The organism is Stenotrophomonas sp. TWI1183, from assembly GCF_039673115.1.
GTDB lineage: Bacteria > Pseudomonadota > Gammaproteobacteria > Xanthomonadales > Xanthomonadaceae > Stenotrophomonas > Stenotrophomonas maltophilia_AA.
Window position 1 is genome coordinate 55958 of the sequence record NZ_JBDJKZ010000010.1, and the last position, 57671, is coordinate 113628.

The 57671-nt window shown below is 66.7% G+C and carries 37 protein-coding genes and 1 riboswitch (2 of these 38 running past the window's edge); of the genes, 18 read left to right on the forward strand and 19 right to left on the reverse strand.

The annotated features are described in order from the left end of the window. A protein-coding gene (locus ABE434_RS11190; RefSeq protein WP_176988251.1) for a porin crosses the window boundary here: on the reverse strand, nucleotides 1-1137 show its 5' portion. 30 nt of this gene lie to the left of the window's left edge; only the first 1137 of its 1167 coding nucleotides appear in the window; the start codon lies at nucleotides 1135-1137; its stop codon lies off the left edge, out of view. A gap of 263 nt (nucleotides 1138-1400) precedes the next feature. Here ABE434_RS11190 and ABE434_RS11195 point away from each other — a divergent pair, with 263 nt between their 5' ends. Further along, complete coding sequence (locus ABE434_RS11195) at nucleotides 1401-2750, forward strand: dicarboxylate/amino acid:cation symporter (RefSeq protein ID WP_346478885.1); 1350 nt, start codon at nucleotides 1401-1403, stop codon at nucleotides 2748-2750. 199 nt (nucleotides 2751-2949) lie between these two features. Beyond that, on the forward strand, nucleotides 2950-5241 hold the full coding sequence (locus ABE434_RS11200) for an NADP-dependent malic enzyme (protein ID WP_346478886.1): 2292 nt from the start codon (nucleotides 2950-2952) through the stop codon (nucleotides 5239-5241). A gap of 514 nt (nucleotides 5242-5755) precedes the next feature. Here the strand turns inward: ABE434_RS11200 and ABE434_RS11205 are convergent. After that, nucleotides 5756-6454, reverse strand: coding sequence for a basic secretory protein-like protein (locus ABE434_RS11205; RefSeq protein ID WP_346478887.1), 699 nt, complete (start codon nucleotides 6452-6454; stop codon nucleotides 5756-5758). Continuing rightward, nucleotides 6451-9801 carry a GH92 family glycosyl hydrolase gene (locus tag ABE434_RS11210; RefSeq protein WP_346478888.1) on the reverse strand — a complete coding sequence of 1117 codons (3351 nt, stop codon included), beginning with the start codon at nucleotides 9799-9801 and terminating at the stop codon, nucleotides 6451-6453. Before ABE434_RS11210 ends, ABE434_RS11205 begins: the two co-directional genes overlap by 4 nt. Before the next feature lie 388 nt (nucleotides 9802-10189). Here ABE434_RS11210 and ABE434_RS11215 point away from each other — a divergent pair, with 388 nt between their 5' ends. The 4 genes from ABE434_RS11215 to ABE434_RS11230 all read left to right on the forward strand — a co-directional run bounded on the left by ABE434_RS11215 (nucleotide 10190) and on the right by ABE434_RS11230 (nucleotide 13381). Next, nucleotides 10190-10387: a zinc-finger domain-containing protein gene (locus ABE434_RS11215; protein WP_019183790.1), complete on the forward strand. Its 198-nt coding sequence runs from the start codon at nucleotides 10190-10192 to the stop codon at nucleotides 10385-10387. Between the two features lie 15 nt (nucleotides 10388-10402). Further along, a complete protein-coding gene (locus ABE434_RS11220; protein WP_346478889.1) occupies nucleotides 10403-11515 on the forward strand; it encodes a glycosyltransferase in 1113 nt (370 codons plus the stop codon). Further along, nucleotides 11496-12818, forward strand: a complete 1323-nt coding sequence (locus ABE434_RS11225) for an O-antigen ligase family protein (protein ID WP_346478939.1) — start codon at nucleotides 11496-11498, stop codon at nucleotides 12816-12818. Before ABE434_RS11220 ends, ABE434_RS11225 begins: the two co-directional genes overlap by 20 nt. Before the next feature lie 107 nt (nucleotides 12819-12925). After that, nucleotides 12926-13381: a transposase gene (locus ABE434_RS11230; RefSeq protein WP_019183793.1), complete on the forward strand. Its 456-nt coding sequence runs from the start codon at nucleotides 12926-12928 to the stop codon at nucleotides 13379-13381. 96 nt (nucleotides 13382-13477) lie between these two features. Here the strand turns inward: ABE434_RS11230 and ABE434_RS11235 are convergent, their stop codons facing one another. Then, nucleotides 13478-14398 (reverse strand): LpxL/LpxP family Kdo(2)-lipid IV(A) lauroyl/palmitoleoyl acyltransferase, encoded by a 921-nt coding sequence (locus ABE434_RS11235; protein ID WP_346478890.1) that lies wholly within the window; start codon nucleotides 14396-14398, stop codon nucleotides 13478-13480. Nucleotides 14399-14493: 95 nt separating this feature from the next. Here ABE434_RS11235 and waaA point away from each other — a divergent pair, with 95 nt between their 5' ends. Beyond that, on the forward strand, nucleotides 14494-15792 hold the full coding sequence (waaA, locus tag ABE434_RS11240; RefSeq protein ID WP_346478891.1) for a lipid IV(A) 3-deoxy-D-manno-octulosonic acid transferase: 1299 nt from the start codon (nucleotides 14494-14496) through the stop codon (nucleotides 15790-15792). A 48-nt stretch (nucleotides 15793-15840) separates the two neighbouring features. Here the strand turns inward: waaA and mgtE are convergent, their stop codons facing one another. From mgtE to ABE434_RS11265, 5 genes are all read right to left on the reverse strand, one after another. After that, complete coding sequence (gene mgtE, locus ABE434_RS11245; protein ID WP_346478892.1) at nucleotides 15841-17223, reverse strand: magnesium transporter; 1383 nt, start codon at nucleotides 17221-17223, stop codon at nucleotides 15841-15843. Nucleotides 17224-17310: 87 nt separating this feature from the next. Next, nucleotides 17311-17979 (reverse strand): hypothetical protein, encoded by a 669-nt coding sequence (locus tag ABE434_RS11250; protein WP_346478893.1) that lies wholly within the window; start codon nucleotides 17977-17979, stop codon nucleotides 17311-17313. Between the two features lie 462 nt (nucleotides 17980-18441). After that, the gene (locus ABE434_RS11255; protein WP_176988260.1) at nucleotides 18442-19800 is read right to left on the reverse strand and encodes a TolC family outer membrane protein; all 1359 of its coding nucleotides are present in this window, start codon (nucleotides 19798-19800) and stop codon (nucleotides 18442-18444) included. A 16-nt stretch (nucleotides 19801-19816) separates the two neighbouring features. After that, nucleotides 19817-20464 (reverse strand): protein-L-isoaspartate O-methyltransferase, encoded by a 648-nt coding sequence (locus tag ABE434_RS11260; RefSeq protein ID WP_179460114.1) that lies wholly within the window; start codon nucleotides 20462-20464, stop codon nucleotides 19817-19819. 131 nt (nucleotides 20465-20595) lie between these two features. Beyond that, the gene (locus ABE434_RS11265) at nucleotides 20596-21261 is read right to left on the reverse strand and encodes a TetR/AcrR family transcriptional regulator (protein WP_319208370.1); all 666 of its coding nucleotides are present in this window, start codon (nucleotides 21259-21261) and stop codon (nucleotides 20596-20598) included. Between the two features lie 122 nt (nucleotides 21262-21383). Between ABE434_RS11265 and ABE434_RS11270 the strand changes: the two genes are divergently transcribed. The 3 genes from ABE434_RS11270 (at nucleotide 21384) to ABE434_RS11280 (ending at nucleotide 26844) form a co-directional block, all read left to right on the forward strand. Further along, the gene (locus tag ABE434_RS11270; protein ID WP_346478894.1) at nucleotides 21384-22520 is read left to right on the forward strand and encodes an efflux RND transporter periplasmic adaptor subunit; all 1137 of its coding nucleotides are present in this window, start codon (nucleotides 21384-21386) and stop codon (nucleotides 22518-22520) included. A gap of 4 nt (nucleotides 22521-22524) precedes the next feature. Next, nucleotides 22525-25695, forward strand: a complete 3171-nt coding sequence (locus tag ABE434_RS11275) for an efflux RND transporter permease subunit (RefSeq protein ID WP_346478895.1) — start codon at nucleotides 22525-22527, stop codon at nucleotides 25693-25695. A gap of 114 nt (nucleotides 25696-25809) precedes the next feature. Then, on the forward strand, nucleotides 25810-26844 hold the full coding sequence (locus tag ABE434_RS11280) for a hypothetical protein (protein ID WP_346478896.1): 1035 nt from the start codon (nucleotides 25810-25812) through the stop codon (nucleotides 26842-26844). A 27-nt stretch (nucleotides 26845-26871) separates the two neighbouring features. On the opposite strand, the gene gdhA is transcribed toward ABE434_RS11280, so the two are convergent. From gdhA to ilvC, 9 genes are all read right to left on the reverse strand, one after another. After that, nucleotides 26872-28215, reverse strand: coding sequence for an NADP-specific glutamate dehydrogenase (gene gdhA / locus ABE434_RS11285; RefSeq protein ID WP_346478897.1), 1344 nt, complete (start codon nucleotides 28213-28215; stop codon nucleotides 26872-26874). A 108-nt stretch (nucleotides 28216-28323) separates the two neighbouring features. Continuing rightward, nucleotides 28324-29385 carry a 3-isopropylmalate dehydrogenase gene (gene leuB, locus ABE434_RS11290; RefSeq protein ID WP_346478898.1) on the reverse strand — a complete coding sequence of 354 codons (1062 nt, stop codon included), beginning with the start codon at nucleotides 29383-29385 and terminating at the stop codon, nucleotides 28324-28326. Continuing rightward, a complete protein-coding gene (gene leuD / locus ABE434_RS11295) occupies nucleotides 29375-29953 on the reverse strand; it encodes a 3-isopropylmalate dehydratase small subunit (protein ID WP_346478899.1) in 579 nt (192 codons plus the stop codon). Before leuD ends, leuB begins: the two co-directional genes overlap by 11 nt. Further along, on the reverse strand, nucleotides 29953-31374 hold the full coding sequence (leuC, locus tag ABE434_RS11300) for a 3-isopropylmalate dehydratase large subunit (RefSeq protein WP_346478900.1): 1422 nt from the start codon (nucleotides 31372-31374) through the stop codon (nucleotides 29953-29955). The genes leuD and leuC overlap by 1 nt, the downstream gene beginning before the upstream one ends. Before the next feature lie 39 nt (nucleotides 31375-31413). Further along, nucleotides 31414-32961, reverse strand: coding sequence for a 2-isopropylmalate synthase (locus ABE434_RS11305; RefSeq protein WP_176988269.1), 1548 nt, complete (start codon nucleotides 32959-32961; stop codon nucleotides 31414-31416). A 2-nt stretch (nucleotides 32962-32963) separates the two neighbouring features. Further along, nucleotides 32964-34061 (reverse strand): threonine dehydratase, encoded by a 1098-nt coding sequence (locus ABE434_RS11310; protein WP_176988490.1) that lies wholly within the window; start codon nucleotides 34059-34061, stop codon nucleotides 32964-32966. Nucleotides 34062-34175: 114 nt separating this feature from the next. Beyond that, nucleotides 34176-34430 carry an ACT domain-containing protein gene (locus ABE434_RS11315; protein WP_019183810.1) on the reverse strand — a complete coding sequence of 85 codons (255 nt, stop codon included), beginning with the start codon at nucleotides 34428-34430 and terminating at the stop codon, nucleotides 34176-34178. Beyond that, nucleotides 34414-36147 (reverse strand): acetolactate synthase 2 catalytic subunit, encoded by a 1734-nt coding sequence (ilvG, locus tag ABE434_RS11320; protein WP_176988270.1) that lies wholly within the window; start codon nucleotides 36145-36147, stop codon nucleotides 34414-34416. Before ilvG ends, ABE434_RS11315 begins: the two co-directional genes overlap by 17 nt. Nucleotides 36148-36187: 40 nt before the next feature. Next, a complete protein-coding gene (gene ilvC / locus ABE434_RS11325) occupies nucleotides 36188-37162 on the reverse strand; it encodes a ketol-acid reductoisomerase (protein ID WP_070473592.1) in 975 nt (324 codons plus the stop codon). A 655-nt stretch (nucleotides 37163-37817) separates the two neighbouring features. Between ilvC and ggt the strand changes: the two genes are divergently transcribed. Further along, nucleotides 37818-39536: a gamma-glutamyltransferase gene (ggt, locus tag ABE434_RS11330; protein ID WP_346478901.1), complete on the forward strand. Its 1719-nt coding sequence runs from the start codon at nucleotides 37818-37820 to the stop codon at nucleotides 39534-39536. Between the two features lie 683 nt (nucleotides 39537-40219). Here ggt and ABE434_RS11335 read toward each other — a convergent pair. Continuing rightward, nucleotides 40220-41788 (reverse strand): BCCT family transporter, encoded by a 1569-nt coding sequence (locus ABE434_RS11335; RefSeq protein ID WP_346478902.1) that lies wholly within the window; start codon nucleotides 41786-41788, stop codon nucleotides 40220-40222. Nucleotides 41789-42080: 292 nt separating this feature from the next. Then, nucleotides 42081-42182: riboswitch (TPP riboswitch) on the forward strand. Between the two features lie 141 nt (nucleotides 42183-42323). Between ABE434_RS11335 and thiC the strand changes: the two genes are divergently transcribed. The 7 genes from thiC to ABE434_RS11370 all read left to right on the forward strand — a co-directional run. Then, on the forward strand, nucleotides 42324-44201 hold the full coding sequence (gene thiC, locus ABE434_RS11340; protein ID WP_346478903.1) for a phosphomethylpyrimidine synthase ThiC: 1878 nt from the start codon (nucleotides 42324-42326) through the stop codon (nucleotides 44199-44201). Between the two features lie 97 nt (nucleotides 44202-44298). Then, nucleotides 44299-44976, forward strand: a complete 678-nt coding sequence (locus tag ABE434_RS11345; protein WP_176988273.1) for an ion channel — start codon at nucleotides 44299-44301, stop codon at nucleotides 44974-44976. Between the two features lie 250 nt (nucleotides 44977-45226). Then, nucleotides 45227-47557: a winged helix-turn-helix domain-containing protein gene (locus tag ABE434_RS11350; protein WP_346478904.1), complete on the forward strand. Its 2331-nt coding sequence runs from the start codon at nucleotides 45227-45229 to the stop codon at nucleotides 47555-47557. 114 nt (nucleotides 47558-47671) lie between these two features. Beyond that, a complete protein-coding gene (locus ABE434_RS11355; RefSeq protein WP_176988275.1) occupies nucleotides 47672-48553 on the forward strand; it encodes a helix-turn-helix transcriptional regulator in 882 nt (293 codons plus the stop codon). Between the two features lie 68 nt (nucleotides 48554-48621). Further along, nucleotides 48622-51486 (forward strand): TonB-dependent receptor, encoded by a 2865-nt coding sequence (locus ABE434_RS11360; RefSeq protein WP_346478905.1) that lies wholly within the window; start codon nucleotides 48622-48624, stop codon nucleotides 51484-51486. Between the two features lie 179 nt (nucleotides 51487-51665). After that, complete coding sequence (locus ABE434_RS11365) at nucleotides 51666-51869, forward strand: hypothetical protein (protein WP_346478906.1); 204 nt, start codon at nucleotides 51666-51668, stop codon at nucleotides 51867-51869. A gap of 455 nt (nucleotides 51870-52324) precedes the next feature. After that, nucleotides 52325-57671, forward strand: partial view of a hypothetical protein gene (locus tag ABE434_RS11370; protein ID WP_346478907.1) — the 5' portion only. Its footprint extends 32 nt past the window's final position; only the first 5347 of its 5379 coding nucleotides appear in the window; it begins with the start codon at nucleotides 52325-52327; its stop codon lies beyond the right edge, outside the window.

Genomic DNA, 57671 nt, shown 5'->3' on the forward strand with positions numbered 1-57671 from the left:
GATTTCCGGCTGGCTGCGCACGCCACGACGGCTGGCATCGACCTTGACGTAGTTCGCCTGGAACTTGAAGTGCGAGGTCAGGTACCAGTTGGCGCCGAGGGTCCAGTCGTGCTGGCGACCGCCGAACACGTCGGCATCATCCAGATCGATGCGGCTGTAGCGGGTGACCAGCTCGACCGCACCGTAGTCGTGGGCCGGCTTGACGTTGGCCACGGCGCCGGCGTTGTACGGGCGCGATTCCCCGGTCAGGATCCAGCTGGCCATCGCGTACTGGCCGTTGCCGGTGTAGTCCGGCTTGCCGTCCCGGCTGACCGTGGTCTGCAGCGCTTCGCCCTGCAGCGAGAACGGTCCGCGGATCCAGATGCCTTCCAGGCCGGTGCGCACGATCTTGTCGGCGGTGGTCAGTGCGCCGGAGTCGACCAGGCGGATGTCAGTCAGGCCGGCTTCCGGGCGTGCGCGCAGGCGGGCGCTGGCCGGGTGCGAGACATCGCGGCCATCGCGGTACCCGCGCGGATTTTCCTGCGAATAGGCCAGGCCCAGGTGGATCACGTCGCCTGCGGCCTTGACCGGGGTCCACACGGCACGCACGGCCTGGGTGGTGCCGGGGTTGTCGCCCTGCAGGTCCTTGCCGCCATAGGCGCCGGCCTGCAGCAGGTACTGCGGGCGCTCCAGCACCCATTCGGCACCGGTGCGGCGGCCTTCGTAGAACGCCTGCACGGGCAGCGCGGTCTCCAGGAAGCTGCCGGCGCGCGAGGAGGTGCCCGCGTCCAGGCCGACCGGGGTCTTCATGTAGCCGAAGCGGAAGCGGCCGATGTCGCTGCCGAAGAAGGCCTTGCTTTCGAAGCGGACGAACACGTCCAGCCAGGTGTCGGCCTGGAAGTCGTAATAGACCATGGCGTCGTACACGCCCTTCTTCTTCAGGGTGGCGCCGAATTCCTTGCGGCGCACGGCGTCGGCGTCTTCAATGCCGCTGTTGCCGGAGAAGTCGTTGAGGTCGTAGGCGATGTTGGCAGTCGCTGCCAGCTCGGTACCGTCACTGAAGGTGGTCTTGGTCGGCCAGTTGTCCCAGTCGGCCGCGGTGGCGGCGAGCGGGGCGGTGGTCAGGGCCAGGGCGATGAACAGGGGCGTAGGGCGCATGGGCGGTAGCTGCTAGATAAGGGTGGGGCAGAACAACAACGGCCGCGGACGGCAAATCTGAGGGGCTGTCGCCCCCTGATCCGCGGCCGGGCCACCCGCCGCCGTGGGGGCGCGGTGCCGGGGCAGTGTAGGCAGTCCGGCCAGCTGAACCGGGGGGCTAGTACCAATAGGTTATCTGCGTTGGCGAGATGCGGGCGTAAAAAGGCCACGCCAGATGCCGCCCAGCGCGGCCGGCATCCATCGTGACACTGCCGGAGCTTCCCATGCACGTTCCCACCACCGCCCCGCTGGCGGCCAAGCCGCTGCCGTTCTACCGCCAACTGTATTTCCAGGTGGTGGTGGCGATCGTCCTCGGTGCGATCCTCGGCCATTACGAGCCGGCCTTCGCCGAATCGCTCAAGCCGCTCGGCGACGCCTTCATCAAGCTGGTGAAGATGATCATCGCCCCGGTGATCTTCCTGACCATCGTCACCGGCATCGCCGGCATGACCCACCTGCGCACCGTGGGCCGGGTGTTCGCCAAGTCGATGGCGTACTTCCTGTTCTTCTCCACGCTGGCCCTGGTGGTCGGCATGGTGGTGGCGCACGTGGTGCAGCCGGGCGCGGGCATGAACATCAACCCGGCCGACCTGGACCAGACCGCGGTCAACGGCTACGTGCAGAAATCGCATGAGCTGACCCTGGTCGGCTTCGCGATGGACATCATCCCGGCCACCCTGGTCAGTGCCTTCGTCGAGGGCAACATCCTGCAGGTGCTGTTCGTGGCGGTGCTGTTCGGCATCTCGCTGGCCCTGACCGGCGAGAAGGGCCGCCCGGTGCTGACCTTCCTCGAGGCGCTGACCGCGCCGGTGTTCCGCCTGGTCCATCTCCTGATGAAGGCGGCCCCGATCGGTGCGTTCGGCGCGATCGCCTTCACCATCGGCAAGTACGGGGTCGGCTCGCTGGTCAACCTGGCCTGGCTGGTCGGCTCGTTCTACCTGACCGCCTTCCTGTTCGTGGCGGTGATCCTGGGCGTGGTCTGCCGCCTGTGCGGGTTCTCGGTGTTCAAGCTGGCCCGCTACCTCAAGGCCGAGCTGCTGCTGGTGCTGGGCACCTCGTCCTCCGAATCGGCGCTGCCCTCGCTGATGGAGAAGATGGAAAAGGCCGGCTGCAGCAAGTCCGTAGTGGGCCTGGTGGTCCCGACCGGCTACTCGTTCAACCTGGACGGCACCAACATCTACATGACCCTGGCGGCGCTGTTCATCGCCCAGGCGACCAATACCGAGCTGACCCTGGGCCACCAGATCGCCCTGCTGCTGGTGGCGATGCTCAGCTCCAAGGGCGCGGCCGGCGTCACCGGGGCCGGCTTCATCACCCTGGCCGCCACCCTGGCCGTGGTGCCGGAAGTGCCGGTGGCCGGCATGGCACTGATCCTGGGCGTGGACCGTTTCATGAGCGAATGCCGCTCGCTGACCAACTTCATCGGCAATGCCGTGGCCACCGTGGTGGTCTCGCGCTGGGAAAACGCGCTGGATCGCGACCGCCTGGCGATGGTGCTCGACGGCCGCGAAGCCGAGCTGCCGCCGCTGGTCGTCGACGACCTGCCGTCGAGCCTGCCGGCCCCGGCGCACTGAGCCCGATGGCCTGATTGTGTGGTGCATGGTCGTGCCGTTCCTGCCGGGGCGGGACGGCCATGTTTTGTTTTGAAGGCCCGGTACGCGGTGCTGGATTATGTGCGGTTGCAGCATGACCGCGACAGCGTAGCGACAGGTCCGTCCACGCCAACGGGGGTATGATCCCCTGTTCCTCTCGCCCATTCATCTGCAGAAAGCGATGTCCAACGAAGATTTCAAACAGGCAGCCCTCGACTATCACCGGCTCTCGCCGCCCGGCAAGATCAAGGTCACCGCGACCAAGCCGATGTTGACCCAGCGCGATCTGTCGTTGGCGTACTCCCCGGGCGTGGCACACGCCTGCGAGGCGATCATGGCCGACCCGCAGCAGGCCAGTGAACTGACCGCCCGCGGCAACCTGGTCGCCGTGATCTCCAACGGCACCGCCGTGCTGGGCCTGGGCAACATCGGCCCGCTGGCCGGCAAGCCGGTGATGGAAGGCAAGGGCGTGCTGTTCCAGAAGTTCGCCGGCATCGATGTGTTCGACATCGAGATCGATGAGAACGACCCGGACAAGCTGGTCGACATCATCGCCTCGCTGGAACCGACGTTCGGTGGCATCAACCTGGAAGACATCAAGGCACCGGAGTGCTTCATCGTGGAGCGCAAGCTGCGCGAGCGGATGAACATCCCGGTGTTCCATGACGACCAGCACGGCACCGCGATCATCGTCGGCGCGGCCGTGCTCAACGCCATGCTGGTCACCGGCAAGAAGATCGAAGACGTGAAGCTGGCCACCACCGGCATGGGCGCCGCGGGTATTTCCTGCGTCAACATGCTGGTCTCGCTGGGCCTGAAGAAAGAGAACATCCTCGCCTTCGACCGCGATGGTGTGATCCACACCGGCCGCACGGACCTGGACCCGGAGAAGGCGCGTTACGCGCGTGATACCGACAAGCGCACGCTGGCCGAGATCGTCGACGGCGCGGACATCTTCCTGGGCCTCTCGGCACCGGGCATCCTGACCGCGGACATGGTCAAGACCATGGCCAAGGATCCGGTGATCTTCGCGCTGGCCAACCCGACCCCAGAAATCATGCCGGAAGTGGCCCGTTCGGTCCGCCCGGATGCGCTGATCGGTACCGGTCGTTCGGACTACCCGAACCAGATCAACAACGTGCTGTGCTTCCCGTACCTGTTCCGTGGTGCGCTGGACGTCGGTGCGACCGCGATCAACGAAGAAATGAAGATCGCCTGCGTGCACGCGATCGCCGCGATGGCGCGCCGCGAAGCCAGCGACCTGGGCTCGGCCTATGGCGATGAGACGCCGAGCTTCGGCCGCGACTACCTGATTCCGCGTCCGTTCGACCGCCGCCTGCTGGTGGAGCTGTCGGCCGCCGTGGCGCAGGCCGCGATGGATTCCGGCGTGGCCACCCGTCCGGTCGCCGACATGGGCGCGTACCGCGAGAAGCTGGCCCAGTTCGTCTACCGCACCAGCCTGATGATGAAGCCGGTCTACGACCGTGCGCGTTCGGACAAGCAGCGCGTGGTGTACGCCGAAGGCGAGGAAGAAGTGGTGCTGCGCGCGGTGCAGAACGTGGTCGACGAGGGCCTGGCGCAGCCGATCCTGATCGGCCGCCCGGACGTGATCGAATCGCGTATCGAGCGCCTGGGCCTGCGCATGAAGGCCGGTGTCGACTTCGACATCACCAACATCAACGACGACCCGCGCTTCAACGAGTACTGGCAGTACTACCACAACCTCACCGGCCGTCGCGGCGTGACCGTGGCCGCCGCCAAGAACCTGATGCGCTCGCGCCCGACGCTGATCGCGGCGGTGATGGTGGCGCGCGGCGAAGCCGACGCCATGCTGACCGGCGTGGTCGGCCGCTTCCACAAGAAGCTCGGCTACGTGCGCAGCGTGCTGCCGCTGGAAGCGAAGGTGACCTCCACCTCGGCGATGACCGGCGTGATCAACCAGCAGGGCGTGTTCTTCTTCGTGGATACCCACGTGCAGGAAGATCCGACCGCCGAGCAGATCACCGAAGCCACGCTGCAGGCGGCGTACCGCATGAAGCTGTTCGGCATCGAGCCGAAGGTGGCCCTGCTGTCGCACTCCAACTTCGGCAGCCACGACTCCAGGGACGCGCTGAAGATGCGTGCGGTCCGCGAGATGCTGCTCAAGCGCAACCCGCGCTTGAACGTGGATGGCGAGATGCAGGGTGATACCGCATGGGATGAAGCCCTGCGCCAGAAGCTGCTGCCCAACAGCACGCTGAAGGGCCGCGCCAACCTGTTCGTGCTGCCCAACCTGGAAGCGGCCAACATCGCCTACAACCTGGTGCGCGTGTTCACCGACGGCGTGGCGATCGGTCCGATCCTGATGGGCGTGGCCAAGCCGGTGCACATCCTGACCACCAGCGCGACCTCGCGCCGCGTGCTCAACATGACCGCCATCGCGGCCGTGGATGCGCAGATCCGCAAGCAACTGGAGGCGGAAAAGAACGCGTAAGGCGTTCTTTCCCCCTCTCAGTTGCCAGAACGCGCCCTTCGGGGCGCGTTCTCGTTTCGCGCAGCGAAACGGGTAGCTGCCGACCGTTGGTCGGCAGGCATCAGTGAAAGGGACCGGCGCGACGCGACGGTCCCTTTTTGCCTTTGGCCTGCGGCCGTTGTTGCACCTGCATCTGCCACACGCGCGCCGCGCAGCCGTCACCACCCTGCAACCTCCCAAGCGCCCAATACCCCCACGCGGCCCGGCCGTGGCGACGCTCCGGTGGGGACGTCGCCACCCTGGGCCCGACCATATCCTCCACGGTCAGCCACGGGAACGGTGTCATGCGCGATCCACGCACGAAGCGGTACTTCCAGCAGTTGTTCGCGTTGTACGCCGGCTTGGTCGGCGCGCGCTGACCCACGAAAGCGTACCGACCCACGATCGGTACCTGCCATCGCCCCGTGGGCACCGATGGCACCGGTAGTGCCGGCCGCTGGCCGGCTCCTCCCGGATGCCGGACCACCACTTGCAATCAGCGTGCCCGCACGTACTGTTCCCACAACGCCGGCAACGCCACGCCGCTGAGTGTTTCCCACAGCGCCGGCGTATAGCGCCCCTCGCGCAGCGCGCCATCAAGCGCCTTCACCAGCCCGGGATGCTGCGCCTCGCTCCAGGCCAGGAACGCACCGGTCACCCGATAGCCGGTATCGAAGTTCTGGTCCGGCTTGACCTGCGTCGGCAGCGCCCAGCCCGCCCCGGCGTTGTCCTTGCCGTAGCGGTCGCGGGCGTAATCGGCGATGCCTTCGACCAGCCAACCCGGCACGCGCGCGTTGGCGTATTCCGGGTAGCCCTGCACGATGTGCATCGCCTCGTGGGTGACCAGATCGATGTCGCCCGGGTGCGTGTGCAACCAGGCCGGGTTGATCGTGATCGTCGCCGCCTGCGCCTTCTCACCGACAAAAGCGATGCCGTCGTACGCCGGATCGATGACGATGCCGACCTGCGTCGGCGCGGCCGGATGGAAGTCGGCACGTTCGCGCAGATACGCGCCGAAGAAGGTCTCGATGATTCGCTCCCGCACCGGCGCAGCCAGCGCATCGCTGGCGTCGCGGTAGTGCAGGGTCACGCCGTCGCGGGTCTGCGTGGTCTCGAATGCCTGCGCATCGGCGACCCCGGCGGTGACGAGCAGGGCGGCCAGCAGGCCACGGGTGATCGGCAGGGCGGTCCTCATCGTGCCGTCGCCGGCGCGAGCAGCTCGACTTCCGCCAGTTGCAGGCGCCCCGGTGCACCGATGCGCAGCCGGTACTCGGCGTAGCGTCCCGGCTGGGCGATGCGGAACGGGCGGGTCTGCATCGCCCACGCGAATGCCTCGCCGCGGCGCTGGTCGACCTGCACCCAGCGGCCACCGGCGGTGCGCGCCTCCAGGGTCCATTCACCGCCACGGATGGGGCCATTGCCGCTGGTCAGCGTGTACATCGACGGCGTGCCGGCGGCGACGTTGCTGAAGGTGATCGTGCTCGAGCCGCCCAACGGCAGTGCCGTGGCCGCATCGTCATCGATCAGTGCCTCCGCCGCGCGACCATCGCCGAGCTGGGCGGTGGCCCCGCTGCCCAGCAGATCATGCAGCAGGGCCGGCTGCTGGCCGCGCGCGGTGAGCGAGCGCGGCGCATCGTCGGGACCGGTGCCCCAACGCGAGGGTTCCGGGCCCATGACGAAGTCCAGCGTGGCGCCCTTGGCGAGCAGGTCGTGCGGCAGCCATGTCCTGGTCCACGGTTTACCGTTGACCTTCAGCGACTGCACGTAGATGTTGCGGTCCGAGTTCTCCGGTGCGTTCACGGTCAACACCGCGCCGCCCTGCAGCTCGACGCGGGCGTGGCGGAACAGCGGCGAACCGATCACGTACTCCGGCGCGCCCATGCGCAGCGGGTAGATACCCAGCGAGGCGAACAGATACCACGCCGAAGTCTCGCCGTTGTCCTCATCGCCCGGGTAGCCCTGGCCGATCTCGCTGCCCAGGTACAGGCGCGACAGGATCTCGCGCACATGCTGCTGGGTCTTCCACGGCTGCCCGGCATACAGGTACATCCACGGGATGTGGTGCGCCGGCTGGTTGCTGTGTGCGTACATGCCCATGCGCACATCGCGCGCTTCGGTCATTTCATGGATGGTGCCGCCGTAGGAGCCGGAGAACGCAGCGTCTGCGGTTTCCGGCGTGGCGAAGAACGTGTCCAGCTTGGCCGCCAGCTGATCGCGGCCGCCGTACAGCGCCGCCAGGCCTTCGCCGTCGTGCGCGGCGGTGAAGGCAAACGTCCAGCCGTTGGATTCGGTGTAGTCATGGCCCCACACGCGCGGGTCGTAGTCCTTGGCCGCCAGCCGCCAGCTGCCATCCGGCTTGCGGCCCTGGAAGAACCCGGCGGCGGGGTCGAACAGCGTGGCGTAGGTGCCGGCGCGGTGACGGAAATAATCCGCCTCGGTCGCATAGCGCTCGCGCGCGGCCGGCGTATCGGCCTGTTTGGCCAGCGCCTCGGCCATGTTGGCCACGCCGAAATCGTTAAGCGCACCTTCCATTGTCCACGACATGCCTTCATGCACATCGGCGGTGGCGTAGCCGCGGAACGTGGAGCGGTCCATGCCCTTGCGCCCGACATGGCGATCGGGCGGGACCACGGTCGCGTTCTTCAGTGCGGCCGCATAGGCCTCCTGCGCGTCGAAGCCGCCGATGCCTTTCAACCACGCATCGGCGAAGGCCACGTCCGAACTGGTGCCCACCATCAGGTCGGCATAGCCGGGCGAGGACCAGCGGGCAACCCAGCCGCCGGCGCGGTACTGCTCCAGGAAGCCCTGCACCAGTGCGCCGGCATCGTCCTTGGTGAACAGTGCGTAGGCCGGCCAGGTGGTGCGGAAGGTATCCCAGAAGCCGTTGTTGACGTAGACCTTGCCATCGCGCACCGGCGCGAAGCTGCGCGTGGCGCTGCCGTCGGTGTTTTCATCCGAGGCACTGGCCTGGCTGGCGTACCGCCAGTCCGGCGCCGCCGCGGTGCCGGCGTTCTCGTGCCCGGAGTTCGGGTAGAGGTAGAGGCGGTACAGGTTGGAGTACAGGGTGGTTTTCTGGTCGTCGGTGGCATCGCCCACGTCGAAGCGGGCCAGGCGCTGGTCCCAGGCATCCTGCGCGCGCGCCGCCACGCGATCCACATCGTCGGTGGCGGCCAGTTCCAGCGCGAGGTTGTGGCGGGCCTGCTCGACCGAGATCAGCGAGGTGGCGATGCGCATCGCGACGCGGCGGTCGGTGCCGGCGTCGAACTTGATGTAGCCGGTCGGGCGGCCGGTCTTCACCGTCCCGCTGCTGCGCCACGGGCGGTCGAAGCTGGCCACCACGTACATGCGGGTGGCGCCGGTGGACAGGCCGCTGCGCGTGTCGGTGTAGCCGGAGAGCGTCTGCGTCGCCGCATCGAGGGTCAGCCCGCCGCGCGCGTCGACGTTGTCGAACAGCAGGTTGGCATCACCGCCTTCGGGGAACGCGAAGCGGAAGATCGCGGCGTGGTCGGTCGGTGCGATCGCGGCGGCGATGCCGTTGTCGAAGCGCACGTCATAGCGGTACGGGCGGGCCTGCTCGTTGTCGCGGGAAAACGTGAGGGCGCGTTTGCTGCGGTCGGCCTCGGGCACGCCCCGGCTCGCCGACGGCATCACCTGGAAGGTCTGGCGGTCGCCCATCCACGGGCTGGGCTGGTGGCTGAGCGCCAGCGCCTGCAGGCGGGGGCGGTTGGCGGCATCGTTCTGTTCGTTCCAGCGGTACAGCCAGGTCAGCGAGCCGGCATCGGTCACCGGCGTCCAGAAATTGAAGCCGTGCGGCACGGCCGTGGCCGGGAAATTGTTGCCGCGCGAAAAGGTACCGTTGGCCTGCGTGCCGCGGGTGGTCAGCACCCAGTCCGAGGGCCGCTGTGGCGTGCTGCGCGGCTGCGCTTCCAGGCGGACATCGTCGATCCAGCCGGCCACCGGTGCGCCGTCGGCGCTGGCGACCTCCAGCTCCAGCGCGACCACGCGGCGACCGCGCAGGGCCGGGACATCGCCCAGACGGACGGCTTTGCGTGCCCATTGCTGCGGGTACAGCGTCTTCGAGTCGCCCTGTGCCCGCGCACCCAGCGCAACGCCGTGGTGATCGCGCGCGGCACTGGCCGAGACGCGGGTGCCGTCATCGAGCACCAGGTCGAGCGAGACGTAGGTGGAGGCCACGGTGTCCTTGCCGACGATCTCGGGCAGCACCAGCCAGGAGAGGGTGGTATCGGCATCGATGGTCAGGTCGGTCTGGAACAGTGCGCGCCGCGCCGCGCCCCCGGCACTGGCGTAGTGCAGCGCGTGCAGCCCGCTGTAGCCGACGCCGGGCTTGGCGGCGTAGGGGGAGGTGGGGCCATTGCCGATCCGCACCTGCAGCGCGCCGTCGCTGGCGGCCGGCGCCGGTTGGCCCGGCTCGAAGGAGGTCTGCAGGCCCTGCGCGGCGGCCGGCAGGGCGATCGATGCGCAGGCCAGCGCCAGGGCGAGGGGAAGGGCGCGGCGGGCGGGGCGCAGGTCGGACAGGGTCATGCAAGGGTCTCCCGGGAAGGGCAGGCGGCAGGCAGGACCCGCATCGATGGCCACGGCGGACGGCGTCGCCCCAGCCATCGGCAGACGGCAGGAAAGAGGCGATGCATGTCCGGTGGGGGTCGGGCAGGCGATCGGGTCGATGATCGGTACCCGACTGATCCTGCATCACGACAACTGGCCCTGACAAGTGCAATTAGTTCGATCTAAATTCGGCAAATTCGTTTCATATCGAATTGTTGACAACGGATTTGGATCGATTTAAAAACAGCAGTGGTCCGTGTTGGCACTGCGTCCGGTCCCGCACCGGGGCATGCCGGGCACTGCGGCCCTCCCCGGCCGCCAGATGCTAGAATCGGCGGTCTCGCAACCCCCTTTGTGTGTCCACGCCATGAGCCATACCGCCACCGCGCCCGCCAATGCCGAGAAGCGTTACACCGTGCACCGCAGCGACCTGCCGCTGAGCTGCCCGACGCCGGAAATGGCGCTGTGGAACTCGCACCCGCGCGTGTACCTGCCGATCGAAGACGAGCCCAACTGCGAGGCCGCGTGCCCGTACTGCGGCGCCGTGTTCGTGCTCGCCGACTGATCTGCGGACCACACTGTGCGCCGACTGACCGTGGTGCAGCTGCTGCCGGCGCTGCACTCCGGCGGGGTCGAACGCTCCACCCTTGAGATCGCCTCCGCCCTGGTTGCCGCCGGCCACCGGGCCATTGTCGTGTCCGCCGGTGGGCGCCTGGTCGAGCCCCTGCTCGCCAGTGGCGCCGAACACCTGACCCTGGACATCGGCCGCAAATCGCCGCTGACGCTGCGTCACGTGCTGACCCTGCGCAACCTGTTCAACGAGGTGGGCGCGGACATCGTGCATGCGCGCTCGCGGCTGCCGGCCTGGCTGGGGCTGTATGCCGTGCGCAACCTGCCGGCCGCCACCCGCCCGCACTGGGTCACCACCGTGCACGGGCTCAACTCGCCCGGCCGCTACAGCGCGGTGATGACCAGCGGCGAGCGTGTCATCTGCGTGTCCAACAGCGTGCGTGAGTTCGTGCAGACGCATTACCCCGGCGTTCCGGCCGAGCGCCTGCAGGTGATACCGCGCGGTGTCGATGTCGCGCAGTTCCCGCGCGTGGGCCGCCAGGATCGGCGTGCGCGGCTGGCCGTGGCCGAGCAGCACCCCGCACTGGCCGGCGACGCGCCGTTGCTGTTGTTGCCTGGCCGTGGCACCCGCCTGAAAGGGCATCGCCACGCGCTGACGCTGCTCGCCGGGCTGCACGCTGCCGGTGTGCCGGCCAGGCTGTGGATGCCGGGCACGCGTGAGCCGGGCCGCGAATCCTATGTGGCCGAGCTGGAAGCGCAGGCGCGCAGCCTCGGCGTGTTCGATGCGGTGCTGATGACCGCGCCGACCTCGCGCATCGCGCAGGCCTATGCGGCCAGCGATCTGGTGCTGCAGCTCTCGGACAAGGCCGAAGCCTTTGGCCGCACCGTGGTCGAAGCACTGTCGGTGGGCCGCCCCGTGCTGGGCTGGAACCATGGCGGCGTCGGCGAGTTGTTGACTCAGCTGCAACCCTCCGGCGCGGTACCCTTGGGCGACGCCGATGCACTGCTGGTGCGCGCGCAGCAGTTGCTGCTGCAGCCGCCCTCACTGCCGACGCGGATCCCGTTTACCTTGCAGGCAATGCAGCGTGACACGCTCCAGCTCTATACCTCCCTCATCGGCTGAGCCCACCCTCGCACCGGGTTCGCCGGGCTCCCGCGCAGGCCGGTGGGCCCCGTGGTGGGTGATTGCGTTTGTCGCGTTGTGGCCGCTGCCCGGCATCGCCGAGGGCGTCCTCGTGCTTGGCGCGCTGTACGCGGCGGTACGCATGGTGCAGCTGCGCCTGCAGGGTAAACAGCGTCTGCTCAGCAGCCCCGCGTGGGCCCTGACCAGCATCCTGTTCCTGGGCTACTGGCTGCCGCAGGCATTTTCCACCTTCGATGCGATCGATCCCGGCACCGCATGGCGCAAAGCCGCCGCCGGCCTGCGCTATCTGCCCTTCATGTGGCTGGTCGCGATTGCCGTGGCGACGCCACAGCGACGTGCGCTGACCCTCGGTGGCCTGGCGCTGATCACCGGGCTGTGGACAGTGGATGCACTGGCCCAGGCAATCGTCGGCACCAGCCCCTTGTTCTGGTCGATGGACCAGCTCAAGTGGGCGTTCAGCGGGCACGGCCTGTGCGCGCCCGAAGAGATGGCCTTGGTCGATCGCCTCAGCGGCGTCCTCGGCCCGTGCAATCTCAAGTTCGGCCAGGTTCTGGCCAGTCTGTCGCCGTTCCTGCTGTTCGCCGCCTCACGTCGTGCCGGCATCCTCGGCTGGTCGCTGGTGGCGGCCGCGGTCGGTGTGGTGCTGGTATTGGCCGGCTCACGCGCGGCGTGGCTGACCTATGCGCTGGTGCTGGTGTTCTCCGGTTGGCGCCTGATCGGCGTGCGCGGGCTGTTGGCCTGCATCGCCGTCGGTGCGGTGGCGGCGGTCGTGCTGACCGTGAGCGTGCCGCAGGTCGGGGACCGCGTGGCGCGTACTGCCATGGCCTGGGAAGGCGAGAGTGATGGCGTCAACCAGGCGCTGTCCGGGCGCGCGCAGATCTGGTCGGCGGCCACCTGCATGATCGAAGCGCACCCGATCAACGGTGTCGGCGCGCGTGGGTTCCGCGATGCCTACCCGGGCTGCAACCCGGACCCGGCCGCGCAGGAAGTCTGGGGCGCGGGGCCGGCATTGCATGCGCACCAGATCCTGCTCGAGATCCTCTCCGAAACCGGGATCCTCGGCCTGTTGCTGTGGTTGGCGGCCGTGGCCCAGGCCTGGCGTGCGTGGCGCTTCGCACCGCCCGAGGCCCGCGAACGTGCGCGCCCGGCGATGCTGGCGCTGGCGGTGACGGTATTCCCGCTCAACACCCATCTGGCGTTCTACTCCACCTTCTGGGGCGGCCTCACGCTGCTGCTGGCCGCGCTGTATGCGGGCAGTCTGTTGGCACGCGACGACGGGTAGAGCCACGCCATGCGTGGCTGCTTGTGGCCCGGGTATGGGGACATACCGACGCACATGCGCGCCATCCACCGATGGGCTCCGCGCCCCGGTCAACGCACTCTCGTGCGATGGCCAGCCAACGCCTCCAACGCGGCCGATACTCGCATCCAGGGTATTGCTACGCGCTCACCACCACCACGCACGACAGGCGCAAGTGGTTCGAGGATCCCCTCAATGCAGAGGTAATCATCGACACGCTGCGCTACATGGATCGTTGCGGGGTCAGTTGCACGTTGGCTTGGGTGGTAATGCCGGACCACGTGCATTGGTTGATCCAACTGCGGCAAGACACCTTGGCTCGTTGCATGCTGCTGTTCAAATCACGCAGCAGCCGATTGTTGAATGAGCGTCTGCAGCGAAAGGGGAAGCTCTGGCAGCACGGGTACTTCGACCACGCCGTGAGAAATGAGGCATCCTTGCGCCGGCAGGCGCTGTACATCCTCGCCAACCCGATACGTGCGGGATTGGCCAGTGCGTTGGGGGAGTACCCGCACGCCTGGTCACGGTGGCCCATGGAAGCGTAGAGCCACCCCATGGGGGGCTGTTCGCGGTCTGGCACCCTGCAGCCACCCATGGGGTGGCTCTACCGAGGGGGGCGTGCAGCCACCCATGGAGTAGCTTTACCGGTAGTAATCGCTCCGCCCACCGGGCTGGCGCTTGAACCGTCGGTGGATCCACAGGTACTGGTCCGGCGCCTCGCGCACCATCGCTTCGATGGCCTGGTTGACGCGCGCGGTATCGGCCTCGACATCCTCGCTGGGGAAATTCTCCAGCGGTGCGCCGATCTTCAGGAAATACTTCCCGCCCTCGCGACGGTGGAAATACGGGATCACCGCACAGCCGGTCATCCGGGCCAGCTGGTGCGTGGCCGTGATGGTCGAAGCGGTGTGGCCGAAGAACGGCACGAACACGGTGTCCTTGCCGCGCATGTCCTGGTCCGGCGCATACCAGAGGAAGCCGCCCTTCTTGAGGTGCCGCACCGTCGCGCGGATGTCCTCGTTGGCGTACATCGCCTTGGCGTAGCGCAGGCGGCCGAACTTCACCGCCCACTCGTACACCGGGTTGCGGTGCTTGCGGTACATGCCGGACAGCTCGACGTGGTCGCACAGCAGGCGGCCACACATCTCCAGCGTCATGAAGTGGCCGGACACCAGCAGGACGCCGCGGCCCTCGGCCTGCATGCGGTGCAGGTGCTCCAGCCCTTCGATCTGCACCTGCGGGCGGATGCTGTCGATGCTGCCCCACCAGGCCCGCGCGAACTCGAAGATGCCCACGCCCAGGGCGTCGAAGGAGTCCCGCAGCAGGCGCTGGCGCCAGGCGTCGTCCTTCTCCGGGAAGCACAGCTTCAGGTTGACCTCGGCGGCGCGCCGGCGGCTGCTGGCCAGCCGGTAGGCGACCGTGCCGACACCCCGGCCGAGCGCGCGCTGCAGCATCCACGGCAGGCGGGCGATCGCGAAGGCGAACAGCATGAAGGCGAAGGTCGGCCAGTGGCGCGGGTTGCGCAGGGACGGCCGGGTGGCGGTGGAAGCATTATCGGACATGCCTCGATTCTAATGGATGCGCCCGGATGCGTCCCGGCGGGGCCCTCACGGCGGCGCGGCGTGTCTTCCCCGCGCCGCTCCCGTATCCTTTGCGCATGCGTAAAAGCCCTGTCGAATGGATCCTGCGCGGCCTGTACTCGGCCGTGCTGTACCTGCTGTTGCCGATCACCGTGTACCACCTGGTCTGGCGGGGCTTCCGGGTGCGCGAGTACTTCCAGCGCTGGGATGAGCGCTATGCCTCCTATCCGCACTCCAGCGGCCAGCCGCGGGTATGGCTGCACGCGGTCTCGGTGGGCGAGGTGAACGCCGCCGCGCCGCTGGTGAACGCCCTGCGCACGCTGCGTCCGGACATCCGCTGGGTGATCACCACCATCACCCCGACCGGCTCCGAGCGCGTCCGCGCGCTGTGGGGCGATGCGGTCGACCACGTGTATCTGCCTTACGACGTGCCGGGCAGCGTCGGTCGTTTCCTGGGCCACTTCAAGCCCAGCCTGGCCCTGATCCTGGAAACCGAACTGTGGCCGAACCTGCTGTTCGGCTGCCGCGACCGCCGGATTCCGGTCTACATCCTCAACGCCCGGCTGTCGGCGCGTTCGCTGCGCGGCTATCGCCTGCTGCGGCCGTTGATCGGTCGCGCGCTGCGCACCGTGACCTGCGTGGCCGCGCAGTCGGCCGACGATGCCGATCGCTTCATCCAGCTCGGCGCCCGTCCGGATCAGGTGCAGCCGCTGGGCAATCTGAAATTCGATATCGCCACGCCGAACGTGCAGGAGTTCATCGCGCGCTTCCACGACCTGGTCCCCGCCGAGCGCCCGGTCTGGATTGCCGCCAGCACGCACGAGGGCGAGGAGCAGGCCACCATCGATCTGCATCGCCGCCTGCGCGAAACGGTGCCGGGGCTGCTGCTGTTGTGGGCGCCACGGCATCCCGAGCGCTTCCCGCGGGTGGAAGCGCTGGCCCGCGAGCAGGGCTGGAAGGTCGCCACACGCCGCCAGCAGCAGTGGCCGCAGGCCGATACCGATGTATTCGTGATCGATACGCTCGGTGAGCTGATGTCGTTCTATGGCTGCGCACAGGTGGCCTTCGTCGGTGGCAGCCTGCAGGCCATCGGCGGGCACAACCTGCTGGAACCGGCGGCGATGGGCACCGCTGCGGTCACCGGGCCGCACCTGCACAACTTCGCCGAGATTTCCCGGCGCATGCGCGAAGCAGGGGCCGTGGTGATCGCGGAGGATGCCAACGGTGTCGGCGACGCGTTGCTGACCCTGCTGCGCGATCCCCAGGCGCGCGAAGACATGGCCCGCGCCGGCTGTGCCCTGGTAAGCAACGGCCGCGGCGCGTTGAAGCGCACCGTGGCCCTGATCGCGCCGCAGCTGCCGCCGCCGGTGGCCTGACCGGCGCAGGCCTGATCGCCCTGCCGGGCGACCCCACCTGACCACGCCTCAGCCCGCCGCGACCAGCAGGTCGCCCAGGAAGGCGTACGCAAAGCCGAAGTAGATGAACACCCCGATCAGATCCATGACCGAGGTGATCATCGGTGCCGACAGCGTGGCCGGGTCCGCGCCGATGCGGCGTGCGGCGAACGGCAGCAGCGCGCCGATGAGGCCGCCCAGCGCGGTGCACACCAGCATGCTCGAGCCCACCACCAGCAGAACGTCCATGCCCACGCCTTTGCTGAAGTACGCCAGGATCGCTTCGAGCAGGGCGATGGTGATGCCCAGCGTCGCGGCCACCGGCAGTTCGCGCTTGATGACGAAGCCCACGTCGCGCCAGCGCAGTTTCAGCTCGCCCAGCGCCATGCTGCGAATCACCAGCGTCGCCGACTGGCTGCCGGTGTTGCCGCCCATGTCCACGATCGGGGCGATGAAGGCGGCGAGCACGATCACCTGCGACAGCAGTTCCTCCTGCGCGGCGACAAAGGTGCTGGTGACGATGCCGAAGCAGGTCAGGATCGCCAGCCAGAACACACGCACGCGGAACATCTGCTTCAGCGGCGTACTGCGCACATCCAGATCATTGCCATGCGCACTCACCGTGCCGCCGAAGCGGGCCAGCTGCGAAGCATCCTGTTCCTTCTCGATGTCCATCGCATCGTCGACGGTGACGATGCCGATCATGCGATCGCCGCCGTTGGTCACCGGCAGGGCCAACAGATCGTAGCGGCGGATCAGCTCGGCGGCCTGCAGCCGTGGCCAGTGCGCCTGCGCGGACACCGGCTGCTTCTGCATGATCGAGGCGACCGTACTGTTCTCGTTGGCCAGTACCAGGTCGCGCAGCGCCACGGTACCACGCAGGCGCAGCGTGCGGTCGAGCACGAACAGGGTGTTCACCGTTTCGCTGTGCAGCGCGGTGGCGCGGATATGCGTGAGAGCCTGCGCCACGGTCATTTCCGGAGATACCCAGACATAGTCGGAGGTGGTCGCCGAGCCGACCGTGCCTTCGGGATAGGACGCCATCTTGAGGATGTCATCGCGTTCCGCCTTGGTCAGCGCGGGCAGCAGTTTCTGCTTGGCGTCATCCCCCAGCCGGTTGAACAGATCGGCGCGATCATCCGATGGCATGTGCTCGAACAACTGCACCACCGCCTCGCGCGTCATCGCGGCCAGCAGCTGATCCTGGCGGATCTCGGCGAAGTGCGCGAACAGCTCGGCGCGCGGCTGCGGGTCGAGCAGCATCAGCAATGGCAGTGTCTTCTCCACGCTCAGTGCATCGAATGCATCGACCAGATCGGAGGGGTGCGTGGTCGCGGCGATGCTGACGAAGCCAGCCGCGTCGAGGGAGAGCGAGAGGGTGCGGATCGAGAACAGGAGGTCTTCGCGGTTCATGGTGATGCTCCAACAGGCGGCGCAGTGCCGTAGCGATGCGCGGTAAACACGGATGCGGTTGTGTCAGTCGATGAGCTCAGCCGGCAGTCACGGCGCAGCGGCGAGAGTGATGCCGAGCGTGATCCAGTGGCCGTCGCGCTGGTGATGGACGCGTCCAGCGAGCAGGTCCACGCTGGCACCCCGCCAGAGCGCGTGGCGCACGCCGAACTGACTGCTGCGCTGGCGCGTGGCATCGCGCGCGGTTTCAGCCAGCAGCGACCACTGCGGGGCGGTGTTGATTTCCACGCCGATGCCCTCGGTGCGACCGCGTGCCGCGGCCATGCGCGCCCAGCCCAGGTTGACGTGCAGCAGGGTGCGGTCGTTGGCCCCGAGTGCGATGGTCAGCGGCGCATTGATGCCCCAGTCGTCGCCACGCAGGCGGTGCCAGTCGCTGCCGACACCGGCACTGAGCGCCATGCCCCAGCGGCGCTGGTCGATGTCGCGCAGGACGCGCTTGGCACCCAGCGCCCATTGCGTGTCGGAAGCAGCGCGTTGATGGCTGACACCGAGCGACCACTCGGTATCGCCGACGGTGCAGGCCGGTACGGCGGTCCACTCGGCCCCGGCATGGGTATGACGGCCCCAGCTTTCCAGCTGGCAGCGACCGGCATCGGTGATGGAGGCGTCGTCCACCATCAGGCTGGCGGCGGCGCGGGTGTCGAACGGAAGCATCGCCACGGCCACGAGCGGCAGGGCGAACAGACGGGAAGCGTGCATGGGCAATCTCCAGGCAATCGGAAACGCCAGCGGCACCCCTCTCTTGGGGTCGGATGGAACTGCGGTGCGGATGATGCGAGGCGGGCGAGCGTGTCAGCTGCGCCGGAAGGCCCCGTCCTGTGCGGACGGAACCGACCTTGGGGTCAGTGGGTCCGTCGGCTCAGGAGCAGCAACGAGATCGACTATGACTGTCCAAGGAGGGCGCCTCTGGAGGGAAAGGGAAGGTGGTGCGGGGCGGACCATAGTCGTCCCCCGCCAAAGGGTCAAGCCATTTTCCACGACAGGTGCCGGATGGTGGACCGGTTCACCGTGGAGAGTGTGCACGGGCAGGCATTGCACGCGGCATCCTGCGTGGCGTTGACCGCGTGTGCGCCGCGTGCAGTGTGTCGCGATCGGCATATTGCACGCAAAAAAAAACCACCCGCAAGCGGGTGGTTTTTCTGTCTCGCCGTGCGCCGTCGATCAGTTGACGGTGGTGCTCGGCGTGGCCGCCTTCTGCGTCAGCAGGCGGTTGATGTCCTGCAGTTCGGCGATGTCCAGCGTGCCGACGGCCTGGCCCAGCTGCAGGCGGTTCTGCAGGAAGGTGTAGCGGGCGTTGGCGTAGTCCAGCTGCGCGGAGAACAGGATGCGCTGGTTCTGGATCACGTCGAGCACGGTACGCGTACCGACTTCCAGGCCGACCTGCGAAGCGTCATAGGCGCTCTGCGCCGAGACCACCGCCAGGCGACGCGCTTCCACTTCGCTGATGCCCGCGACCAGGGTCTGGTAGGCATTGCGGGTGTTGCGGTCCAGGGCACGCTTCTGCTGCTCGTAACCGTCCTGGGCGATGTCGCGCTGGGCCAGGGCCTGGCGCACGCCGGACTGGGTGGCGCCACCGGAGAAGATCGGCACGTTCAAGGTCAGGCCGACGCTGTTGGTGCGACGGTCCGGGCTGAAGCTGTCAGCGCCGACCACATCACCCCAGCTGGCCGACTTGCCGGCGGTGGCACCGAGCGACAGGGTCGGGTAGTGCGCGCCGCGGGCGGCCGAGACGCCGGATTCGGCGGCGTTGACCTTCAGTTCCTGCGCCTTCAGCGCCGGGTTCTGCGCGACGGCTTCGGACACCAGCGTATCGATGGTGGCGTACTTGGCCGGCAGCTCCGGACGGAAATCGGCGGGCAGGGCGCGCAGGTCGGTGACCGGCTGGCCGGTCAGTTCGGTCAGCGCCTGATAGGCGTCGGCCAGCGTGTTCTGCGCGATGATCGTGTTGGCGCGTGCCTGGTCGTACTGGGCGCGGGCTTCGTGCACGTCGGTGATCGGGGCCAGGCCTACTTCCAGGCGCTTGTCGGCGAAGTCGAACTGCTTCTTCGCCGCCGCTTCGTTGGTCTGGGCGGCCGACAGCGATTCGATGCCCACCAGCACGTTGAAGTACGCCGCCGAGGTGCGCACGATCAGGTCGTCGTTGGCCGAATCCAGGGTGAAGTCGGCCGCCTGGCTCAGCTCGCGCTGCGAACGCAGGTTGGCGAACTGGGTGAAGTTGAAGACCGTCTGGCTGCCGTTGATCGTGTAGTTCCGGCTCTTGGTGGTGAACGAGCTGGAGGTCAGATCATGGTTCGGGTTGGTGCGGGTGCGGTTGAGCGAGGCCTCGCCGTTGAGCTGCGGCAGCAGGGCGGCACGCGCCTGCACGGCGCCTTCCTTGTCGTACAGGCGGGTCGACTCGGCAGCCGAGAGCTGCGGATCGCCATTGCGCGCCATTTCGTAGACCTGCAGCAGGTCGGCGGCAGAGGCGGTCATCGGCAGCAGGGCGGCGGCCAGCGCAAGGGCGAGGGATCGGCGGATCATTGCGGCTTCCTTGGACTCAGAGTTGGAACTGGGGTGCCGGGGCGGCACCGCGCAGGTAATCGATATCGGTTTCGAACAGCGATTCAGTGGTGCCGTCCGCCTTGACCAGCACCGCTTCCATGACCGGCGACAGGCCACGGATCACGAACAGTCGACCGCCGGGACGCAGCCACTGGGTGAAACGTGACGGGATGACATCCACCGCGCCGGTGACGCAGATCGCATCGAAGCGTCGCTCGGTGTCCCAGGTCAGGGCGTCGGCGGTTTCGATGCGGACGTTGTTGCCCAGGCCGGCCGCGTCCAGGCGCGCGCGCGCGGTCGTGGCCAGGTCGGCATCGATTTCCAGGCTCAGCACTTCGCGGGCCAGCTCGCCCATGCAGGCGCTCAGGTAGCCGCTGCCGGTGCCGATTTCCAGCACTTCATCACCCGGCTGCAGATCCAGCGCCTGCAGGGTGCGGCCTTCGATGACCGGCTTCATCATCTTCTGGCCGTTGCCCAGCGGCAGCTCGATATCGGCGTAGGCCAGGGCCCGGTGCGATTCAGCGACGAACGCCTCCCGCGGCAAGCGTGCCAGTACATCGAGCACGCGGATTTCCAGCACATCCCAGGGGCGGATCTGCTGTTCGACCATCAGTTCGCGGGCGTGGGAGTAATCGATCGTCATGAGGTTCTATATCCAGCGCAGTGGGCCGGCCATTTTACCGGTGCCGGGAGCCGGCGGCGCGCTGAGAGCATCGCTGCCGTCGCGCCGGGGTCGCAGTGCCGGAAGTCACCGCGACCTCCGGTCCATTCAGTTTAGTGCCGCCGGGCATACGCCCGCAGGAAAAAGTCGACGCTGGCGCTCACGTGGGCGTCGGCGTCGCACTCGGCCGGGGCCGGCCGCAACCCGCACATCATATGCGTATGCAGCTCGCCCTTGATCAAGGTCAGGAACTGGATCGCGGCGGTCGGGAAGTCGGTGATCTCCAGCTCGCCGCGGGCGGTACGGGCACGCAGGAAATCGGCCAGCGCATCGGTGGTCCGCTGCGGGCCGGCCAGCCAGAACATCTCGCGGATCCGGTCGTCGGTATCGGGCGACATCATCACCCGCTGCACGGCCACCGCCGCATCGGAGGTGATCAGGCCGAAAAAGGCGTGGCCGATGCCCATCAGCTGGTCGCGCAGCGGGCCTTCGATGTCGGTGACGAACAGCTCGTCAGGCAGCATCTCGGCGCACTTGGACTGCACAGCTTCGGTGAACAAGGTCTCTTTGTCGCCGAAATGGCTGTAAACGGTCAGTTTGGAGACGCCAGCCTGGGCCGCGATGCTGTCCATGCTCACGCCGTTGTAGCCTTGGTCGACGAACAGGGATTTCGCCGCCTCGAGGATGGCCGCACGCTTGCCCAGATCCTTCGGGCGCCCCGGTCCAGCGGCCTTGGCGGCCGGCTTGGAGGGCGATGTGGAGGAGGTCGGATCAGTCATCCAATCAATACTAGACCAATCGGTTCGATATTTATACTATACCGGCTGGTTCAATATTGAAGCGTTTGGAACAGAGCGTTTCCAGCCGCTTTTCCCGGGTTACTTTTCAGGTCCAGGACCTCATGAACAACATGCGATGGATGGGTGGTGGGTTGCTGGCGATCGCGCTGGCAGCATGTGGCAAGCAGGACGCCGAGCCGGTGGCGCCGATCCCGGTGCTGGTGGTCCACCCCGGGACCGTGGCCGGGCAGGAACTGGCCGCGTATCCCGGTGAGATCCGGGCCCGCCAGGAGAGCCCGCTGTCGTTCCGGGTCGGGGGCAACCTGATCAAGCGCCATGTCGATGCCGGCCAGCGCGTGCGCAAGGGGCAGCTGCTGGCCGAGCTGGATGCCGCCGACTACGCCTCCCAGGCCAGTGCCTCGCAGGCCCAGCTCGCTGCCGCCGAAGCCGATCTGATCCGCGCCCGCGATGATCAGAAGCGTTACGCGACACTTGCCGAGCAGCAGCTGGTCAGCCAGTCCGCGCTGGACAGCCAGACCGCCGCGTTCAAGGCCGCGCAGGGCCAGGCCAATGCCGCCCGCGCGAATCTGGCCGTGGCCCGCAACCAGGCCGAGTACGCGCAGCTGCGTGCGCCGGCCGACGGCGTGATCGCCAGCCGCCAGGCCGAAGCCGGGCAGGTGGTCAGCGCCGGGCAGACCGTGTTCACCCTGGCCGCTGATGGCGGCCGTGAAGTCGTGATCGCGCTGCCGGAAAGCACCATCCGCGATTACCAGGTCGGCCAGCCGGTGCAGGTGGAACTGTGGAACCGCCCGGGCCAGCTGCTGGCCGGCACGATCCGTGAGATCGCCCCGGCCGCCGATGCGCAGGCGCGGACCTACGCCACCCGCGTCAGCCTGGCGCCGGAAGCCTTGACCGAAGTAGAGCTGGGCCAGAGCGCACGCGTGTTCGCCGCGGCCGGCCGCCAGGGCACGCTGCAGCTGCCGCTGGCGGCGGTGCAGCGCGGCGCCGATGGACGCAGCAGCGTGTGGGTGGTCGATCCGGCCAAGCGCACCTTGAAAGCCACGCTGGTGACGGTCGGTGCGTACGCCGTGGAATCCGTTCCGGTGCTGAGCGGGGTGAACGCGAACGACTGGGTGGTGGCGGCCGGCGGCCATCTGCTGCGCGAGGGCCAGCCGGTGACGGCGGTGGACCGCCAGAACCGCCCGGTGCTGGCACCGGCGGCCAAGCCTGCCGCGCCTGCCACCGGCAAGGGGAACTGATCCCGTGCGCCGCTTCAATCTCTCCGAATGGGCGCTGGGCAACCGGCCACTGGTGCTGTTTGCGATGCTGGCCTTCGCGATCATCGGCGCGTGGTCGTACAAGCACCTGGGCCAGTCCGAGGATCCACCGTTCACCTTCAAAGTGATGGTGGTGCGCACGAATTGGCCCGGCGCGACCGCCGAACAGGTCTCACGCCAGGTCACCGAACCGATCGAGAAGGCACTGCTGAACACCGGGCAGTACGAGTTCATCCGCTCCTACTCGCGCCCGGGCGAATCGCAGGTGATCTTCGTGGCGCGCGACAGCCTGCGTTCCAAGGCGATTCCCGACCTGTGGTACCAGGTGCGCAAGCGCGTGGGCGACATCAAGCCGACCCTGCCGCGCGAAATCGTCGGACCGTTCTTCAACGACGAATTCGGCGACACCTTCGGCAACATCTACGCGTTGACCGGGCAGGGCTTCGACTACGCGGTGATGCGCGACTACGCCGATCGCATCCAGCTGGAACTGCAGCGCGTGCCGGATGTGGGCAAGATCGAACTGGAAGGCCTGCAGGACGAGAAGGTCTGGATCGAGCTGTCCAATACCAAGCTGGCCACCCTGGGCGTGTCGCTGCAGCAGGTGCAGCAGGCATTGGCCGACCAGAATGCCATTGCCGCCACCAGCTTCTTTGAAACGCCGACCGATCGTGTGCAGCTGCGCGTCACCGGCCAGTTCCAGAGCGTGGAGGAGATCCGCAGCTTCCCGATCCAGGCCGGCGACCGCACCGTGCACCTGGGCGACATCGCCGAGATCAAACGCGGTTTCGCCGATCCGGCGTCGCCGAAGATGCGCTTCATGGGTGAGGACGCGATCGGCATCGCCGTGGCGATGAAGGACGGCGGCGACATCCTCAAGCTGGGCAGTACCCTGGATGCCGAGTTCGAACGACTGCAGAAGACACTGCCGGCCGGCATGCAGCTGCGCAAGGTCTCCGACCAGCCGCATGCGGTGGAGGAGTCCGTCGGCGAGTTCGTGCAGGTGCTGACCGAAGCGGTGGTGATCGTGCTGCTGGTGAGCTTCTTCTCGCTTGGCCTGCGCACCGGCCTGGTGGTGGGCGTGACCATTCCGCTGGTGCTGGCGATGACGTTCTTCGTCATGCATTACTTCGGCATCGGCCTGCACAAGATTTCCCTCGGCGCGCTGGTGCTGGCGCTGGGCCTGCTGGTGGACGATGCGATCATCGCGGTGGAGATGATGGCCACCAAGATGGAGCAGGGCTACGACCGCCTGCGCGCGGCCAGCTTCGCGTGGGAATCGACCGCCTTCCCGATGCTGACCGGTACGCTGATCACCGCGGCCGGCTTCCTGCCGATCGCCACGGCCGCCTCGAGCACCGGCGAATACACCCGCTCGTTGTTCCAGGTGGTCACCATCGCGCTGGTGGTGTCGTGGATCGCCGCGGTGCTGTTCATCCCGTACCTGGGCGACAAGATGTTGCCGGACCTGTTCAATCCGCAGCCGCCGAAGCCGGACAGCCTGGCGGGGCGCTGGCATGCCCGTCGCCTGCGGTGGGCCGACCGCCATCCCGCGTTCGCGCGCTGGATCGCGCCGAAGGTCCATGCGCACGACCACGATCCGTACCAGCGTCCGTTCTACGTGCGCTTCCGCGGGTTCCTCGATGTGTGCCTCCGCCATCGCTGGTGGGTGATCGCTGCCACGGCCGCGCTGTTCGTGTTCTCGCTGCTGATCTTCCGCTTCGTGCCCCAGCAGTTCTTCCCGGATTCGACCCGCCCGGAACTGATGGTGGACATTGAACTGGCCGAGGGTGCCTCGTTGCAGGCGACCCAGGCGCAGGCGACCAAGCTGGAAAAGCTGCTCAAGGACCGCGCGGGCATCAGCAACTATGTGGCCTACGTCGGCACCGGCTCGCCGCGTTTCTACCTGCCGTTGGACCAGCAGCTGCCGGCCACCAACTTCTCGCAGTTCGTGGTGCTGACCGAGAATGCAACAGCACGTGAGGCGACCCGCGACTGGCTGCTCAAGGACGTGATTCCGCAGTTCCCGGACGTGCAGATGCGCGTGACCCGCCTGGAGAACGGCCCGCCGGTCGGCTACCCGGTGCAGATGCGCATCTCCGGCGAGCATATCGCGCAGGTGCAGGCCATTGCCCGGCAGGTGGAAGCCAAGGTGCGCGCAAACCCGCACGTGATGAACGTCAACCTGGACTGGAGCGAGCCGAGCAAAGTGGTACGGCTGGTGATCGACCAGGACCGTGCACGCGCACTGGGCGTGAGCAGCGCGCAGGTGAGCCAGCTGCTGGGCACCTCGTTGTCGGGCATGAGCGTGAGCACCTACCGGGAGGGCAACCGCCTGATCGAGATGCTGCTGCGTGGCCCGGACAACGAACGCGTGCGGCTGGACATGCTGGGCAGCCTGGCCATTCCGACCGCCAGCGGCACCTCGGTGACGCTGTCGCAGGTGGCGCGCCTGGAGTACGTGTTCGAGGACGGCATCATCTGGCACCGCAACCGCCTGCCGACGGTGACCGTGCGCGCCGACATTGCCGACGCGAAGCAGCCGCTGGACGTGGTGCAGCAGATCCTGCCGACACTGGAGGGCATCCGTGCCGAGCTGCCGTCCGGCTACCTGCTTGAAACCGGCGGCACGGTGGAGGATTCCACCCGTGGCCAGGATTCGATCAAGGCCGGCATGCCGCTGTTCCTGATCGTGGTGGCGACCTTGCTGATGCTGCAGCTGCGCAGCTTCTCGCGTGCGGCGATGGTGCTGGTCACCGCGCCGCTGGGCATCATCGGCGCGACCCTGTTCCTGCTGCTGTTCCGCGCGCCGTTCGGCTTCGTAGCGCTGCTGGGGACGATCGCGCTGGCCGGCATGATCATGCGCAACTCGGTGATCCTGATCGATCAGATCCAGCAGGACATCGATGCCGGGCATGACCGCTGGCACGCGATCATCGATGCCACCGTGCGCCGCTTCCGCCCGATCGTGCTGACCGCGCTGGCCGCGGTGCTGGCGATGATCCCGCTGTCGCGCAGTGCGTTCTACGGCTCGATGGCGATCTCGATCATGGGCGGCCTGATCGTCGGCACCGTGCTGACCCTGGTGTTCCTGCCGGCGCTGTATGCCGCGTGGTTCCGGGTGAGGCCGGACGAGGCGAAGACCAGCGAAGGCTGAGGGACGATGAAGCCGGCCGATGGCCGGCTTCATTCTTTCGGCGCGACGTGACTGCCTGCCGTCTTCGCGATAGTTGCAAGCGTAAAATGCACATCGGATTCTCTTCGGTCGCGCATGATGCTGCTACGTTTTTTCTCTCCGCTCGCTGCTGCCGCGGCCGTCGCCGTGTCGATGGCCGGTGCGCCGCCAGCGCAGGCGAACACCGCTGCCAGCTTCCAGCGCGATCTCGTCGCGCTCCTGGAATGCCGTGCCTCACCGGCGGCAATGCAGGCGGTGACGACGGCGCTGCGTGGCGCACGGTACGGCACGCCGCAGGAGCGTCCGGCCCATCTGCAGGGTTGGGGCTTCAGTGGTGACGGGGACGACACGACGACGTTCATCGACATGCCGGACGCGTTGACGGTGCACGGCATCACAACGCATCGCGTGGTGGCGGATGACACGGGCTTCTCGATTCCCGTCGATGCCGGCCAGCGTGCGCGCATCGTCAGCGGGAATGGGCTGCGGCTGCGGTCAAGCAGCCTGCGTGAGCCGTTCCAGGTCTGGTCGCCACCCGAGGCATCCGGCGATGCGTCATTGCCTGCCGCACTCGTGGTGCGCAGCGATGGAAAGGGCTATCGGGTGGGGTGTGACTATCCCGGTCCGATGCGCGAGGCGCGTGTCCCCCCCCGATTGCGCGAGACTGCCTCGGCCAGTGATGTTGGCGCCGCGCTCGAATGTCGGGCGGACGACGCTGCCATGCAGCGCATCGCGAACACGTGGGAGCGTGTTTCGGAACTGTCGCCGGTGGCTTGGCCGGACAATGTCAGCGCGGTGGCCGAGCGTGAGTACGGTGTCGGCGGACAGACGATGTCTCTCCTCGCCGTCACGCTGGACCACCCTGTGATGCTGCAGGGGCTGCCCGTGCAGTCGCTCGGCATCGCCCAAGGGGGTTATTTCGCGGACATGGGCGATGCGCCGCTGAAGGCGGTGCTCGGTGCCACTGGACTGGGCGCGGCGGATCGTCAGGCGGAAGGGTACTGGATGCGCGAAGGAACGCGGGAGGCATCCTCCGGATACACGCGCGTGCGGGCATTCAGCGTGATACCCACCGACAGCGGTGCCGTGCTGGCCGGCTGCATGACGAGCGAGGTCCGCTCGGCGGACTGATCGCTGCGCCCGTTCATCGGTCTGCCCTCAGTACACGCCCTGGGCCAGCATCGCATCGGCCACTTTGACGAAACCCGCGATGTTGGCGCCGTCCACATAGTTCACGCTGCCGTCGGCGCGCTTGCCGTGGCGCACGCAGTTGGCGTGGATGTCCTTCATGATCCCGTGCAGGCGCTCGTCGACATCGGCGTGATGCCAGGACAGGCGCTGCGCGTTCTGGCTCATTTCCAGCCCCGAGGTGGCCACGCCGCCGGCATTGCTGGCCTTGCCCGGTGCGTACAGGGTGCCGGACGCGAGGAAGACGTCCACCGCCTCCAGCGTGGAGGGCATGTTGGCGCCTTCGGCCACGCACCGCACACCGTTGTCGACCAGGGCGCGGGCATCATCTTCGTCCAGTTCATTCTGGGTGGCGCAGGGCAGGGCGATCTCGGCCGGGATGTGCCAGGGACGCTTGCCGTCCAGGTACTCGAAGCGTTTGTCGTCGGCCAGCTCGGCCAAGCAACCACGGCGCTCGTTGCGCAGTTCCACCACCTCCTGCAGCGCCGCGTCATCGAAGCCATCGCGGGCGTACAGCGTGCCGCCGGAATCGGAGAGCGTGAGCACTTTCGCGCCCAGCTCGATGGCCTTGATCGCGGCATGCTGGGCGACGTTGCCGGCGCCGGAAATCAGCACCTTCGCGCCATCGGTATCGCGACGGGCATGGTGCAGCATCTGCTCGACGAAGTAGACGGTGCCGAAGCCGGTCGCTTCCGGACGCATCAGGCTGCCACCGTAGGAGAGGCCCTTGCCGGTGAACACGCAGGAGGCATGGTTGGTGATCTTCTTCATCATGCCGGTCATGTAGCCGACCTCGCGCGCGCCGACGCCGATGTCGCCGGCCGGCACGTCGGTATCGGCACCGAGGTGGCGGTGCAGTTCCAGCATCAAGGCCTGGCAGAAGCGCATCACTTCGGTGTCGCTGCGGCCCTTGGGATTGAAGTCCGCGCCGCCCTTGCCACCGCCCATCGGCAGGGTCGTCAGCGCGTTCTTCAGGGTCTGCTCGAAGGCAAGGAACTTCAGGATCGATTGGTTGACCGACGGATGGAAGCGCATGCCGCCCTTGAACGGGCCGATCGCCGAACTGTGCTGCACGCGCCAGCCGCGATTCACATGGGTCCTGCCAGCGTCATCAGCCCAGGCCACGCGGAACTGGATCACCCGCTCCGGCTCCACCAGCCGCTCCAGCAGCCCTTGTTCGAAGTAGCGGGGATGACGCTCCAGGAACGGCCACAGGCTCTGGATCACTTCTTTCACGGCCTGCAGGAATTCCGGCTGATGCGGATCGCGCTGGGCCACGTGGTTGAGAAATTCGGCAGCGGAACGAGGGTTCAAAGGCTTTCCTTGTTGGGGGCCAGCCGCTGGCAGCGACGTGGCCGACGGGACAGGGAGGCCGTGCGGGATGTACAGACAGGAACGCGGCCCCAGGCCGCGTTCGTACGGTCACTGCAGCTTGGCAAGGACCGCGTCGGTGGCTGCGGCGGTACTCACCGCAAAACCCTTGGCGGCGAGATCGGCGGTGAATACGCCGTCATCCAGCACGGCATATACCGCTGCCTCGACCGTAGCAGCCTCTTCGTCCAGCCCCAGTGAATGGCGCAGCAGCATCGCCGCGCTGAAGATGGTGGCGTAGGGATTGGCGATGCCCTTGCCGGCGATGTCCGGCGCGGAGCCGTGGATAGGCTCGTAGATGCCGACCGCACCCGGTTCGCCCAGCGAGGCAGATGGCAGCAGGCCGAGCGAGCCGGCCAGCATCGAGGCTTCGTCGGTGAGGATGTCGCCGAACATGTTCTCGGTCACGATCACGTCGTACTCGCGCGGCTTGGCCAGCAGGTGCATGGCCATCGAATCGACCAGCTGGTGCTCCAGCGCGATCTCCGGGAACTCTTCGCGGCCGATCCGCGCGGCGACGTCGCGCCACAGGCGCGAGGTTTCCAGCACGTTGGCCTTGTCCACAGAGGTGAGCTTGCCGCGGCGGGTCTGTGCCAGCCGGAACGCGGTGCGCATGACGCGCTCGATTTCGCCCACGCTGTAGCTGCACAGGTCGCTGGCGGTATCGGCGGTGCGGGTCTTCTCACCGAAATAGATGCCGCCGGTCAGTTCGCGCACGACGACGAAGTCCACGCCTTCCAGCAGTTCGGCCTTGATCGGCGAGGCGCCGAGCGCGGCCGCGTGCGTGCGCACCGGGCGCAGGTTGGCGTACAGCCCCAGCGCCTTGCGGATCGCCAGCAGGCCTTGTTCCGGCCGCACCTTCGCATTGGGATCGGACCACTTCGGCCCGCCCACCGCACCGAGCAGGATGGCGTCTGCCTTGCGACACGCATCCAGCGTGGTGGCCGGCAGCGGTTCACCGTGGCGATCGATGGCGATGCCACCGATGTCGTGTTCCTGGAACCCGAAGGTGTGCCCGAAACGGGTGGCGACGGCCTCCAGCACCGCCACGGCGGCGGCGGCGACTTCCGGACCGATGCCGTCACCCGGCAATACGACAATCTCAGCGTGCATGTTCACTCTCGTAACGTTCAATGTCAGGGGTACGGCCCAACAGATACCCCAATTGGTCCACGCCTTCCAGCAGGCAGGTCTGCGAGAAGCCGTCCAGCGGGAAGGCATACACGCGTCCATCGGGCGTGCGCAGTTCGCGCGCGGCCACATCGATGGTCAGTGCGTCATCCGGGCGCTGCATCAGCGTCTGCACATCGGCTTCGTCCAGCACGATCGGCAGCAGGCCGTTCTTCAGCGAATTGCCGCGGAAGATGTCGGCGATCTCGCTGCTGACGATGGCGCGCAGGCCCAGGTCGGTCAGTGCCCACGGTGCATGCTCACGCGAGGAGCCGCAGCCGAAGTTGCGGCCGGCCAGCAGGATGCTGCGGCCGGCGTTGTGCGGCTGGTTGAAGGCGAACGCCGGGTTCGGCACGCCCTCGCTCTGCCAGCGCCAATCATTGAAGGCGTACTTGCCCAGGCCGACGCGCTCGGTGGTGGACAGAAAGCGCGCCGGAATGATCTGGTCGGTATCGATGTTGGTCTCGCGCAGCACCACGCTGGTCGAGGTCAGGGTACGGAAGCCGCTCATCAGGCCACCTCCAGCGTGGCATACAGTTCGCGTGGGTCGGCCACGCGGCCGTTCACCGCGGCCCAGGCGGCCGTCATCGGCGAGGCCAGCAGGGTGCGCGAGCCGGGCCCTTGGCGGCCTTCGAAATTGCGGTTGCTGGTGCTGACCGCCAGTTGCCCCGGCGCGACCAGATCGCCGTTCATGGCGATGCACATCGAGCAGCCCGGCTCGCGCCATTCGGCACCGGCCGCGCGCACGACCACATCGATGCCTTCGGCTTCGGCCTGGCGCTTGACGATTTCCGAGCCCGGCACCACCAGCATGCGTACGCTCGGGGCGACGCGGCGGCCCTGCAGCACCTGCGCCACTTCGCGCATGTCGCTCAGGCGGCCGTTGGTGCAGGAACCGACGAAGACCACATCCACCGGCGTGCCGGCCAGGGTCTGCCCGGCGTGGAAGTGCATGTAGTCCAGTCCCTTCTGCGCGGCAGCGTCGTTGGCCGCCGGAATCGGCTGGTCCACGGCGATGGCGGTGCCGGGGTGGGTGCCCCAGGTCAGGGTCGGGCGGATGTCGGCGGCATCGATGTGGACCTCCACGTCGAAGCGCGCACCGGCATCGCTGCGCAGCTGCGACCACGCGTTGACGGCGGCATCGAAGTCGGCGCCCTTGGGACCACGCGGGGTGGCGGCCACCCAGTCGAAGGTGATCTGGTCGGGGGCGACCATGCCGGCTCGCGCGCCAGCTTCGATGGACATGTTGCACAACGTCATGCGCTGCTCCATGTCCATCGCTTCGATCGCGCTGCCGCGGAACTCCAGCACATGACCGGTGCCACCGTTGACGCCGATCACGCCGATGATGTGCAGCACCACATCCTTGGCACCGACGCCCTGGGCCAGCACGCCATCGACCGTGATCGCCATGGTCCTGGCTTTGCGTTGCAGCAGGCACTGGGTGGCCAGCACATGGCCGACCTCGCTGGTGCCGATACCGAAGGCCAGCGCGCCGAACGCCCCATGCGTGGAGGTGTGGCTGTCGCCGCAGACGATGGTCATGCCCGGCTGGGTGAAGCCCTGCTCGGGGGCGATCACGTGCACGATGCCGCGGCTGGCCGACTGCAGGTCGAACAGTTCGATGCCATGTTCCGCGCAGTTGGCCGCCAGCATCGCCACCTGTGCTTCGGAGGCGGCGCTGGCGTAGGGCAGCTTGCCGTCGGCACCGGCCGGCAGGGTCGGGGTGGAGTGGTCCATCGTCGCCTTGGTCCGGTCCGGCCGGCGCGGGGAGAGGCCGCGCTCGCGCAGTTCGGTGAAGGCCTGCGGGGAGGTCACTTCATGGATCAGGTGCAGGTCGATGTACAGCACGGCGGGCGCGCTGTCGGTCTCGGGAACGACGACGTGGGCATCCCACAGTTTGTCGTACAGGGTGCGGGGAGCTGGGGTCATGGACTGGCCTTGCTGCGGTTCGGGGTGCTTCATGGGTGCTCAGGCCGCGGCGGTCGCCGCGGGCTGTTCGGTCGTCGCGTTGCGCTGGCGCAGCAGGCGGTTGGCCACTTCCAGCCACGCCAGCGCGGAGGCTTCGATGATGTCGCGGCTGGTGCCGGTGCCTTCGTACTCCACGCCCTCGTGGCGCACGCTCAGGTTGGCTTCGCCGCGCGCATCGGCGCCGATGCCCACACTGTGCACGTGGTAGCTGTCCAGCATCAACTGCACGCCGGTGGCGGCCGACAGTGCACCGAACAACGCATCGACCGGACCATCGCCCTGCGCCGTCTCGGCAACGCGGTTGCCCTCCGGGTCGGACAGCTCGACCAGCGCATTGGCGCGGCTGCCGACATCGCTGATCGTCATCGAGGCCAGGCGGTAGCCGTTCTGGGTGGCGCTGCCCTGCATCAGGGTCTGCAGGTCGGCATCGGTCACCACGCGCTGCTGCTCGCACAGCGCCTTGAACTGCTCGAAGACCAGCTTCAGTTCTTCCTCTTCCAGCCAGAAGCCCAGCGCACGCAGGCGCTGGTCGACCGCAGCGCGGCCACTGTGGCGGCCCAGCACCATCTGCGAGGACTCCCAGCCCACATCTTCCGGGCGCATGATTTCGTAGGTGCCACGGTGGCGCAGCATGCCGTGCTGGTGGATGCCCGACTCATGCGCGAAGGCGTTGGCGCCGACGATCGCCTTGTTGCGCTGGACCGGCATGCCGACCAGGCGCTGCAGCAGCTGCGAGGTGCCGACGATGCGCGGCGTATTGATCCGCGTGTCTTCTTCGTAGAAGGCGTTGCGTACCTTCAGCACCATGGCGATCTCTTCCAGCGAGCAGTTGCCGGCGCGTTCGCCGATGCCGTTGATGGTGCATTCGACCTGGCGCGCGCCGCCTTCGATGGCGGCCAGCGAGTTGGCCACGGCCAGGCCCAGATCGTTGTGGCAGTGCGCGCTGAAGATGATGCGGTCGCTGTCCGGCACGCCGGCGATCACGCGCTGGAACATCCCGCGGATCTCTTCCGGCGTGGTGAAGCCCACGGTGTCGGGCAGGTTGATGGTGGTCGCGCCGGCGGCCACGGCCACGCGGGCTACCTCGATCAGGAAGTCCTCCTCGGTGCGCGTGGCGTCTTCCGCGGAAAACTCGACGTCATCCACATAGCCACGGGCCAGGCTGACGTGCCTGTGCACCGATTCCAGCACCTGCTCGCGGCTCATGCGCAGCTTGTGCTCGCGATGCAGCGGGCTGGTCGACAGGAAGACATGCAGGCGCGCGTTCGCCGCGGCCTCCAGCGCCTTGGCCGAGGTTTCGATGTCGGCGGCCAGGCAGCGTGACAGCACGGCCAGGGTCGGGCGGCGCACTTCGCGGGCGATCATGGCCATTGCTTCGCGGTCGGACTGGGAGCTGGCCGGGAAGCCGGTTTCCATGACGTCCACGCCCAGTTCGTCCAGTGCGCGGGCCATCACCAGCTTCTGCTGCGGGCTCATGCTGCAGCCCGGCGATTGCTCGCCATCGCGCAGGGTGGTGTCGAAAATTCTAATGCGGGGGGAGTTGGGCATGGTCACCAGGAGGTCTCCTCGACAGCAATGTCGGATGGAATGGCAGAGGTAGGAATCGAAACGGATATCGGGGGTGTCGCGAGCACGGTTGGTAGGGGCGGGCGTGTTCGCTCGCTGGCGCGGCGGCGCGGTTTGCGCGGGGGACGGGGACGGATGTCGGCCAGCAGCTGGGCCAGTACCAGCGCATCGATGTTGCCGCCGGAGACCACGGCGCACTTGCGCTTGCCGGCGACACGGCGGCCGGCAGCCAGCGCCAGCGCACCAGCCCCTTCGGCGATCACGTGTTCTTCCAGCGCCAGCCGCACCAGGGTTTCGCGCAGCTCGGCTTCACGCACGATCACCACGTCGTCCAGCAGCGCGCTGCACAGCCGGCGGGTCAGGAAGCCGGGGATCTTTACCTTGACGCCGTCGGCCAGGGTGGCGACCGGGGCGATCTCGCGTACGTCGCCGCGCATGGCGCGGGCCATCGAATCGACGCCCTCGACCTGAGCACCGACGATGCGCACGCCCTGCGATTTCAGCGCCAGCGCCACGCCGGACGCCAATCCACCGCCGCCGATCGGCACGATCACCACGTCCGGTGCGTGCGGCGCCAGCTCGATGCCCAGGGTGCCCTGGCCGGCGATCACGTCGGGGTCGTCGAAGGCGGACAGGAAGCGGTAACCGTGCTGGTCGGCCAGCGCGCGGGCGAAGGCGTAGGCCTCGTCGTAGCTCTCCCCGTGCTGGCGGACAGTCGCGCCCCAATGCGCCACGCCGGCGATCTTGGTGGCCGGTGCGCCGTGCGGCATCACCGTGATCGCCGGAATGTTCAGGCGGTAGGCGGCCCAGGCCACGCCCTGGGCGTGGTTGCCGGCCGAGGCGCAGATGACCGGGCGGTCATCGCCGCGTTCACGGCCGGCCAGCAGGGCGTTCAGTGCGCCGCGTACCTTGTAGGAGCCGGTGCGCTGCAGGTTCTCCAGCTTCAGCCAGACGCCGAAGCGCTCGGCGTAATGCAGCGGCGTCGGCGGCAGGAAGCGGCGCAGCCGCGCCTGCGCGGCCAGCACATCGGCGACGCTTACGTCGCCTACATCCGGTTCCTGCGGGGTACGGCTAGCCGGCATCACGCACCCGGCCATGGTGATCGTCGCGGAGCGGCGCGCGCTGCCACGGCGCACGCTGCGACGCACGACCGAGAAGACACCTCCGTACCGGCACCGATGCAACGGTGCGGGCGTTCATGCGGATACTCCGGGTTCCAGCGCGCTGATGCGCACCGAGACACAGTCGTAGATCTTCTCGATCTGGCGGCGCAGCGTTTCCGGTGGACGGGTGCTGTCCACCACCAGCTGCAGGTGCCAGCGGCCGTCATCGGCGGCATTCGGCGCACCGGCGATCGCGCGCGGCGCGAAGCCGCGGCGTTCGGCCATGCCGATCACGCGCAGCAGCGCGCCTTCGGCGGGGGTCAGCACCAGGTCAAGCCGGTATTGCATTGGGGAACTCCTGGGACTGATGGGCGGGGTTGCTTTCCAGCATCGTGCTGTTGGCGTTGTTGGGCGGCACCAGCGGCCACACGTTGGCACGCGCATCGATGGCGACATGCAGCAGCGCCGGGCCGGGCTGGGCCAGCATCGCGGCCAGGCCACCTTCGACATCGTCACGCGCTTCGATGCGCGTGGCCGGAATGCCGAACACCTGGGCCAGCGCGGCGAAGTCCGGGTTGTCGGACAGATCGATCTCGCTGTACCGCTCGGCGAAGAACAGCTCCTGCCACTGGCGGACCATGCCCAGCGAGCTGTTGTCCAGCAGCACGATCTTCACCGGCAGGCGGCAGCGGGCGATGGTGACCAGCTCCTGCACGTTCATCATGAAACTACCGTCGCCGGAGACCAGCACCACGGTGCGGTCGGGGCAGGCGAACTGCGCGCCCATCGCCGCCGGCAGGCCGAAGCCCATGGTGCCCAGCGCGCCGCTGGTCAGGTGGTTGCGCGGGTGGTTGAAGCGGCAATGCTGGGCGACCCACATCTGATGCTGGCCGACATCGCAGGCGATGATGGCGTCGCTCGGCGCCAGCTCGCTCAGGCGCTTCAGCAGCGCCGGAGCGTAGATGTGCTTGCCCGGTGCGTCGTAGCGCGGGGCGAAGCGTTCACGATGGCCCTGGCAGCGCTGGCGCCACGCATCCTGCGCGGCCGGTACCGTGGCGGCCGCGGTCAGCGCACGCAATGCCGTGCCGACGTTGCCCGGCACCGCGATGTCGGCAGTACGCAGCTTGGAGATCTCGTACGCATCGGCATCGATATGCACGACGCGCGCAAACGGGGCGAACTCGTTCAACTTGCCGGTGGCGCGGTCATCGAACCGCGCGCCGACCACGACCAGCAGATCGCTTTCCTGCACGGCCATGTTGGCTGCGCGGGTGCCGTGCATGCCCAGCATGCCCAGGTAGTGCGGATGCTGCGGCGGCAGCGCGCCCAGCCCACGCAGGGTCAGCACGGTCGGAATACGGGTCGCCTCGACGAAGGCGCGGAAGTCCTCCACCGCATCGCCCAGCGCCACCCCACCACCGGCATAGATCACCGGCTTCTCTGCCTCGGCGATCGCGGCGATGGTCTGCGCGATGGCCTCGTCCTGCGGTGCCGGCGGTGCGACCACGGTGGAGGGCACGTGGTCGGGCAGATGCGACGCATCGGCCACCTGCACGTCCTTGGGCAGATCGATCAGCACCGGACCGGGACGGCCCTCGCGGGCGATACGGAACGCGTCGGCGACCACCTGCGGCAGGTCTTCGACGCGGCGCACCAGCCAGCTGTGCTTGACGATCGGCAGGGTCAGCCCGAACACGTCCAGTTCCTGGAACGCGTCGGTGCCCAGCAGCGGGGTGGCGACCTGGCCGGTGATGCAGACCATCGGCACCGAATCCAGCATCGCGTCGGCGATGCCGGTGACCAGGTTGGAGGCGCCCGGGCCGGAGGTGGCGACGCAGACGCCGACCCGGCCACTGGCGCGGGCGAAGCCGTTGGCGGCCAGGGCCGCGCCCTGCTCGTGGCGGACCAGGATGTGCTTCAGCCCGGAATCCACCAGGGCGTCATAGAACGGCATGATGGTGCCGCCCGGATAGCCGAACAGCGTATGCACGCCCTCGGCTTCCAGGGCCTGCGTCAACCAGCGTGCGCCGTTGCGGGGCGCGGTGCTGTGGGCGGAGGTATTCATGCGGTGACCTTTACGAAAGCGGGTGGGAGAGCCGCGCGTTTTACGCGGCTTGACTTTGCAACCAGACCATCTTGGCGCGCAGTTCCTTGCCTACCTTCTCGATCGGGTGCTCCAGGTCGGCCTGCTTGAATTTGTTGTAGTTCGGCAGGCCCGCTTCGTACTCGGCGACCCAGTTCTTGGTGAAGGTGCCGTTCTGGATATCGGTCAGCACGTCCTTCATGCGCGCCTTGGTGCCGGCGTCGATCACGCGCGGGCCGCTGACGTAGTCGCCGTACTGCGCGGTCTCGGAGATGAATTCCAGCATGCGGGTGATGCCGCCTTCGTAGAACAGGTCGACGATCAGCTTCAGTTCGTGCAGCACTTCGTAGTAAGCGATCTCCGGCTGGTAGCCGGCTTCGACCAGGGTTTCGAAACCGGCCTGCACCAGGGCCGAGGCACCGCCGCACAGTACGGCCTGTTCGCCGAACAGATCGGTTTCGGTCTCTTCCTTGAAGGTGGTCTGGATCAGGTTGGCGCGGGCGCCACCCAGGCCACCGGCGTAGGCCAGGGCGAACTCGGCGGCCTTGCCGCTCTTGTCCTGGTAGACCGCCCAGATGCACGGCACGCCGCGGCCGATCTCGTACTCGCGACGGACCAGCGCACCCGGGCCCTTCGGCGCGACCAGCACCACGTCCAGATCCTCGCGCGGTTTGATCATGTCGAAATGCACGTTCAGGCCATGCGCGAACAGCAGCACAGCGCCCTGTTTCATGTTCGGCGCGAGCACGTCTTCGTAGAGCTTCTTCTGCACCATGTCCGGGGTCAGCACGGCGACCAGGTCTGCGTCCTTGACCGCTTCGGCCGGGGCTTTGACGGTGAAGCCGTCGGCCTGGGCCTTGACCTCGGTCGGACCGCCCGGGCGCAGCCCGACGACGACATCGAAGCCGGATTCACGCAGATTCAGCGCGTGCGCGCGGCCTTGGCTGCCGTAGCCGACAACAGCGATCTTGATCTGGGGCAGGTCGTTGGTGCTCATGGGGGAGGTCCTTTGGAGGCAAGAAAAAAGAGGGCCGACGGTCAGCGACGCGTCGGCCCATCAGGGGAAGGGGGGGCGCCGGCCTGGCCGCGACCACACGCGAACGCACCCGCCGTGGGGGCGGTGGGCATCGGCTGGCTCGAGGTGGGCTGGCGGGTCATGGTGGAAGGCAACTCGGAGGGGAGGATGGAAATCGAAGGGTTCTGAAACGAAAAAACCCGCACCTGGTCGGGTGCGGGTTTTGATGGATACCTGGCAGTCTTGCTTACACGCCGGTCCGTCCCGCACCTGTTGGTTGGGTAATAAGTACGAGGACGAGAAGCGAATGGACGGAGGCCGCGCCGTGGTCGGCGTGCTCGGTGGATTCGCGGGTGGCTGTGCGCTGCAACATGAGATCGAGAAAACCACACGGGTTTTGGCGGTGTCAACCCTGGGAACGCAATTTCCATCAGTTTCGCCTGCATCCACCGCAAGGCCCCGTCCCGCAAGGATGGTTGCGGCTGAAAGCGTTCCGGTGAACCGGAATTCAGCATTTTGGCGCGCCGTACTGCGCGGATTCGAGGTCTGGTTTCCTCGGTACATGACCATGGTGGGATGTCATCCGGAGGCATCTGCCGCCACCATCGGGGGGCTACCACCCATCAGGAACCACCCCGTGTCCTCACGCCTTGCCCGCGGCCTGCTCGCCGCCGCCGTCCTGTGTACGCTGCCTGCCGCCGCGATCGCCGCCGACCGGATCACCGGCCACACCTTCGCCACCCGCTCGGAGGTAATTGCCCCGCACGCGATGGCCGCCACCTCCCAGCCCCTGGCCACCCAGATCGCGCTGGACGTGATGAAGTCCGGCGGCTCGGCGGTCGATGCCGCGATCGCCGCCAATGCCGCGCTCGGCTTGATGGAGCCGACCGGCAACGGCGTCGGCGGTGACCTGTTCGCGATCGTGTGGGACCCCAGGACGCAGAAGCTCTACGGTTACAACGGCTCGGGCCGCTCGCCGAAGTCGCTGACCCTGGCCGAGTTCCAGCGCCGCGGGCTCAAGGAGATCCCGGCCACGGGTCCGCTGCCGGTCTCGGTGCCCGGCGCGGTCGACGGCTGGTTCGCCCTGCACGAACGCTTCGGCCGCAAGCCGATGGCCGACAACCTCGCCCCGGCGATCCGCTACGCCCGCGAAGGCCATCCGGTCGCCGAGGTCATCGCCTACTACTGGGACCGCTCGGTCCCGCGGCTGTCCAGGTATCCCGGCTTCACCGAGCAGTTCACGATCGATGGCCATGCCCCGCGCAAGGGCGAGCTGTGGAAGAACCCGAACCTGGCGCATACCCTCGAGCAGATCGCCCAGGGCGGCCGCGACGCCTTCTACAAGGGTGACATCGCCCGCACCATCGGCACCTACTTCAAGGCCAACGGCGGTTACCTGAGCTACGACGACCTGGCCAGCCATCATGGCGAGTGGGTCGAGCCTGTGAGCAGCAATTACCGCGGCTACGATGTGTGGGAGCTGCCGCCGAACAGCCAGGGCATCGCCGCGCTGCAGATCCTCAACGTGCTGGAAGGCTACGACTTCTCGAAGATTCCCTTCGGTTCACCTGAACATGTGCATCTGTTCGTGGAGGCCAAGAAGCTGGCCTTCGCCGACCGTGCGCGCTTCTACACCGACCCGGCCTTCCATCCGGCGCCGGTCGATAGACTGATTTCCAAGGGTTACGCCGCCGAGCGCCGCAAACTGATTTCGATGGACAAGGCCCTGAGCGAAGTGCAGCCGGGCACGCCGAAGCAGCTGAAGGAGGGCGACACGATCTACCTGACGGTCGCCGATGCGGACGGCATGATGGTCTCGCTGATCCAGTCCAATTACCGCGGCATGGGCAGCGGCATGGCGCCGCCGGGCCTGGGCTTCATCCTGCAGGACCGTGGCGAGATGTTCGTGCTGCAGAAGGATCACCCGAATGGGTACGCTCCGGGCAAGCGGCCGTTCCAGACGATCATCCCGGGTTTCGTCACCAAGGATGGCAAGCCGTGGATGAGCTTCGGGGTGATGGGCGGTGCGATGCAGCCGCAGGGGCATGCGCAGATCGTGATGAACATGGTCGATTTCGGGATGAATCTGCAGGAAGCGGGGGATGCGCCGCGCATCCAGCACGAGGGGTCGACGGAGCCGACCGGGCAGGCGACGGCGATGAGCGACGGGGGCGAGGTGAATCTGGAAACCGGCTTCCCGTATGAGACGGTGCGCGCGCTGATGCGCAAGGGCCACCGGGTGGTGTTCGCGGATGGTCCGTACGGCGGGTATCAGGCGATCCTGCGTGATCCGGAGACCGGGGTGTACTACGGCGCTTCGGAGAGCCGCAAGGATGGGCAGGCGGCGGGGTACTGATTTCTTGTGCTCCGTAGAGCCGGCCGCTGGTCGGTCGGCAGAAGCGCAGGGCAGTGCGCAGGGCAGAAGCGCGGGGGCAGAAGCGTAGAGCAGGGCGCGTTCGGACTGCGGATAGTGGGCCGGCCTGGGTGGGTTTGCGGGACACGCCGTGAATCCATCCATGGAGGCTCATGTCGCCGCATCCATGCGGCTCATGGTCCCGCCAACCCACCCAGGCCGGCCCACCCACAATGGGTCGGTGCGCATGGCAAAAGCGCACACGGCCGAAGCGGTAGAGCCACGCCATGCGTGGCTGCTCTTCCCAGGCAATGATCCGACGTAGAGCCACGCCATGCGTGGCTGCTCTTCCCCGGACAAATGATCCGACGTAGAGCCACGCCATGCGTGGCTGCTCTTCCCGGGCAAATGATCCGACGTAGGGCCACGCCATGCGTGGCTGCATTGCCTCAACCAGGATCCAAGGCGTCAGATGCACGCTGCTGCGCCGAGCTTCGCCCGGCGGCTCTCCCCGACACCACCTTGAAACCGTGAGCGGGACGGGGCGGGTGGGTTGTCGGGACCATGAGCGCCATGGATGGCGCGACATGAGCCTCCAAGGACGGATTCACGGCGTGTCCCGCCAACCCACCCGTCCCGACCCGCCCACCGATAGCCCGGAAGGCGGGACGCTCTAGGCGTTCCGCTCAGGGCGCCCGAGCCGCCTCATCGCGCGTCTCTTCCTGCGCCGCGATCTCCCGCTCGATCCACTCGTCCATCAACCGCCGCGCACGCTGCGCACGGCGCCGCTGCAACGCATGCTCCATGTCCAGCACCCGGTACAACGACCACATCACCGCCAGCATCAACAACGCGAACGGCAACGCCGCGATCGTGATCATCCCCTGCAGCGCATTGAGTCCACCGGCCAACAACAGCACGCCCGCGATCAACGCAATCGCCACGCCCCACACCATCCGGCGCGCCAACGGCGGATCGCCGGCCTCCTCCGTCGACATCGTTGCCAGCACCAGCACCGCCGAATCGGCCGAGGTCACGAAGAAGATGATCAACAGCACCAGTGCGACAACCGACAACATCATGGGCATCGGCAGGCTGTCGAACATCGTGAACAACACCGTCTCATAGCCATTGCCCAGCGCCTGCGCCAGGTCCACGTGGCCGAAGATCTGCGACCACAGCGCCGTGCCGCCGAATACCGAGAACCACAGAAAGCCCAGCACGCTCGGTGCGATCACCACGCCCAGCACGAACTCGCGGATGCTGCGCCCTCGCGACACGCGCGCGATGAACGAGCCCACGAACGGCGCCCACGCGATCCACCAGGCCCAGTAGAAGATCGTCCAGTCCGCCACCCAGGTACTGCCCGAGAACGGTGACATCCGCAGGCTCATCGTCACCAGCGAATTGAGGTACGAACCGATCGTCGTGGTGAAGGTGTCGAAGATGAAGCCGGTCGGTCCCAGCACCAGGATCAGCGCCAGCAGCAATGCTGCCAGGCCGAGATTGAAGTTGGACAGCCACTTGATGCCGCGGTGGACACCGCTGGTGGTGGAGGCCATGTACAGCACGAACGCCACCGCGATGATGGTCAGCTGCACCGGCACCGAGGCCTGGATGCCGAATACGCGCTCGAGACCGGCGGCGATCTGGATCGTGCCGAAGCCCAGCGTCGTTGCCACACCGATCGCCGTGGCGACCACCGCGGCGACGTTGACGACCGTCCCCATCCAGCCACGGTGATGCGCGCCGATGATCGGCTGCAGCAGATCGCTGATCAGCCCGCGGCCATTGCGGTTGAACTGGAACCACGCCATCGCCAGGCCGATCAGGGCATAGATCGCCCACGGATGCAGGCCCCAATGGAAGAACGCATAGCGCATCGATGCGCGCGCCGCCTCCATGCTCTGCGGCGCCAACCCTTCCGGCGGTTTCACGAAGTGCGAGATCGGTTCGGCCGCGCCCCAGAACACCAGGCCGATGCCCATGCCCGCGGCGAACAGCATCGACATCCAGCTCGCATTGGAAAAGTCGGGCTCGGCATCTTCGCCGCCGATGCGCAGCGAACCGAAGCGGCCGAAGGCCAGGTACATCAGGAACGACAGGGTGATGAACACCACCAGCAGGTACAACCAGCCGGTGCTGCGGATGATGGTGGACAGGCCGCTCTGGACGACCTCGTTGAAGGGGCCCGGCGCGAGGCCGGCGATCAGCACCAGCAGTGCAACCAGTGCGATGGAAATGCGGAACACCATGAAGGCGTGTCTCCGATCAGTAGGGGCGAGCCGAGGCTTGCAATCTCCAGCGGCACAGCGGCAACGACTGGGGCGGATCAAGCCGGTCGAGGCCGGTCAGTACGGACGTCAATGGCGTCGAGCAGTGCGTGGTGCGCGCACGATCCGGGGTTTTCACCCCGGTATCGCACCGCATACCGCGCCGCAGCATGGTAGTGCATCGGGTGTCGGCGCTTTGTTCACATCCACCCCGCACTCACCGGCGCGCGCTTTCGCCGGTGTGCCCCGCGCGCTTGCCTTTGTGGTCTAATTCGCCCCGAAGCGGGGGTACCGCGGCCCAGTGGCCAAGGTTGAGACAGTCCCTTCGAACCTGATCCGGTTGATACCGGCGTAGGGAAGCTTCGCATCTGCAGATGCATTGCGCCGTAGGGCCGCCGCGCCCGGAGACCGCCCGCAATCCGTCCGTCGAGCGCCGCCGTTTCGTCCCTCCCATGCGAATCCCTCGCATAGAACCGCACAGTCCCTGTGCGGGGATTGAACCTAGGACGATGCCTCGATGAACGCACAGCTCTCCGCCCTGCAGCAACAGGCCCAGCAACTTTCCGAATCGGTCACCCGGCCGATTCCCGGCTCGCACAAGATCCACGTGCAGGGCTCGCGCAGCGATCTGCAGGTGCCGATGCGCGAGATCACGCTGACCCGCACGCCCACCTTGTTCGGTGGCGAAGAGAATGCGCCGGTCACCGTCTACGACACCTCCGGCCCGTATACCGATCCGGCGGTTGCCATCGACCTTTCGGCCGGTCTGCCCGCACTGCGCGCCGCCTGGGTGGCCGAGCGTGGCGATACCGAAGTGCTGGAGGGTCTGAGCTCGGCGTTCGGCCGCTCGCGCGAAACCGATGCCCGGCTCGATGCGGTGCGGTTCCCGTCGCGCCTGCAACCGCGACGCGCGTTGGCCGGCGCCAACGTCACCCAGATGCACTACGCACGCCGCGGCATCATCACGCCGGAGATGGAGTTCGTGGCGATCCGCGAGAACCAGCGCCTGGAGGCGATCCGCGATGCCGCGCTGCTGAAGCAGCACCCCGGCGAGTCCTTCGGCGCCTCGATCCCGAGGATCATCACGCCCGAATTCGTCCGTGACGAGATCGCCCGCGGCCGCGCGGTGCTGCCCAACAACATCAACCACCCGGAAAGCGAGCCGATGATCATCGGCCGCAACTTCCTGACCAAGATCAACGCCAACATCGGCAACAGCGCGGTGTCCTCCGGCATCGCCGAGGAAGTGGAGAAGCTGGTCTGGGCGATCCGCTGGGGCGGCGACACCGTGATGGACCTGTCCACCGGCAAGCACATCCATGAAACGCGCGAATGGATCCTGCGCAACTCGCCGGTGGCGATCGGTACCGTGCCGATCTACCAGGCTCTGGAGAAGGTCGATGGCCGCGCCGAAGAACTGAACTGGGCGATCTTCCGCGACACCCTGATCGAGCAGGCCGAGCAGGGCGTGGATTACTTCACCATCCACGCCGGCGTGCTGCTGCGTTATGTGCCGCTGACCGCCAAGCGCGTGACCGGCATCGTCTCGCGCGGTGGCTCGATCATGGCCAAGTGGTGCCTGGCACACCACAAGGAGAACTTCCTCTATACGCACTTCGAGGACATCTGCGAGATCATGAAGGCCTACGACGTGACCTTCTCGCTGGGCGACGGCCTGCGCCCGGGCTGCATCGCCGATGCCAACGATGCCGCGCAGTTCGGCGAACTGGAAACCCTGGGCGAGCTGACCAGGATCGCGTGGAAACATGACGTGCAGACCATGATCGAGGGGCCCGGCCACGTGCCGATGCAGCTGATCAAGGAGAACATGGACAAACAGCTGCGCGAGTGCGGTGAAGCGCCGTTCTACACCCTCGGCCCGCTGACCACGGATATCGCGCCGGGCTACGACCACATCACCAGCGCGATCGGCGCGGCGATGATCGGCTGGTACGGCACCGCCATGCTCTGCTACGTGACGCCGAAGGAACACCTCGGCCTGCCCAACCGCCAGGACGTGCGCGACGGCATCATGGCCTACCGCATTGCCGCGCACGCCTCGGATCTGGCCAAGGGCCATCCCGGCGCGCAGGTGCGCGACAACGCATTGAGCAAGGCGCGTTTCGAGTTCCGCTGGGAGGACCAGTTCCACCTTGGGCTGGATCCGGAGAAGGCCAAGGAATTCCACGACGAGACGCTGCCCAAGGATGCGCACAAGCTCGCCCATTTCTGCTCGATGTGCGGCCCGCACTTCTGCTCGATGAAGATCACCCAGGACGTGCGCGACTATGCGGCGGGGCAGGGGTTGGATACGCACCAGGCGCTGGAAGCCGGCATGGCGGAGAAGTCCGCCCAGTTCCGCGATCTGGGCGCCGAGGTGTATCGCCAGGAGTGAGGCGGCGGCCGGGGCGGTGCGCGCCGCCCCGGCCATCATCCAGTGCCCCCGCGATTCCGGCTAAGCTCGGCGCGACCAGGCAGGGGTGGGGACAACGATGGCGATAGCACGCAGCACCAAATGGTTGGCGATCGCGCGCCGGCATCCCTCGGCGTGGCTGCTGGCGGTGCAGCTGCTGGGCGTGCTGCTGTACCCGGCGATGGACGAGGCCGGCGCAAGCCGCGCGCTGTTCGGTGCGTTCGGGATCGCGGTGCTCGGCCTGGCCCTGTGGGTGGTACGCCGCAGCCCGTTGGGAATGTGGGTGGCGCTGGTGCTGGCGATCCCCTCGGTGGTGTTCTCGATCTCGGGCGCGCTGTTGGGACGCCCGGCGCTGGTCACTACCGCCCAGCTGCTCGAATGCCTGCTGTACTTCTATACCGCCGGCAGCCTGATCGCCTACATGCTGCAGGACCACAAGGTTACCCGTGACGAGCTGTTCGCCGCAGGGGCTACCTTCACGCTGCTGGCCTGGGCATTCGCCTTTGCTTTCGCGGTCTGCCAGCAGTGGTACCCGGGCAGCTTCGTGGCCACCAGCGAGAGCGAACTGCGCACCTGGATGGAGTTGCTTTATCTGAGCTTCAGCTTGCTGTCCGGCGTCGGACTGAGCGACGTGGTGCCGATTCACGCGCAGGCACGGGCGCTGGTGATGCTGGAACAGTTCGCGGGCGTGATGTATGTAGCGCTGGTGGTTTCGCGCCTGGTCGGACTCACGATGATCCGCCGCATACAAAGCTGAATCGCGCATAAAAAATTCGCGCCCGAAGGCGCGAATGCTGAATCAATTTATGTGGATTCGTCGGCGAGAGAGAGCCTGGTGTTGGCCACACGCACAGGTGCGGTTAACCCACATAGGCTAGTATTCGCGCGCTTCAGTGTTTTTGCGCTTTGCGCTGATGCCTTGTGCGGAATCTGGCGGTTCGTTCGGTCGTTGTCGATTGTGATGAATGCTGCGTTCCCGTAGTCCTGCATTCACTCGTGTCACCGGAATGATCATCAACGACAGTGAGCGAACGTCAGCCGATGTAGTCCGAATCGGCGATTGCACCGTCATTCTTTCCTCCCGGGAAGTGATGGTGGTGGGCGTGCGTCGCCCGCGCCGGTTGACGCCCAAGGCGCTCGGCGTATTGAAGGCATTGATGCGCTCACCGGGCGCCGTGGTGACCCGCGACGAACTGTTCGCCGAGGTCTGGCCGGATACGCTGCCCACCAACGACGTGCTGACCCAGGCCGTCACCCAGCTGCGCAAGGCCTTTGCCACCGACGAAGAGGCCGGTACGGCCTATATCGAAACCATCGCCAAGACCGGCTATCGCCTGCTCGTGCCCGTGAGTGCGGTCGAGGAAGTGCGGGGCCTGGCGGTGGACGGCGTCGACCCCGATGCGCTGGATGAGGCCACGCTGCTGCCTCCGGCTACCGCGCCGTCGCGCAGGCGCATTGACGGCCCGCTGCGTCGTCAGTGGCGCCGCACCCGGCGCTACATCCTGCTCGCCATCGGCGTGGCGATGTTGATCGCCCTGCTGGTCATGGCGGCCCTGCTGGTACAGCGCGAGCGGCCCACGACGGCCGTGGACGCCGCGATCGAGGACGGCACCCGGGTGATCGGCAGCCCGCAGCGGCCGTACCGGCTGATCACCGCCACCTCGGGCTTCGAGACGTATCCCACGCTGTCCCCGGATGGTTCGCAGGTCGCCTATGAGGCCGATACGCCGGCACGTCAGGGCAGTGTCATCAAGGTGCAGACCTCCGGCAACGCGCCGGCACGCGTCCTGATGGACACGCCGGCCACATATTCAGACCGGTTCCCGAACTGGTCGCCCAACGGGCGCGACATCGCGTTCGCGCGGTTCGGTCCGGGCGGCAGCTGCGAGGTCATCATCGCCAGCGCCACCGGCGGTGCGCTGCGTCATGTCACCCGCTGCGATGGCACCGAGCTGCTCAGCTTCGACTGGACCCCGGACGGTCGTGGCCTGCTGTTCGGCTCACTGTCGGGCAAGTACGCGCATCGCGGCATCCGGACCCTGAACATCGCCAGCGGCAGCTGGACCGCCCTCGACTACACGATCGATGCGGACAGCTTCGAGTACGCGCCGCGCTATTCGCCCGACGGGCGCTGGATCGTGTTCGTGCGCAATCCGCAGGTCGGCGATCTGTGGCGGATCCCGGCAGAGGGCGGTACGCCGGAACAGCTCACCAATGATTCCGCCGAAATCCGCGGCTGGGCCTGGCGCAGCGACAGCCGCCACATCGTGTTCGGCCGCCGCGTGGACAGCGAAGCGCGGCTGTATGAACTGGACACGCGCACGCGTACGCTGCGCGACCTGGGGCTCGACGATGCCCAGGCGCCAGCGTTGTCGCGCAGCAACAACATGCTGGCCTTCATGCACCGCCGTGCGCAGTTCGGGCTGTTCAAAGTGCCGATCAACGCCGACGGCCCGGGCGCGCCCGAACGCCTGTTCGCCTCGGGCGGGCGCGATGCACAGCCGATGATCGCGCCGGACGGCCGGCAGCTGGTCTTCAGCTCCAACCGCTCCGGCAGCTATGCGCTGTGGTGGGCGGACCTGCAGCGGCCTGAATCGCTGCGGCCGATCGAAGGCCTGCGCCCGGAAACCCGCCAGATTCCGGACTGGTCGCGCGATGCCCGCCATCTGCTGGTGCTGGGGCGTGATGAACACGCCAATCCGGCCATCTTCGAGGTTTCCCCGCGCGACGAGCAGACCGTGCGCCTGGCGGTGCCGGTGGCGCAGCCGCTGCAGGCCCTGTACGGGCAGCGGCCGGAACAGCTGCTGGTGGTCGAGCGCGATCGCGACGAACGCATGCGTCTGTCGCTGTTCGATCGCACCGCCACGCCCTGGCGCCTGCTCGGCAGTATCGAGGGCGTCTCCCAGGCGCGCTATGACGTGGCGGGCGAACGCGTGCTGTTCACCCGCCTGTCGGCCAGTGGCCTGTGGTCCGCCGATGCCGCGCTGACGCCGCAGAGCATCCGCCAGGTGCGCAGCGACCAGCCCTCGCGGTGGCGGTACCGCGCGTGGACGGTCTCCGGCACCGGGCAGATCGATTACCTCTCCAACCGCGCCGACTGCGCCACCGTGTTCGCCCGCCTCAGCGCGACCTCGGGCGACGGCGCGCACTGCCTGGACGCGGATCGGCTGGGCACCGGCAATGGATTCAGCGCAAGTCCGGACGGCAGTGCGGTCTATGTGGCCCTTGCCGTCGCCGATGGGTCCGACATTGGGGTCATGAGCCTGCCTGAAGCGACCTCGTCGTTCTTCCCGGCCTTCTCCAACCTTCTGTTTATGAAGGGAAAAGACCCTTCGTAAGTTCTTCGTGAGGTTGTCGTGGCGAATTCGGATCAATCTCGCCAAGACGTCCTGAGGGCAGTGGCCTGATTTGGCAAAACTGCACGCCAGCAAAGGCAAACTCACGGTGCAGTCATGCGTCAGCTCTCCCTGGCCGATCGCGGTCAATCTCTTTCCCTGGACAAGGCCATCGACGATGGCGCGTTGCCGAACTGCCTGGGCGTTGCCCGGCTGGGCAGCCTGCAGACCGCCGGCACGACGTTCACGGTCTGGATGCAGGTGCGTGGCAGCGCATGGGTGGAATCCAAGGAGGGCAAGTTCCGTCTGCGCCAGCGTGAGTGGATCGCCTTCGAGAAGGACTCCAAGCCGATGGTGCAGGCCGGGCGTGATGGCCTGTGCATCGGGTTGAGCCTGTCGCCGGATGCGCTGCGCGCGCTGGGCGAACTGGCCGACTGCAATCTCTACGCGGGCCGCGGCACGATGACGCGTGGCGAAATGCGCGTGGCGATGCGCCTGTGGCGTGACGCACTGACCAGCGACCGGCCGATGCAGGGCCTGCGCCCGGCGTTGCTGCACCTGGCGGCGCTGCAGCAGGGCATGGCCACCGGCGTGCAGCGTTGCCCGGGCCGTTCGCGCAGCCGCAAGCGGCAGGTGTTCGGGCGCATGCAGCGTGCGCGCCTCTATCTGGAGGGAAACAGCCACCGCGTGGTGCGCATCGGTGAACTGGCCGAGCTCACCAACTTCTCCAGCTGGTACCTGTCCAAGACCTTCCAGAGCCTGTACGCGGAGAGCCCGCAGTCGCTCTCGGCGCGCCTGCGCCTGGAGCGTGCAGCCGATCTCCTGCGTGATACCGACATGATGGTGGGCGAGGTGGCCGCAGCCAGCGGGTTTGACAACTGTTGCAGCTTCGCACGGGCGTTTCGGGCCCGTTTCGGGTTGTCCGCGTCACGCTACCGTGAGGCAGGTGCGAACCTGTCGCCAGAGTCGGCAAAGTCTTTGGTTGCATCACGCAAATAATTAGCTGCAACGCAATCGTAACTTTCCGAGGCGGTTTAACACGCTACTAACGTACCTCGGAGAGATAAATGAATTTTCGTACTCCTGCAGTGCGGCTGGGCCTTCTGCCCGCCGGCATTGCGCTCGCGCTCGTGCCGAGCTTTGCCTCGGCGCAGGAAGCTGCTGCCGGCACCACTGACCTGGACCGTATTTCGGTCACCGGCTCGCGCATCCGCGGCGCCAACATGGAGACCCAGCAGCCGATCCTGACGATGACCCGTGAAGCCCTGGAAAAGCAGGGTTACACCTCCGTCGCCGACGTGCTGCAGAACATGACGTCGGCCGGTTCCCCGGCCATCTCGCGTTCGGAATCGCTGGCCTCGGGCGAGGACGTGGGCGGCTACTACGTCGACATCCGCAACCTCGGCGCGCAGCGTACGCTGGTGCTGATGAATGGCAAGCGCCTGGGCGCATCCACCTCGGGCCTGCAGGACCTGAGCCAGATCCCGATGGCCGCCATCGAGCGCATCGAGATCCTGAAGGACGGTGCCTCGTCGATCTACGGCTCCGACGCCATCGCCGGCGTTGTCAACGTGATCACCCGCAAGCGCGTGGAAGGCGGCGAAGCCAGCGTCTACTTCGGCCAGTACGGCAAGGGCGACGGTTCGACCAAGCAGTACTCCTTCACCCTGGGTTCGGAAGGCGAGCGTGGTGGCATCACCATGGCCGCCGAGTACTACAAGGCCGATCCGGTCTGGGCGAACGATCGCTTCTTCAGCCGTGACGGCAATGCCGGTCCGAACTACCCGGGCTCGGGCAACAGCCCGATCAACCAGAACGGCGCGTTCTGCGAGCCCTGCCTGACGCCGGACCTGGAAGAAGGCCAGCCGGGCTACGTCGGTTCGGCCGACCAGCGCTGGTTCACCCTGCGCGAAGGTGGCGACCCGACCAATCGTGCCGACTACCGCGCCGAAACCTCGGCTGATCGCGTCAATGCCAACCAGCAGATGATGGTTCAGACCGGTATCGAGCGTAAGTCCGTGTACGTCAACGGCAACTACGACCTGACCGATTCGATCACCTTCAACGCGGACGTGCTCTACAACGAGCGCACCACGGACCAGCAGATCGCCGGCTACCCGTACCAGTCGCAGGCCTTCGGCACCCAGCTGTCGGCTGACAGTGCGTTCAACCCGACCGGCACCGACCTGGACTTCCGTCGTCGCCTGTGGGAAATGCCGCGTACCACCGAAAGCCAGCTGAAGACCCTGCGCTTTGCGCCGACCGTCAGCGGCTTCTTCGAGTTCGGCGGCAAGACCTGGGATTGGGACGTCGGCGCGCTGTGGAACCGCAACGAATCGACCAAGACCGGCCATGGCGACATGAGCCTGATCGCGGCTCGCCAGGCGCTGGGTGCTTCCTACATCGACGGCAATGGTGTTGCGCAGTGCGGCTCGCCGGGTGATGCAGTCTCCGGCTGCCGCCCGTGGAACCCGCTGCTGCCGTACGGCGTGGCCGGTCAGGGCTCGCTGGCCGATCCGGCCACGCAGGCCTTCCTGTTCCCGTACTTCACCGACACTGGCTACACCAAGACCACCAGCTACACCGCCAACCTGTCCGGCTCGCTGTTCGAGCTGCCGGCCGGCGAAGTGGGTATCGCGATGGGCGTGGAGCACCGTGAAGAAGAAGGCCGTTTCTCGCCGGACGCGTTCGCGCAGTCGGGTCAGTCGACCGGCCTGGGCGCTCAGACCACCCAGGGCAAGTACGAGCTGGACGAGGTCTACCTGGAACTGAACGTGCCGATCCTGTCGGATATGCCGTTCGCCAAGGAACTGACGTTGAACGCTGCCAGCCGTTACTCGGACTACAGCAACTTCGGCGACACCATCAACTCCAAGTTCGGCTTCACCTGGCGTCCGCTGGATGAACTGCTGGTGCGTGGTACCTACGCCCAGGGCTTCCGTGCTCCGTCGATCAACGATCTGTACGGCGGCCTGAACAGCAGCTTCGAGTCGTACACCGATCCGTGCGGCATCACCGCGCCGGGCAGCGTCAACGGCAACGCTTCGTGCTCTGCTGCTGGCGTGCCGGTGGGTTACACCCAGGTGGGCCAGGGCCTGACCCCGTGCACCGCGACCCCGTGCGCGACGCCGGACCAGTTCATCTCCGGCTCCAACGAAAACCTGAAGCCGGAAACCTCGAAGAGCACCACCTTCGGCATGGTCTGGAGCCCGCGTTGGGTGCAGGGCCTGGACATCTCGCTGGATTGGTACAAGTACGAAATCAGCGACATGATCATCGCTGACAGCGTCGACCGTATCCTGCGCGAGTGCTACGTGGCCGGTGACGCATCGCGTTGCGCCAGCCATACCCGTGCAGCCGATGGTCACATCAACTCGATGAACTACGGCCTGGCCAACCTGGGCCGCATGGAAACCGAAGGCTACGACCTGGGCATCAAGTACCGCCTGCCGGAACTGTCGATCGGTCAGTTCGCCATCGATTGGCAGACCAGCTACCTGTCCAAGTACGACGAAGAAACCCAGAATGGTGAAGGCAACACGGTCATGGAAGGCAAGGTTGGCGACGCCGGCCTGTTCCGCGTCCGTTCCAACGTCGGCATCACCTGGTCGCGTGGCGACTTCGGCGTGTCCTACATGGCCCGTTACTACTCGGGCATGAAGGAAGACTGCGTCGCTGCACGTCCGTGCACCCTGCCGGACCGTTACGTCAACGGCGATGCAATGCCGGTCCGCAAGACGGGTTCGAACACGTTCCACGACCTGCAGGTCAGCTACAACGCGCCGTGGGATGCCACGATCGCGCTGGGTGCGAACAACCTGTTCGACAAGCAGGGCCCGATCATGTTCACGCAGCCGAACTCGAGCTTCGCCTACTACGGCGGCTTCGACATCGGTCGCTTCCTGTACATGAAGTACACCCAGCGCTTCTGATCCATCGAAGCATTGGTGCGAAAAAAAGGAGGGCGGACCGCAAGGTCCGCCCTCTTTGCGTTGTGGGGTAGGGAAAATCTGAGTTTCAGCGAAGGGTGATCCGCCTCACGTTTCGAGCGGAAATGCAGTTGATACCGTCAATTGGTCCAATCGTGGACGATTGAGAGATCGATATGAAAATGACGCTCGCTCAGAAGCTCGCCGCCGTGTTCCTCGGCACCATCGCCCTTTCCGGCAGCGCATCGGCCGGCCTCATCGTGTGCCAGGGCGGTCGCTACTGTGAACAGCTGCGCCTGGAGTGCATCGCGTCGGGCCAGCATCTGCCGGCGTATTGCGAGGCACTGTGGCGCGACTGCGTGCTGGACGCCTGTCCGCAGCGCTGAAACGACGATGGCGCGCCACAGGGCGCGCCATCCTTTGAGAACGCTTTACCCCACACTCAGGCGTCGCTGGCGACCAGCCCATCAGCCCATTGGCGTGATCGCGCCACTGCGGCAGCGTTGATCGGCTGTCACCTGTCCATGAAGTATCCCCGACGCTTCTGATCCATCCAGTCACTTGTGCAGAACGACAGAGGGCGGGCCGCTGGGTCCGCCCTCTCTTCATTAGTCCTCCCCCACGAGTCCCACACCAATTGCAGATTTTTCTGCAGTTCAACTCAAGAAGTTCCGTCATTCCAAGGCGGCGACCTCCGATGTAATCGCTGCATTCCGATCGCTAGCGTGTACATCAGGCAGTGGCGCGGCCGGTGCATCCAGCGTGGGGGCTTGGAATGGAAGGGAATCGCAGCAGGTCGACGTGTCGCCGCCGCAAGAGTGGTGGGGAAGGTGGGGCGCAGATGTCGTGGTGGCAGGTGTCATGCAGCGCCTTGCTGGCGCTGTTTGCCGTGGACCATGCACACGGGTTGACACCATTGATGCCCTATCAGGAACATGCGAAGAAAATTCGATCAGCGCAGGAAGTCGCGCCGCTGACTTCCGACCTGTTCGGGGATTCCATCAGCCAGTACAACGGTTCGACCGAATTCTCCATCGTCGATGTTGACCTGCCAGGCAACAATGGCCTGCCGGTTCAAGTGAAGCGCCGCTTCAAGATCGAGCCGCGCTCGGACCTGGAGAACTTCGGCGGCTTTGGTGTGTGGGATCTGGATATTCCCTACATCCATGGAACCTTCGACGGTCAGACGAAATGGAACGAATGGAGTTCGCCCAGTCCTGATCGCCGGCGCTGCACGCCGGGCAGATGGGGGCCACCGATTCCCTATCCGCCGTTTGATATCGGCGACTTCTATTCGGGCATCCGCATCCACTTGCCTGGCGTGGGCGATCGGGATCTGTTGGGGGTCGACTTCCGCAATCCCCATCGTCCCACCGACGGGGCCAGCTATCCGTATGTCGCGCAGGATTTCACCAGCGTCACCTGCGTTTCCGGGACCACCAACGGCTACCCCGGCGAAGGCTTTGTGGTGGTCACCTCCGACGGAACGCGCTACACCCTCAATGCCGGTCGCGAGCGTGGCGGCGGCAGGCTCTCCAAATACCTGGTGAGTTCGATCGGTGCGAACCTGCGCACTCGCGGCCGCACCCAGGTTTTCCTGATGGCCAGTCGGGTCGAAGACCGCCATGGCAACTGGGTCAACTACCACTACAACGACGATCGACTGGTCACCATCGAATCCAGCGATGGGCGTCGCATCGACCTGGGTTACAGCGGGAACACCATCACGCAGGTCACCGCGCATGGGCGGACATGGCGCTACGAGTACGCGCCGGTCACGTTCGGTCTGAACCTGCAGAATCATTTACTGACCCGGGTCACACGTCCGGATGGCTCCGCGTGGAAGTACGGGTACGAAGACACGGATGGGTGCACGGGGGTGGGCATGGGCTGTCCCGGCATGCTCGGGCCGGAGTATCACCAGCTGGACGTCAATACCATCAATGATCGCAACTGTCCGGAGCCGTTTCCGGCAGAAGATCGCTTCACCTTTACTGCGACGCATCCCTCGGGCGCAACCGGTCGCTTCCGCTTTGGATACCACCGTCGGCATCGCACTGCTGTGCCGTTCGGAAGTTGCGTTGGCAGCCCGATCCCGTTGTCGCCGCTGTTCGAATACACCCTGCAGATTCCGGACTATTTCGATCTCTACGCGATCCAGGACAAAACCCTGGCTGGCCCTGGAGTGGCTGAACAGACATGGTCGTACGGGTCCAGTGGACCCCAATGCCGTCATGGCAACAACTGTCCCGACCGCAAGACCACACGTATCTGGCAGCCGGACGGCTCGATCTCCGAGCAGATATTCGGCATCCGTTATGGCGTCAATGACGGCAAGCTGCTGGAATCGCGCACCTTGGCTGCGGACGGGAAGGTGCTTCGCTCCGAGGTGACCACTTACGTCAGCAACGAAGAAGCACCCGCACAGCCCTTCCCGGATATCTATGGCACCAGCCACTACGGTCCCGATGATCCGATGGCGGTGCGATTGCGACCGGCCCGGAAGACAACGATCCAGCAGGACGGGGCCACCTTCCAGCACACGGTGAGCGCCTTCGATGCGTTTGCCCGTCCCATCCAGGTGACCAAGGCCAGCAGTCTGGACTACGGAAAATACCTGCGCAGGGAGACCACCACCTATCACGACAACACGGCGAGGTGGACATTGGGTCAGGTCCGCACGCTGACCCAGACCAGTCCGTCCCCGGAAGTGCAGGTCTCGCAGACCGATTACGACACGGCCGACCGGCCTTGGCGGCAGTATCGGTTCGGCCTGTTGCAGCAAAGCCTCGGCTACCACGCCGACGGAACGGTAGCGAGTGTGCAGGACGGCAACGGCAATACCACCACGCTGTCGGGGTGGAAGCGTGGTGTCCCGCAGTCGATCCGGCACGCCGATGGCACCGTGCAGGCAGCAAGCGTGGACGACCACGGCTGGATCCGTTCGGTGGTCGATGAGAATGGCCATGCCACCCGCTACGACTACGACGCAGCCGGCCGCCTGACGCGGGTTGACCATCCCACCAACGACAGTGTCGCTTGGCAGCCAACGCTGTCCCGTTTCAACGTGTCCGACACGGCCAGATACGGCCTGCCCGCCGGCCACTGGCAGCAGACGGTCAGTACGGGGGCTGGTCGCCAGGTCACCTACTTCGATGCTTTATGGCGGCCGGTGGTCGAGGAACGATTCGATGCCGCCGATCCAGACGGTACCGCGAGCCAGACCGTGCACCGTTACGACCTGCTCGGGCGCAAGGTGTTCCAGTCCTATCCACTGCGTGGGCTGGGATCGCACGCCGATGCCATTGGTGGCACCCGAGCGGCCTTCGATGCGCTGGGCCGGGTCATTCGCCAGGAGCAGGACAGCGAGCTTGGCCCGCTGGTCACCACCACCGAGTACCTGGCAGGTTTCAAACAGCGGCAGACCAATCCGCGTGGCCGTTCCACCACCACCAGCTACCAGGCCTACGACCAGCCCGAAACACAATGGCCGGTATCGATCGCTCATCCCGAGAGCGCGTACACCGATATTTCCCGGGATCCATTCGGTCTGCCGGTTTCGATACGCCGCCGCAGTGCCGCCGGTACCGTGGCAGTGACCCGGCGCTACGTCTATGACCCGTATCGGCGCCTGTGCAAGAGCATCGAGCCGGAGAGCGCGTCCACCGTGATGGACTATGACGCGTCCGGAAACATGCTCTGGCTGGCGGCCGGGTTGAGCCTGAGCGACCCGGCGCAATGCAATGCCGCCGAGGCGGCCAGTTCGGGGCGTGCCGTGCATCGCCGCTACGACGTCCGCAATCGATTGACCGCCATGCTGTTCCCGGACGGCAACGGTGACCAGCAGTGGAGCTACTGGCCGGATGGGCAGGTCCGCGCCATCACCACACAGAACGACGCCATCGCGGTCACCAACACCTACGGTTACAACAAGCGGCGGATGTTGACCGATGAAAGCGTGGCCGAGACCGATGGGGTGAGCTGGGCCATTGGCTACGGCTACACGGATACGGGGGCGCTGGCCGAGCACGTCTATCCATCGGGTCTCCGCATCGCATACGCCCCCAATGCGCTGGGGCAGCCGACCCGGGCGGGTGCGTTTGCGACCGACGTGCGCTACTTCCCCAACGGTGCCATGGCGCGCTTCACGTATGGCAATGGCGTAGTGCACACACTGCAGCAGAATGCGCGCGGCTTGCCCGAACGGAGTCGCGATGCCGGTGTCGAGGCAGTGCTGGATGACAGCTACGACTACGACGGCAATGGCAATGTTGCCGCCATCAGCGACGGGCTGCCGGGCAGCCGCGGCAATCGGGACATGCAGTACGACGGTCTGGACCGGCTGACCGCAACCACCTCGCCGATGTTCGATGAGGCGCGCTATCGCTACGACGTACTGGACAATCTTCGGGCGGTCCAGATTGCCGGCCGCGATCACGCCTATCACTACGATGCGCGCAACCGCCTGACCAACGTCCAGCAGGCAGAGGGCGGGGCGACCGTCATCGGCCTGAAATACGACACCCAAGGCAATCTGGCGACCAGGAACGGGCAGGCCTATCGGTTCGATATGGGCAACCGACTGCGCGAAGCCGTGGATCAGGAGCGCTACCGGTACGACGGCCATGGGCGTCGTATCCAGGCCGACCACCCCACGCTCGGAAGCATTACCTCGATGTACGGGCAGGATGGAGTGCTGCGGGCCCAGCACAACACGCGTCAGGCGCGTTCCATCGACTACGTCCTGCTCAACGGCAGCCAGGTCACCCAGGTCGAAGGCACGATCGTGCCTGCGGCGCCCACGCTGACGCTTCCTGGCTACAGCACTGATGGAAGCTACGGTGTCCAGTGGAGTGCGGTCACCGGTGCGGCGAGCTACGAGTTGCAGGAATCCGAGTCGAGTGCGCCCTGGCAGGTGGTCTTCACCGGCAGCGGGCGTGAGCATCCGGTCACTGGCAAAACGCAAGGCCACTACCGGTATCAGGTCCGCAGCTGCAATGCCGCCGGGTGCGGCCGCTGGAGCACAAAGGCCGCCCTCTTCGTCCGCCGTCCTCCCAGTCCTCCCTCCGCGATCACCGTGCCGGCCATCGGTGTCAGCGGCAACTACCGGATCCGCTGGCAACCGCCGATGCCACGCGAGACGGGGCCGACCCGTTATGTGCTGCAGGAGGTCCGCGCCGGCGGCGCGTGGACCGATCAGTACGATGGCATCGCGCTGGAGCATGCGTTCACTGGCAAGCCGGCCGGCACCTACCGCTACCGCGTGATGGCGTGCAATCCCTATGGCTGTAGCAGCCACCTGGAGGGCGACAACCCGCTGCAGGTGATCTATCCGCCACCGGTTCCGGGTGGCTTGACCGGCCCGGCCGAGAGTCTTACCGGCGGCGTCACGCTACGGTGGTCGGCCAGCACAGGTGCCTCCCACTACCAGTTGGAAGAAGCGCTCAACGGGGGCAGCTGGACCCAGGTGCACAACGCCCCCACCACCCGGGTCACCCTCAAAGGTCGTCAGACCGGCACGTATCGGTATCGGGCCGTCGCCTGCAACAACGTCGGATGCAGTAAGCCCTCCGCCGTCCACGCAGTGGTCATCATCGTGCCGCCGCCTGTCGCCCCGAAGTTGAGTGTCCCCACCCGCAACACAACAGGGCGTTTCAGCGTGACGTGGGGGGCGTTAGCGCATGTCACGCACTACCAGTTGCAGGAGCGCCGCGATGGGATTTCCAGCCTGATCCACGACGGCCGCGAACGCTCCAAGGCGTTGGCCGGAAAAAGATCGGGTGCCTGGGGCTATCGCGTGCGTGGCTGCAACCGCGCTGGTTGTGGCCCGTACTCCGCGCAGGCCGCCGTGCGGGTGCTGCGGACGCCGGACGTGCCGAGCATAACCCTGTCGACCAAACTGCAGACCAGTCATTCGCCGATCAAGATCGCCTGCAGTGTCAGCTGGACACCGATTGCGTATGCGAGCCGCTACCAGCTGTACGCCTACGCCAATGGGCAGCTGTACCAGCAGCAGTACGACGGGCCGAACACCTCCGCCGGCGGCCTGTGGCTGAACAATCAGCCGCCCTACTCGAAACAATGCGCGACGGGACATGTAGTGCGTGCGTGCAATGCCACCGGCTGTTCGGCCTGGTCCGCACCGGTCACGCAACGCGTGGACATCATTCCCACCGACCCCGGCAGCG

Coding starts and splice junctions, on each gene's coding strand:
- ABE434_RS11265 (WP_319208370.1), bottom strand. CDS start 21,261: ATGACTGATCCGACCTCCTCCACATCGCCCTCCAAGCCGGCCGCCAAG.
- thiC (WP_346478903.1), top strand. CDS start 42,324: ATGAACGCACAGCTCTCCGCCCTGCAGCAACAGGCCCAGCAACTTTCC.
- ABE434_RS11360 (WP_346478905.1), top strand. CDS start 48,622: ATGAATTTTCGTACTCCTGCAGTGCGGCTGGGCCTTCTGCCCGCCGGC.
- ABE434_RS11270 (WP_346478894.1), top strand. CDS start 21,384: ATGAACAACATGCGATGGATGGGTGGTGGGTTGCTGGCGATCGCGCTG.
- ABE434_RS11280 (WP_346478896.1), top strand. CDS start 25,810: ATGATGCTGCTACGTTTTTTCTCTCCGCTCGCTGCTGCCGCGGCCGTC.
- ilvC (WP_070473592.1), bottom strand. CDS start 37,162: ATGAGCACCAACGACCTGCCCCAGATCAAGATCGCTGTTGTCGGCTAC.
- ABE434_RS11350 (WP_346478904.1), top strand. CDS start 45,227: ATGATCATCAACGACAGTGAGCGAACGTCAGCCGATGTAGTCCGAATC.
- ABE434_RS11355 (WP_176988275.1), top strand. CDS start 47,672: ATGCGTCAGCTCTCCCTGGCCGATCGCGGTCAATCTCTTTCCCTGGAC.
- waaA (WP_346478891.1), top strand. CDS start 14,494: ATGCGTAAAAGCCCTGTCGAATGGATCCTGCGCGGCCTGTACTCGGCC.
- ABE434_RS11230 (WP_019183793.1), top strand. CDS start 12,926: ATGGCCAGCCAACGCCTCCAACGCGGCCGATACTCGCATCCAGGGTAT.
- ABE434_RS11365 (WP_346478906.1), top strand. CDS start 51,666: ATGACGCTCGCTCAGAAGCTCGCCGCCGTGTTCCTCGGCACCATCGCC.
- ABE434_RS11305 (WP_176988269.1), bottom strand. CDS start 32,961: ATGCCCAACTCCCCCCGCATTAGAATTTTCGACACCACCCTGCGCGAT.
- ABE434_RS11235 (WP_346478890.1), bottom strand. CDS start 14,398: ATGTCCGATAATGCTTCCACCGCCACCCGGCCGTCCCTGCGCAACCCG.
- ABE434_RS11210 (WP_346478888.1), bottom strand. CDS start 9,801: ATGACCCTGTCCGACCTGCGCCCCGCCCGCCGCGCCCTTCCCCTCGCC.
- ilvG (WP_176988270.1), bottom strand. CDS start 36,147: ATGAATACCTCCGCCCACAGCACCGCGCCCCGCAACGGCGCACGCTGG.
- ABE434_RS11215 (WP_019183790.1), top strand. CDS start 10,190: ATGAGCCATACCGCCACCGCGCCCGCCAATGCCGAGAAGCGTTACACC.
- mgtE (WP_346478892.1), bottom strand. CDS start 17,223: ATGAACCGCGAAGACCTCCTGTTCTCGATCCGCACCCTCTCGCTCTCC.
- ABE434_RS11200 (WP_346478886.1), top strand. CDS start 2,950: ATGTCCAACGAAGATTTCAAACAGGCAGCCCTCGACTATCACCGGCTC.
- ABE434_RS11260 (WP_179460114.1), bottom strand. CDS start 20,464: ATGACGATCGATTACTCCCACGCCCGCGAACTGATGGTCGAACAGCAG.
- leuC (WP_346478900.1), bottom strand. CDS start 31,374: ATGACCCCAGCTCCCCGCACCCTGTACGACAAACTGTGGGATGCCCAC.
- ABE434_RS11195 (WP_346478885.1), top strand. CDS start 1,401: ATGCACGTTCCCACCACCGCCCCGCTGGCGGCCAAGCCGCTGCCGTTC.
- leuD (WP_346478899.1), bottom strand. CDS start 29,953: ATGAGCGGCTTCCGTACCCTGACCTCGACCAGCGTGGTGCTGCGCGAG.
- ABE434_RS11205 (WP_346478887.1), bottom strand. CDS start 6,454: ATGAGGACCGCCCTGCCGATCACCCGTGGCCTGCTGGCCGCCCTGCTC.
- leuB (WP_346478898.1), bottom strand. CDS start 29,385: ATGCACGCTGAGATTGTCGTATTGCCGGGTGACGGCATCGGTCCGGAA.
- ABE434_RS11250 (WP_346478893.1), bottom strand. CDS start 17,979: ATGCACGCTTCCCGTCTGTTCGCCCTGCCGCTCGTGGCCGTGGCGATG.
- ABE434_RS11345 (WP_176988273.1), top strand. CDS start 44,299: ATGGCGATAGCACGCAGCACCAAATGGTTGGCGATCGCGCGCCGGCAT.
- ABE434_RS11255 (WP_176988260.1), bottom strand. CDS start 19,800: ATGATCCGCCGATCCCTCGCCCTTGCGCTGGCCGCCGCCCTGCTGCCG.
- ABE434_RS11315 (WP_019183810.1), bottom strand. CDS start 34,430: ATGCAATACCGGCTTGACCTGGTGCTGACCCCCGCCGAAGGCGCGCTG.
- ABE434_RS11310 (WP_176988490.1), bottom strand. CDS start 34,061: ATGCCGGCTAGCCGTACCCCGCAGGAACCGGATGTAGGCGACGTAAGC.
- ABE434_RS11335 (WP_346478902.1), bottom strand. CDS start 41,788: ATGGTGTTCCGCATTTCCATCGCACTGGTTGCACTGCTGGTGCTGATC.